The organism is Fibrobacter sp., from assembly GCA_024399065.1.
Classification (GTDB): Bacteria; Fibrobacterota; Fibrobacteria; order Fibrobacterales; family Fibrobacteraceae; genus Fibrobacter.
Genome location: JAKSIB010000017.1, coordinates 1 through 57,671, shown reverse-complemented (window position 1 = coordinate 57,671; position 57,671 = coordinate 1). Strand labels below are relative to the sequence as shown.

Annotated in this window: 52 protein-coding genes and 1 tRNA gene (1 of these 53 running past the window's edge); 8 read left to right on the top strand and 45 right to left on the bottom strand. The window is 50.6% G+C overall.

Annotated elements, in window-relative coordinates; translation table 11 throughout:
- The 8 genes from MJZ25_09875 to MJZ25_09840 form a co-directional block, all read right to left on the bottom strand.
- On the bottom strand, nucleotides 1-146 hold the start of the coding sequence (locus MJZ25_09875) for a hypothetical protein (protein MCQ2124478.1). The gene continues 1,018 nt to the left of window position 1, outside the view; 146 of the gene's 1,164 nt are visible here — the first part of the coding sequence; the start codon lies at nucleotides 144-146; its stop codon lies off the left edge, out of view.
- 142 nt (nucleotides 147-288) lie between these two features.
- Entirely contained in the window at nucleotides 289-1,326 is a 1,038-nt protein-coding gene (locus MJZ25_09870; protein ID MCQ2124477.1) for a tetratricopeptide repeat protein, read from the bottom strand.
- Nucleotides 1,316-1,972 carry a TonB family protein gene (locus tag MJZ25_09865; GenBank protein MCQ2124476.1) on the bottom strand — a complete coding sequence of 219 codons (657 nt, stop codon included), beginning with the start codon at nucleotides 1,970-1,972 and terminating at the stop codon, nucleotides 1,316-1,318. Before MJZ25_09865 ends, MJZ25_09870 begins: the two co-directional genes overlap by 11 nt.
- A gap of 43 nt (nucleotides 1,973-2,015) precedes the next feature.
- A complete protein-coding gene (locus MJZ25_09860) occupies nucleotides 2,016-2,420 on the bottom strand; it encodes a biopolymer transporter ExbD (protein ID MCQ2124475.1) in 405 nt (134 codons plus the stop codon).
- Nucleotides 2,417-3,094, bottom strand: coding sequence for a MotA/TolQ/ExbB proton channel family protein (locus tag MJZ25_09855; GenBank protein ID MCQ2124474.1), 678 nt, complete (start codon nucleotides 3,092-3,094; stop codon nucleotides 2,417-2,419). The genes MJZ25_09860 and MJZ25_09855 overlap by 4 nt, the downstream gene beginning before the upstream one ends.
- Nucleotides 3,095-3,131: 37 nt before the next feature.
- The gene (locus MJZ25_09850) at nucleotides 3,132-4,706 is read right to left on the bottom strand and encodes a MotA/TolQ/ExbB proton channel family protein (GenBank protein ID MCQ2124473.1); all 1,575 of its coding nucleotides are present in this window, start codon (nucleotides 4,704-4,706) and stop codon (nucleotides 3,132-3,134) included.
- Entirely contained in the window at nucleotides 4,706-5,500 is a 795-nt protein-coding gene (locus MJZ25_09845) for a DUF3450 domain-containing protein (protein ID MCQ2124472.1), read from the bottom strand. Before MJZ25_09845 ends, MJZ25_09850 begins: the two co-directional genes overlap by 1 nt.
- 86 nt (nucleotides 5,501-5,586) lie before the next feature.
- A complete protein-coding gene (locus MJZ25_09840; GenBank protein ID MCQ2124471.1) occupies nucleotides 5,587-6,327 on the bottom strand; it encodes an ankyrin repeat domain-containing protein in 741 nt (246 codons plus the stop codon).
- Between the two features lie 104 nt (nucleotides 6,328-6,431).
- Here MJZ25_09840 and MJZ25_09835 point away from each other — a divergent pair, with 104 nt between their 5' ends.
- Nucleotides 6,432-7,217 carry a hypothetical protein gene (locus MJZ25_09835; GenBank protein MCQ2124470.1) on the top strand — a complete coding sequence of 262 codons (786 nt, stop codon included), beginning with the start codon at nucleotides 6,432-6,434 and terminating at the stop codon, nucleotides 7,215-7,217.
- 2 nt (nucleotides 7,218-7,219) lie between these two features.
- Here the strand turns inward: MJZ25_09835 and MJZ25_09830 are convergent, their stop codons facing one another.
- Both MJZ25_09830 and MJZ25_09825 read right to left on the bottom strand, forming a co-directional pair.
- On the bottom strand, nucleotides 7,220-9,589 hold the full coding sequence (locus MJZ25_09830; protein ID MCQ2124469.1) for a LysM peptidoglycan-binding domain-containing protein: 2,370 nt from the start codon (nucleotides 9,587-9,589) through the stop codon (nucleotides 7,220-7,222).
- 2 nt (nucleotides 9,590-9,591) lie between these two features.
- Nucleotides 9,592-9,744, bottom strand: a complete 153-nt coding sequence (locus MJZ25_09825) for a hypothetical protein (protein ID MCQ2124468.1) — start codon at nucleotides 9,742-9,744, stop codon at nucleotides 9,592-9,594.
- 38 nt (nucleotides 9,745-9,782) lie between these two features.
- Here MJZ25_09825 and MJZ25_09820 point away from each other — a divergent pair, with 38 nt between their 5' ends.
- Entirely contained in the window at nucleotides 9,783-11,882 is a 2,100-nt protein-coding gene (locus MJZ25_09820; GenBank protein ID MCQ2124467.1) for a thrombospondin type 3 repeat-containing protein, read from the top strand.
- Nucleotides 11,883-11,948: 66 nt separating this feature from the next.
- A complete protein-coding gene (locus tag MJZ25_09815) occupies nucleotides 11,949-12,530 on the top strand; it encodes a peptidylprolyl isomerase (GenBank protein MCQ2124466.1) in 582 nt (193 codons plus the stop codon).
- Nucleotides 12,531-12,643: 113 nt separating this feature from the next.
- On the opposite strand, the gene MJZ25_09810 is transcribed toward MJZ25_09815, so the two are convergent.
- From MJZ25_09810 to MJZ25_09785, 6 genes are all read right to left on the bottom strand, one after another.
- The gene (locus MJZ25_09810; protein ID MCQ2124465.1) at nucleotides 12,644-13,939 is read right to left on the bottom strand and encodes a hypothetical protein; all 1,296 of its coding nucleotides are present in this window, start codon (nucleotides 13,937-13,939) and stop codon (nucleotides 12,644-12,646) included.
- A gap of 56 nt (nucleotides 13,940-13,995) precedes the next feature.
- Nucleotides 13,996-14,877, bottom strand: a complete 882-nt coding sequence (locus MJZ25_09805; protein ID MCQ2124464.1) for an NAD-dependent epimerase/dehydratase family protein — start codon at nucleotides 14,875-14,877, stop codon at nucleotides 13,996-13,998.
- Between the two features lie 2 nt (nucleotides 14,878-14,879).
- Entirely contained in the window at nucleotides 14,880-16,301 is a 1,422-nt protein-coding gene (locus MJZ25_09800) for a DnaA/Hda family protein (GenBank protein ID MCQ2124463.1), read from the bottom strand.
- A gap of 419 nt (nucleotides 16,302-16,720) precedes the next feature.
- The gene (locus MJZ25_09795) at nucleotides 16,721-17,164 is read right to left on the bottom strand and encodes a hypothetical protein (GenBank protein ID MCQ2124462.1); all 444 of its coding nucleotides are present in this window, start codon (nucleotides 17,162-17,164) and stop codon (nucleotides 16,721-16,723) included.
- A 20-nt stretch (nucleotides 17,165-17,184) separates the two neighbouring features.
- Entirely contained in the window at nucleotides 17,185-18,498 is a 1,314-nt protein-coding gene (locus MJZ25_09790) for a U32 family peptidase (GenBank protein ID MCQ2124461.1), read from the bottom strand.
- 50 nt (nucleotides 18,499-18,548) lie between these two features.
- Nucleotides 18,549-20,087, bottom strand: a complete 1,539-nt coding sequence (locus tag MJZ25_09785; protein MCQ2124460.1) for a hypothetical protein — start codon at nucleotides 20,085-20,087, stop codon at nucleotides 18,549-18,551.
- 236 nt (nucleotides 20,088-20,323) lie between these two features.
- Here MJZ25_09785 and MJZ25_09780 point away from each other — a divergent pair, with 236 nt between their 5' ends.
- A complete protein-coding gene (locus MJZ25_09780) occupies nucleotides 20,324-22,252 on the top strand; it encodes a carbohydrate-binding domain-containing protein (protein MCQ2124459.1) in 1,929 nt (642 codons plus the stop codon).
- 142 nt (nucleotides 22,253-22,394) lie between these two features.
- On the opposite strand, the gene MJZ25_09775 is transcribed toward MJZ25_09780, so the two are convergent.
- The 19 genes from MJZ25_09775 to MJZ25_09685 form a co-directional block, all read right to left on the bottom strand.
- Entirely contained in the window at nucleotides 22,395-23,513 is a 1,119-nt protein-coding gene (locus tag MJZ25_09775) for a type IV pilus twitching motility protein PilT (GenBank protein MCQ2124458.1), read from the bottom strand.
- Complete coding sequence (locus MJZ25_09770; GenBank protein MCQ2124457.1) at nucleotides 23,513-26,668, bottom strand: hypothetical protein; 3,156 nt, start codon at nucleotides 26,666-26,668, stop codon at nucleotides 23,513-23,515. The genes MJZ25_09775 and MJZ25_09770 overlap by 1 nt, the downstream gene beginning before the upstream one ends.
- A gap of 15 nt (nucleotides 26,669-26,683) precedes the next feature.
- Nucleotides 26,684-26,929, bottom strand: a complete 246-nt coding sequence (locus MJZ25_09765) for a hypothetical protein (protein MCQ2124456.1) — start codon at nucleotides 26,927-26,929, stop codon at nucleotides 26,684-26,686.
- A gap of 61 nt (nucleotides 26,930-26,990) precedes the next feature.
- On the bottom strand, nucleotides 26,991-28,580 hold the full coding sequence (locus tag MJZ25_09760; protein MCQ2124455.1) for a glycosyltransferase: 1,590 nt from the start codon (nucleotides 28,578-28,580) through the stop codon (nucleotides 26,991-26,993).
- A gap of 19 nt (nucleotides 28,581-28,599) precedes the next feature.
- Nucleotides 28,600-29,316 (bottom strand): polyprenol monophosphomannose synthase, encoded by a 717-nt coding sequence (locus tag MJZ25_09755; protein MCQ2124454.1) that lies wholly within the window; start codon nucleotides 29,314-29,316, stop codon nucleotides 28,600-28,602.
- Between the two features lie 81 nt (nucleotides 29,317-29,397).
- Complete coding sequence (locus MJZ25_09750) at nucleotides 29,398-30,318, bottom strand: glycosyltransferase family 2 protein (GenBank protein ID MCQ2124453.1); 921 nt, start codon at nucleotides 30,316-30,318, stop codon at nucleotides 29,398-29,400.
- A 13-nt stretch (nucleotides 30,319-30,331) separates the two neighbouring features.
- Nucleotides 30,332-33,460 carry a DUF2723 domain-containing protein gene (locus MJZ25_09745; GenBank protein MCQ2124452.1) on the bottom strand — a complete coding sequence of 1,043 codons (3,129 nt, stop codon included), beginning with the start codon at nucleotides 33,458-33,460 and terminating at the stop codon, nucleotides 30,332-30,334.
- A gap of 2 nt (nucleotides 33,461-33,462) precedes the next feature.
- Nucleotides 33,463-33,900, bottom strand: coding sequence for a transcription antitermination factor NusB (nusB, locus tag MJZ25_09740; GenBank protein MCQ2124451.1), 438 nt, complete (start codon nucleotides 33,898-33,900; stop codon nucleotides 33,463-33,465).
- A gap of 82 nt (nucleotides 33,901-33,982) precedes the next feature.
- The gene (ribH, locus tag MJZ25_09735) at nucleotides 33,983-34,450 is read right to left on the bottom strand and encodes a 6,7-dimethyl-8-ribityllumazine synthase (protein MCQ2124450.1); all 468 of its coding nucleotides are present in this window, start codon (nucleotides 34,448-34,450) and stop codon (nucleotides 33,983-33,985) included.
- A gap of 9 nt (nucleotides 34,451-34,459) precedes the next feature.
- Nucleotides 34,460-35,665 carry a bifunctional 3,4-dihydroxy-2-butanone-4-phosphate synthase/GTP cyclohydrolase II gene (locus tag MJZ25_09730; GenBank protein MCQ2124449.1) on the bottom strand — a complete coding sequence of 402 codons (1,206 nt, stop codon included), beginning with the start codon at nucleotides 35,663-35,665 and terminating at the stop codon, nucleotides 34,460-34,462.
- The gene (locus MJZ25_09725; protein ID MCQ2124448.1) at nucleotides 35,658-36,257 is read right to left on the bottom strand and encodes a riboflavin synthase; all 600 of its coding nucleotides are present in this window, start codon (nucleotides 36,255-36,257) and stop codon (nucleotides 35,658-35,660) included. The genes MJZ25_09730 and MJZ25_09725 overlap by 8 nt, the downstream gene beginning before the upstream one ends.
- A gap of 140 nt (nucleotides 36,258-36,397) precedes the next feature.
- Entirely contained in the window at nucleotides 36,398-37,225 is an 828-nt protein-coding gene (locus MJZ25_09720; GenBank protein MCQ2124447.1) for a fibrobacter succinogenes major paralogous domain-containing protein, read from the bottom strand.
- Between the two features lie 62 nt (nucleotides 37,226-37,287).
- Nucleotides 37,288-38,583, bottom strand: a complete 1,296-nt coding sequence (locus MJZ25_09715; protein MCQ2124446.1) for a dihydrofolate reductase family protein — start codon at nucleotides 38,581-38,583, stop codon at nucleotides 37,288-37,290.
- Nucleotides 38,584-38,627: 44 nt separating this feature from the next.
- Nucleotides 38,628-39,107, bottom strand: a complete 480-nt coding sequence (locus MJZ25_09710; GenBank protein ID MCQ2124445.1) for a hypothetical protein — start codon at nucleotides 39,105-39,107, stop codon at nucleotides 38,628-38,630.
- Complete coding sequence (locus tag MJZ25_09705) at nucleotides 39,104-40,297, bottom strand: hypothetical protein (protein MCQ2124444.1); 1,194 nt, start codon at nucleotides 40,295-40,297, stop codon at nucleotides 39,104-39,106. Before MJZ25_09705 ends, MJZ25_09710 begins: the two co-directional genes overlap by 4 nt.
- Nucleotides 40,298-40,379: 82 nt before the next feature.
- Nucleotides 40,380-41,111 (bottom strand): hypothetical protein, encoded by a 732-nt coding sequence (locus MJZ25_09700; protein MCQ2124443.1) that lies wholly within the window; start codon nucleotides 41,109-41,111, stop codon nucleotides 40,380-40,382.
- A gap of 10 nt (nucleotides 41,112-41,121) precedes the next feature.
- Nucleotides 41,122-42,534, bottom strand: a complete 1,413-nt coding sequence (locus MJZ25_09695; protein MCQ2124442.1) for a lamin tail domain-containing protein — start codon at nucleotides 42,532-42,534, stop codon at nucleotides 41,122-41,124.
- Between the two features lie 167 nt (nucleotides 42,535-42,701).
- Complete coding sequence (locus tag MJZ25_09690; protein MCQ2124441.1) at nucleotides 42,702-43,622, bottom strand: M23 family metallopeptidase; 921 nt, start codon at nucleotides 43,620-43,622, stop codon at nucleotides 42,702-42,704.
- Nucleotides 43,623-43,818: 196 nt separating this feature from the next.
- On the bottom strand, nucleotides 43,819-44,580 hold the full coding sequence (locus tag MJZ25_09685; GenBank protein MCQ2124440.1) for a Nif3-like dinuclear metal center hexameric protein: 762 nt from the start codon (nucleotides 44,578-44,580) through the stop codon (nucleotides 43,819-43,821).
- A gap of 283 nt (nucleotides 44,581-44,863) precedes the next feature.
- Between MJZ25_09685 and metK the strand changes: the two genes are divergently transcribed.
- Nucleotides 44,864-46,057, top strand: coding sequence for a methionine adenosyltransferase (gene metK, locus MJZ25_09680; protein ID MCQ2124439.1), 1,194 nt, complete (start codon nucleotides 44,864-44,866; stop codon nucleotides 46,055-46,057).
- 133 nt (nucleotides 46,058-46,190) lie between these two features.
- Here metK and MJZ25_09675 read toward each other — a convergent pair whose 3' ends face one another.
- Nucleotides 46,191-47,609 (bottom strand): MBOAT family protein, encoded by a 1,419-nt coding sequence (locus MJZ25_09675; protein MCQ2124438.1) that lies wholly within the window; start codon nucleotides 47,607-47,609, stop codon nucleotides 46,191-46,193.
- 12 nt (nucleotides 47,610-47,621) lie between these two features.
- Complete coding sequence (locus tag MJZ25_09670; GenBank protein MCQ2124437.1) at nucleotides 47,622-48,005, bottom strand: hypothetical protein; 384 nt, start codon at nucleotides 48,003-48,005, stop codon at nucleotides 47,622-47,624.
- Between the two features lie 222 nt (nucleotides 48,006-48,227).
- On the opposite strand from MJZ25_09670, the gene MJZ25_09665 reads away from it, so the two are divergent.
- The gene (locus MJZ25_09665) at nucleotides 48,228-49,583 is read left to right on the top strand and encodes a DUF1565 domain-containing protein (GenBank protein ID MCQ2124436.1); all 1,356 of its coding nucleotides are present in this window, start codon (nucleotides 48,228-48,230) and stop codon (nucleotides 49,581-49,583) included.
- A gap of 200 nt (nucleotides 49,584-49,783) precedes the next feature.
- On the opposite strand, the gene MJZ25_09660 is transcribed toward MJZ25_09665, so the two are convergent.
- The 8 genes from MJZ25_09660 to MJZ25_09625 all read right to left on the bottom strand — a co-directional run bounded on the left by MJZ25_09660 (nucleotide 49,784) and on the right by MJZ25_09625 (nucleotide 54,934).
- Nucleotides 49,784-49,856: transfer RNA gene (locus MJZ25_09660), tRNA-Asn, on the bottom strand.
- Between the two features lie 130 nt (nucleotides 49,857-49,986).
- Nucleotides 49,987-51,042, bottom strand: coding sequence for an RluA family pseudouridine synthase (locus MJZ25_09655; GenBank protein ID MCQ2124435.1), 1,056 nt, complete (start codon nucleotides 51,040-51,042; stop codon nucleotides 49,987-49,989).
- 183 nt (nucleotides 51,043-51,225) lie between these two features.
- The gene (locus tag MJZ25_09650; protein MCQ2124434.1) at nucleotides 51,226-51,861 is read right to left on the bottom strand and encodes a nicotinate-nicotinamide nucleotide adenylyltransferase; all 636 of its coding nucleotides are present in this window, start codon (nucleotides 51,859-51,861) and stop codon (nucleotides 51,226-51,228) included.
- On the bottom strand, nucleotides 51,851-52,444 hold the full coding sequence (locus MJZ25_09645; protein ID MCQ2124433.1) for a hypothetical protein: 594 nt from the start codon (nucleotides 52,442-52,444) through the stop codon (nucleotides 51,851-51,853). Before MJZ25_09645 ends, MJZ25_09650 begins: the two co-directional genes overlap by 11 nt.
- 15 nt (nucleotides 52,445-52,459) lie before the next feature.
- Nucleotides 52,460-52,867: a hypothetical protein gene (locus MJZ25_09640; GenBank protein ID MCQ2124432.1), complete on the bottom strand. Its 408-nt coding sequence runs from the start codon at nucleotides 52,865-52,867 to the stop codon at nucleotides 52,460-52,462.
- A 17-nt stretch (nucleotides 52,868-52,884) separates the two neighbouring features.
- On the bottom strand, nucleotides 52,885-54,147 hold the full coding sequence (gene rsgA, locus MJZ25_09635) for a ribosome small subunit-dependent GTPase A (protein MCQ2124431.1): 1,263 nt from the start codon (nucleotides 54,145-54,147) through the stop codon (nucleotides 52,885-52,887).
- The gene (locus tag MJZ25_09630) at nucleotides 54,137-54,466 is read right to left on the bottom strand and encodes a hypothetical protein (protein MCQ2124430.1); all 330 of its coding nucleotides are present in this window, start codon (nucleotides 54,464-54,466) and stop codon (nucleotides 54,137-54,139) included. Before MJZ25_09630 ends, rsgA begins: the two co-directional genes overlap by 11 nt.
- Nucleotides 54,467-54,547: 81 nt before the next feature.
- Nucleotides 54,548-54,934: a hypothetical protein gene (locus tag MJZ25_09625; protein ID MCQ2124429.1), complete on the bottom strand. Its 387-nt coding sequence runs from the start codon at nucleotides 54,932-54,934 to the stop codon at nucleotides 54,548-54,550.
- 144 nt (nucleotides 54,935-55,078) lie between these two features.
- Here MJZ25_09625 and MJZ25_09620 point away from each other — a divergent pair, with 144 nt between their 5' ends.
- Together MJZ25_09620 and purF are read left to right on the top strand one after the other, a co-directional pair.
- Entirely contained in the window at nucleotides 55,079-56,035 is a 957-nt protein-coding gene (locus MJZ25_09620) for a geranylgeranylglycerol-phosphate geranylgeranyltransferase (protein MCQ2124428.1), read from the top strand.
- Between the two features lie 251 nt (nucleotides 56,036-56,286).
- The coding region (purF, locus tag MJZ25_09615; GenBank protein ID MCQ2124427.1) for an amidophosphoribosyltransferase at nucleotides 56,287-57,671 on the top strand (1,385 nt) is incomplete at its 3' end.

Here is a 57,671-nt window from a genome sequence, read left to right as displayed (position 1 = left end):
CCAAAGTCATAGCTAATAGTATCTGCTCTAGTAACAACTTCAGTACAGGTAGAGTCAGAACCATTTGATCCAGAAACAACAGTACAGGCAGCACCGGCGGTGCCGACCATCAGCCCGATGAGGGCCAAACCAAACAATTTTTTCATTTTTTATCCTTAAAGAAAAACTTTGCACACAAAGTTAAAAAGTTTTGTACAAAGTTTAAAGGGATTGCGTAACTTTTTTATAAGTTCTTTAAGTTATTCGTTTTTTTTGAATAAATCACACATTTTGTAACGATTTTTAACGTTACTTCTTCTCGCGGATGCGCTTGTAGAGGCTTTCGGCCTTTTCGGTCTCCCCCGCGTTGGAGAAGACGTGGCCTACGTTTTCGGCACCGATGCGGCCTTGGGAATTGCCGGCCAGCCAGGCCTTCATGTAGCATTCAAAGGCTTCGTCGTAACGCTTCTGGGTAAAGTAGATCTGCCCCAGGTCAAGGTTCAGGTCGGCCTTGCCCTTGCTGTGGCGGAGGCCTTCTTCCAGGGTGAAGATCGCCATCCAGGGGGATTCGGCCTTCACGTACATCTGGGCCAGGTAGCGGCGGGCGGAAACGTTCTCGGGATCCATGAGGAGTCCGTTCTCCATTTCGTTCAGGGACTTCTTGGTGGAGTCCATACTGCGGTAGTAATAGGCCATGGTAAAGTGGACGTCGGCGCCGGCGGTGGCGGTCATCTGCAGGGCATTCTGCAGGGTCTTGATGGCGTATTCGTAGTCGCCCAGCTTTTCGTAGACTTCGGCAAGGCCGTACCAGGCGTCCATGCGGTCGGGGTTCAGCTGGAGGGCCCGTTCAAAGTTCTTCTGGGCAAGGGTCCAGTCGCGACCCTTCATGTAGCACTCAGCCAGGGCGAAATGAACGTGGTCCGATTCTACTCCCAGCTCCACGGCGCGCTTGTAGGCGGCAATGGCCTCCCCCGCATCCCCTGCGAGATAATAGATGTCACCCATGAGCATCCAGGCCTTTTCGAAATTGGGCAACAGTTCCACGGTGCGCTTGTAAGCCACAAGAGCCACTTCCTTACGGCCCAGCTGCACGAGAGCATTGCCCAAGTTGAACCAGGCGAAAGGTTCGTAACGACCTTCGTCGATGGCGGCACGATACAGAGGGACAGATTCCTTATAACGCCCCTGGTCGTAAAGCTCGTTAGCCTTGAAGAAATAATCCTCCGCCGCAGAAGCGAAAGAGACCAACGCCATCATGTACACAAGGAACATAACGACTGGATTCTTCGCCTTCGGCTCAGAATGACGCAGGATTGGTTCTGAATGACAAATGCGACTACTTGACAAAGCGGAACTCCTTTGTAGCCTTTTGTGCTACGGGGTATCCGCCTAGCTGAGCGGGGCTAAACTTCCATTGACGAACAGCATTCAAAGCTTCGGTTTCAAAGCCGTAGCCCGGCGGGTCCAAAGTCAGGACCTGGGTCTGGGCCACATCGCCATAAACGTCGATCACCAGCAAAACCTTAACGTAGCCGGAAATTCCCAGACGCTTTGCACGTTCCGGGAACTTGGGCTGGATTTCACGCAAGACCTGAGCCTGTTCATCCACTTCACCGGCTTCGTAAACCACGTTCTCCATGCCACCAGTTCCCACGGCAACACCATCGCCAGCGGCACCGCGGGCAAGGGACAAGTCCATGGAGAAATTCTGGCTGCGACTGGTACCCATGTTGGAAGAAATCTTGAAGGGGTTGGGGTTCACCACGGTGCGCAAAACCTTCTGCTTCACCTCGGGCTTCTTTTCGCTAACGAGAACTTCAACTTCGGTGACGGCTTCCAGTTCCTTTTCGGTCTTGACGCCCTTATCGAAGAGCAAAGCATTCAACACAGGAACCGCAAGGAAGAACACCGCGCTAACCACGAAGGAAAGCACAAATGCTACCGGAAACCGGAAGTACTTTGCGATAAAATCTGTGAAAGAGAAGTGCTTCATGTTTTTGGAGATCCCGGGTCAAGCCCGGGATGACAATATAGGGTTATTCTTCCTTGTTGGCGGAGATGGAAACTTTGCGGACCTTAGCGAGGTTACATTCGTCCAAGATGTCTACCACAACTCCGTTGGGAGCGTCGCGGTCGCTTACGATAATCACGGGGCGGTCCGGAGCTTCGGCCATCATCTGGCGCAGCACCGTATTGAGGGTGGTGAGGTTCACCTGAGTTTCATTGATATGAATGGTGCCCTGGCGAGTCACGCCGATCAAAATGCTTTCCTTGGCCAGGTCCTTGGCGGAGCTTGCCTTAGGCTTGGTTACGTCCACACCGGTTTCACGGGTGAAGGTGGAAGTAACAATAAAGAAGATGAGCAAGATGAACACCATGTCCAGCATCGGAGAAACATCGATGCCACCAGCATCACGAGTGCGTTTACGGATAAAACTCATTTATTTACCTCCGTGCTAGATCCTTCGCTACGCTCAGGATGACACGACAGCGCATAAGATTCAAATTTCAGGGCTTCGCTCCAGGCGAGGTCTTCCACCTTTTCCACACAGCTGGCCAGATAGTTGTATGCAAGCATCAAGGGGAACGCCACCAAAAGGCCGGCCTGGGTAGTGAGCAAGGCTTCAGAAATACCGTCGGCCAAAAGCACCGGGTTACCGAAACCGAAAAGCTGGATCGTTTCGAAAGTATGGACCATGCCGGAAACCGTACCAAGCAAGCCAAGCATGGGAGCAATGGCGGCACAGGTGGAAATGGTCTTCAGGGACTTTGCAAGATTCAAGGAAATGCGATGGCGTGTTGCTTCCATGGCGTTGCGCACAGCGATGGGACCTTCGTCGCGATGATCGCGGATGTCCTTCACCAAGGCGTAGAAGTAACCGTACGGGCGACGGCTCAACTTGTCGAAGGCCACGTCCTCCCCTTTCTTTTTCAGGGTGTGCCAGAATGCGGCGGAGGATTTGCCACGAAGCATAAAGTAGTAGCCGTAGCGTTCCAGCATCAAAAACCATCCAAACCACCCCAATGCAAAGATCGGGGCGAGCACCCAGCCACCTCTAAAGAGGATGCCGAAGGCCGCTTCTAGAACGGAATTTTGATCAACGCCAAGGACCATTTTGTCGCATTACCTTTTGCGAGTTACCATCGCGATTTTACTTCTCGCGAATCCAAAGGGCGTTAAGAACTGCGAGGCCAGCCTTTTCCATGCGGCCGCGGAGAGCGTCGGCACGGTTAGCCAGGAAGGTGTGCAGGAGCTGCAGCGGGATAGCCACAATAAGGCCAGCTTCCGTAGTCACGAGGGCGATGGAAATACCGCCAGCCAAAAGCTTGGGGTCGGAAGTACCGTGCATGGTAATCACGTCGAAAAGTTCAATCATACCCATGACGGTACCAAGCAAGCCCAGGAGCGGAGCGGTTGCAGCAAACACAGAAACCCAAGTGAGGCCGGATTCAATCTTCGGGACCTGGGCAGAGAACTGTTCTTCCAAAGCCTTTTCTGCAGCGGCACGGCCACCGTATTCCTTGAGGAGAACGGTCTTCAAAACCTTGCCCACCAAACCGTGAGCCTTCTTCACCTGTTCGCGAGCCTTAGCCACATCGCCAGCTTCCAGAGTCTTGAGGGTGCGACGTACGCCCAAGCCGCCAAAGCCGCGGATCATAATCCAGAGGAACTTCCAGAGGACGATCAAGAGGCCGAGGCCGAAGATGGTGACGATGGGATACATCAAGATGCCACCGTTCTTGAAGAAGGTCTGGAGTTCGTCCTTCCAAGTGGTTTCCTGATGGTTAGCAAGTTCGGAGGAAAGTTCGGTACTGAGGAGAACGTCCACAGGAACCTTCACGAATGCGGAATCCTTTGCCTCGGCGAAAACCTTGGACACGTCGGTCTTGGTTTCGGGAGTGAGGTTTTCCTGCCAGCTAAAGGCACGCTTCTTTTCGCCAGCAACCGGCAGCATCAAGGCCGACGGGCGGTTGCCTGCGGAATCCATGACGGCGTTTGCCATCTGCATGGCGTAGAGACCGCCGAGGCGTAGGCGGGAACCTTCGGCAACGGCGGTACCGAATACCAGCTCCGCCTGTTCCATCTGGATTTCGCGAGTAAATTCAAGTTCGTTCTTTGCCACATTCAAGATGGACTTTGCAATACGCAGCGGGTCGTCGCGGTACAGGCCCATTTCCTTCTTGACCTTGTTCTGCACTTCCACACGTTCTGCAATCTTGAAAGGAATTCCCTGTTCCTGGAACTTAGCCAGAGTTTCCAAACGTTCCGGACCTGCGGCCAAGGACAAGTATTCGGCGCGAGCCTTTTCGGCCTGGAGCTTGACCTGGGCCAAGTCTTCACGGGCCACACGGACGTCTTCGAAAAGGCGAGCGCGTTCGCTCATGAGAGCGTCCACCTTTTCCTTGTTTTCCTGATACTTTTCGTTGAAGAGTTCACGTTCCTGGTTTGCAGTTTCGCGATCCTTCCAGCGGGCAGCCACAGCCATGTCTCGCTTCTTACGTGCTTCTTCCAAGTCAGCCTTGGCGCTGTTCAGTTCGGCACGTTTCTTGACGGCGTCGATGGATTCACCACCCTGCTGGGCAAGGGCGGGAACAGAGCAAAGTGCGAAGAGTAATGCTACGATTGCCACGCCTCTTCGAGGCTCGCAATGACATTTCGTACCTCGAGCCTGGAGCCTGGAGCCTCGAACCTGGGGCCTGGAGCCTCGAACCTGGAGTCTATTCATTACTTGGCCTCCTTAGGAAGTGCCACCGGGATGGTGACGAGCTTGGGGGCAGTCTTTCCTTCGGCAACCTTCATCACGTCCTTGAGGGCAGTACGCATGGCCAGGTCATCGGAAACGTTCTTCCAAACGTAGCCACCGTTTTCGGTGCGGTTCAGCCAAAGTACGTCGTTACCGTCGTTGCTAACAAAGATGGCGGCAACAGCGCCATAGCGCATAAAGGTACCTGCGACGCTGCGTGCATCCACCTGCAAGAAGCCTTTCCAAACTTCGGTGGTGTAACCCAGGCGAATACGGTCGTAGAAAATTTCAAGAGTGCGGTTCAAACCGTCGTCGGCTTCGATCAAGCCCTTGGAGAGCTGGTTTGCAATTTCCTTTACGCTGTTCACCACTTCCTCATTACGGTACGGGAAATCGGATTCGAACACAGGAGCCAAGGAATCGATAACCTTTGCCAAGGAAGTGCCGTACTTTGCCTTGCGGTTTTCAAAGTACTTGATGGTGCCGGTGGTCTTCTGACGTGCGTCGGCAAGATTCTTGACTTCCACCTTCAGAGAGTCAATTTCTGCCTTCAGCGTCTTGTTCTGCTGAGCCAAAGCCTGGACCTTCTTGCGGCCCACTTCCACGAATTCTGCGTGGCGCTTCTTTTCGGCATCATGTAAGGATTTTTCTCGAGCGGTTTCAGCTTCTACCGCCTTGATCTGGCGACGGATGCTTTCCACCGTTTCTTGTGCACCCGCATAGACGCAGGTAAGGCACAAGCATAGACACAGCTTGGAAAGGAAAGAAAACTTCATAACCTAAAAATACAAAGAACCCCCGCACAAAATGCAGGGATTCTTTAAAATTTCCGCAAATTTACGGGGTGAACCCCCTTGCGTCCTTATTTACCCTTGGAGTCCTTGAGGTATTGCGGGGTAATCTTTGCGCCCTTCTTCTTCAATTCCTTGATCAAGCGGGTGTAACCTTCGTTGGTTGCCCAGTCGAGAACAGAGTAGCCCTGACCACACTTAGCGTTGACATCCACACCCTTGCTGATGAGGAACATCATAGCATCGTAGTTACCATTCTTGACGGTCCAGTGGATCGGGAGGTAACCGTCAGCGCTACGGGTTTCGAGAGAAGCACCTGCGTTAGCGAGGATTTCAAGCATGTCAACCTTGCCTGCCTTAGCAGCCAAGAGAACTGCAGTACCGAGGGACTGCGGGTCAACGCCTTCCTTCTTGAGCTGTTCGAGGAGGCGAACAACAACTTCCTTATTGCCCATCATGACAGCGTTGTCGATGACAGCTTCGCCGTTACCGTTGCGGACATCGGCCTTTGCACCGTGGTCGAAGAGGTAGTTGAGAACCATGAGGTTGCCCTTGTTTGCAGCAATTGCAACAGCGTTGTTGCCATTGTCAGCCGGCTGGTCAATTTCGAAAGAAGCCTGGAGGAACAAAGTCATCTTGGCGGTATCGCTATTGACAGCGAAGGAAACAAACTGGTTCGGGGTGAAAGCGATCTGCTGCTTGGTGAGGTACTTACGAACGGAAGACGGATCGTTGGGATCCATAGTGTCGTTACAAGCGGTCATAGATGCCATCAAACCAGCGGCACAGAGTGCCAAAAGCATTTTCTTCATGGTATAAACTCCAATTTTCAAACTTTATGGACTAAAACTACACAATTTTTTGAATTTTTTCACGAAAAAAAACAATTTACACAAAATTATTTAAATTTATTCACATGAAAAAACAGATTTTTGTAACATTGGCCCTCGCCGCCGCCACCCTGGCCTTCGGTGCCAAGGTCAAAGTCATTACCGACACCTCCATGTCCGGAGACAACCGCAACGACATGGAATACACCGACCGCGGCTCCTTCGGCCCCTACATCGAATTTTCCAAGATCAGCATGGACAACGTCAACTACAGTTACAAGGTCCATGAGCACAAGCACGACATTTCTATCGGAAACACCTACATCTACGGTGCCACCGGCTCCCTCCCCCTCAAGGAATGGTTCGACATCTTCCTCGTGGTGGGTTACCAGCATATTGGTGTGAGCCATAAGCCCCAGAACGAAGCTGCAGCCTACGCCGACCTTGATTATTACGCCAACTACTATGACGAAGAAGATATGCCTATCGACTCCGCCACCCTCAAGGGCCGCCACAACATTCACACGGCATTGTTCCAGTTCGGCGCAGACCTTTCCTTCCCCATCTACACCAACTACAACTACCAGTTGATGATCAAGCCCTACGCATTCGCTGGTGTTATCGTGGGTAAGACCTTCTTCTCCGACAAGACCAAGTTCCTTTCCCCAGTGGCATACGGTTATGCCTACGGTGCTGGCGTCCGTTGCGCATTCCACGGTCTGTTCGCCTCAGCAGGTGTCCGCAGTTCTCACGAATACTTCCACACCTACTTCGAACGTAGACTTTCTTCCACGAAGGATGGCGACGAATTCATGCTTGACTTCGACACCTACTTCCAGCCCTTCCTTACGGTGGGTATTACGCTGTTCTAATTTTACTTGTTGATTTTCAACTTGTCGCCCATTTTGATCTTGGTGTCGTTCAAGTTGTTCCATTTGACGATTTCTTCAATCGTGACCTTGTATTGGCGAGAGATGTCCCATAGGCTTTCGCCTTTTTGTACCGTGTGGATACGGCCTTCGCCAGAATTTGCACTGGAATTCGAGGAGGTTGCGGCGGAGGCTGCAGGGGCTTCACCAGCGACTTTCAGCTTTTGACCAATATCGATGTTGGTGTTGGTTCCCATGTTGTTCAGAGCCTGGATCTTAGCCACGGTAGTGCCGTACTTACGGGCGATGGCGCTCAGGTTGTCACCAGCCTTAACGGTATAGATAGAAGTCTTTTCGTTGCTTGCCTTGGAAGACTTTGCAGGCTTTTCCTGCTTCTTTTCTGCTGCGGCGGTTTTTGCAGGAGCCTTGGCGGCAGGCTTACGAACAAACTGCGGAATCACCAGGGAGTCGCCTACGGTGAGGCGGTTCTTGTACCCTTGGTTCGCCTGAATCAGGAGCAACACAGGAACATCATAAGCCTTAGCGATTTCGCTATAGGAATCGCCAGCCTTGACCACATAGCGTTCACCCTTGGCAAGTTTCGGACGTTCCACGGGAGCCTTGGACGCAGCATCCGTGACGGACTTTGATTCCGGACTAGGCTTCAGTTCCGGCTTGGAAACGTAGATTGTGTCACCTTCATTAACAAAGGACGTGACATCCATGGAATTCCAGATGCGGAGGCTTTCCTGGGAAACACCAAACCTGCGGGCGATGGAAGCCATGTTGTCGCCGTTCCTTACAACATAGGTGCGAACCTTTTCAGGCTTGCGGGGTGCGGAATTCTTGGACTTGGGCTTGGGAGTGACCTTGATAGGAATAAGCAGAGTCTGACCGGCGCGAATGCGGGTGGTCTTCATGTCGTTTGCCTGCTGAAGCTCGGAGACGCGGATGTCGTACTGCTTTGCAATGACACCGAGGTTTTCACCCTTGCGGACCTTGTGGTGGTGCCAGCTGGAGAAGGTGTTCTTTTCCATCTTGTCGTAGCCGTCCACAAATCTTTCGCGGGTACCCACCGGCAAACGGAGCAAATAGGAATCCCTGTTAGGCGGAGTACACCACTTCACCAGTTCCATGTTCAATGCGCGTAGGGTATCTTCCTTGACGCGGAGGAGCTTAGCCACTTCTTCCAACGGGAAGGAATCGAACACCGTTACCGTATCGAATTCCGGGCGGTACTGCCTGCCCACAGTCATTTCGTACTGTTCCGGGAAATGACCAATGACCATGGCGGCCAAAATACGGGGCACATAGCGCATGGTTTCCTTGGGAAGTTCCAAATCCCAGTAGGTCACGGCAAGGCTGGAATCGCGGGTGGAGTCTTCCTTCATTTCGCGGACAAGGCGGCGGACGCGGCCTTCGCCACAGTTGTAGGCGGCCATAGCCAAAAGCCAGTCGTTGAACTCGTCGTGAAGGCGGCTCAAGTACTTGACGGCAGCATCGGTTGCAAGTTCCGGATTGCGGCGCATGTCTACCCAGTAGTCCACATCAACACCGTAACGCTTGCCAGTTTCAGGAATAAACTGCCACATGCCGGAAGCCTTGGCGCGGCTGTAGGCCTTCAGTTTGAAACCCGATTCCACCAAGGCCAGGTAAATCAAGTCGCGAGGCATCTTGGCTTCTTCAAGCTTTGCATACACCATGGAGTCGTAGGCGGTCTTACGATTCAGGGAGCCTTCCATAAAGGAGCGTGCAGAACCTGTCATATAGAAGATTTCCTGCATCACGCGTTCGTTGAATTCCACCGGCAGGGAGAACTGGGAAACGTCCAAGGTATCCAGGAAACTTTCAATGACCTGCAGGGAGGCGCTGTCAGCGGCATTTTCGTCCAGGTTTTCCACACCTTCGTTGGAGACTTCGTTACGGACGAAATTTTCGGTACTACCCTCAACCTCGGTCTTCAAGTTGGGATAAACTTCGTCCATGGCGCTAACGATGCGTTCCGGCATCTGCTTGTGGTACAAAGAATCTTCCGCAGAAGAAAAACCTGTATGAGTGGTATCGTTCCTTTCTGCAACCAACTGACGCAAGGATTCATCTAAGTAGCGCCTTGCAAGTTGCCATTCCTGGTTATCCATAGCCTGCAGGGCATACTGGTAATAGGTCCAGGACTGTCGTGCTGCCAGGGAATCGGATACCTTTTCCTGCAGGGCGACTTCGGAATAGGAGGTAGTATCGGAAACTTGAACGGGAATAGACGTTGCCTCGGCAGACACCGTTTTGGTTTCTACAGCGGGTTTGTTCGATGCACAGCCAGCGAGAACCATCGCGGCAGCCAAGAACACCGTACACTTCAACTGTTTCACCAATCCCATCACTATGCCAATTTCATCATGCCGTACAAAAGCACACCGCACATCACCAAGGAAGCCACCATCTGTAAAATAATGACAACACGATTGACTCGGTATCCCTTCTGGGCCTTTCTATGCCAGCTAGGCAGTTCTTGATTTGAATAACTCTTTTTCACTTTGGTGGACAAATATACTAAATTTCTTGAGCGCTTAAATGAAGAAGTCTCTTATCATACTCACAAGCCTTGCATCCGCAGCCTTTGCCCAGGTCGGCATCGGTCGTTCGGCATCGGGTGTCCATGTACCATCTGCAGCAACAATGGAGCAGGGCACCTTGTTTATTTCAGGTAGCTTCGAAATGGTTACCGACAGCAAGTCCATGAGTATGGAAGGCTACTACATCAATGGTGATGGCGACAAGATTGAAATCGACGAAAATACATCTTCCAACGATGAATCCGTCTTCTTCAGTTTCAGCGTGTTGGACAACCTCGAACTGAATATCCGCCTCCCCTTCCATTACGACAGCAAGGTCCAAGGATCTACATCAAATAGTTTCGGGTTTGGCGATCTGCAGCTAGGCGCCAAGGGTTCCATTCCCATCAACGACTCCTGGATTTTCGGAGCCAGCACCGAGTTGTACATTCCTACAGGCACACCTGTGGCAGGTTTCCGCCCCAGACATCGTTGGTTCCGCCATTCCAGTGGAGACGCCTACGCCTACACGGCTAAAAATTTCGGCATCGCAGGCTACGCTCACGCCACCATCAACTTCGGCACCTCGGAACTTAGCTCCTACGTAGGTATCTTGAAAGTCATCAGCAATACCGAAAGCGATATTTTGTGGGGTGTGGGTCTCACCATCCTTCCCGAAAAGATTTTGTCCGTCATCCTTGAAATTTCCGGTGAAACTCCGATGCACAGTAGCTACATCGCCCAGAATGTCCTGTCCAGCCCCTTCAGGTTTACTCCGGCGCTACGCATGCACTTGCCCAAGGACTTCACCATCACCATTTCTGGCGATGTGGGCCTCAACTATTTCAGAGGTCAAAATCCCGACGACGGACTTTCCATCAACTTGTTGTCCAGCAAAAACACAGTCAAGTATAACGCCCTTGGTTCCCCGAACCTTGGAATCGGCGTAACCTTAAGCAAGAGCATCAATATGAGTTGGGTGGATTCCGACGGCGACGGAGTCATCAACAGAGAAGACATGTGCCCCAACACCAACCACGGTATGACCGTAAACTCCCGTGGCTGCCCTGTGGACGAAGATGAAGACGGCGTGTTGAACATCGTGGACCTTTGCCCGGGAACCCTCCTCGGACTTGAAGTGGATTTCAACGGATGCCCTATCGACGCGGATAAGGACGGCGTTTTCGACTACCAGGATAAGTGCCTTGGAACACCGGAAGGCTTTGCCGTTGATGCCAAGGGTTGTACTTTGGACACCGACGGAGACGGCATTGACGACAACAACGACAAGTGCCCTGGTACTCCCGAAGGCGAGCCTGTAGATGAAACCGGCTGCCCTCTAGATGAAGACCACGACGGTATCGTAAATAACATGGATAAGTGCCCTGGCACCCCCGAAGGCATATCCATCAACACCGAAGGCTGCCCCCTGGATTATGACAAGGACGGCGTTCCCGACGATCTGGACAAGTGCCCCAACAGCGTGGAAGGCGAACCTGTGAATAGCGACGGTTGTCCTCTGGATACGGACAACGACGGCGTTCCCGACATTAAGGACAAGTGTCCGGAAACCATTCCCGGAGTCATGGTAGACGAAAACGGTTGCCGCGTAGACAAAGACAACGACGGCATTTTCGATGACGAAGACAAATGTCCTAACACTCCAGCAGGCGCACCTATCGACAGCCTCGGCTGCCCCATCGATTCTGACGGCGACGGCATTGCAGACTGGATTGACCAATGCCCAGGCTCCTTCAAGAAGGTCGTCGTAGACAACAAGGGCTGTCCTATGAACGACCGCTTGAATTTCAACGCCATCGCAAGGCGCATCAAGTTCAAGAAGGACACCACCTTCCTGAATTCCAGCTACACCGCATTGAATGACATCGTGGCAAACATGCGCCAGTACCCTATCGCTCTGGAAATCCAGTGCGCCGCACCGCAAAAGTCTCTTGCCGATGACCGCGCCAAGGCAATTTACGACTACCTGGAATACAAGGGCATCAGCGAAGAACGCTTGAAGTACGAAGGCTTCGAAAAGAAACTTCCCAAGGCCATTTCCAACAGAAACGACGAATCCAACGGTGTTCGATTGACTCCGTTCACCTTGCAGGAATAAAGTTTTTTCTAAATTGCACAACCTAAAGTTGAACAATACAGTTCGCACAAACTAAAAGGATTTTTTATGAAGATTGCAGACAAGACCGTAGTCCTCATGCACTACACCCTCACCTCCGACGAAGGCCAGGTCATCGACTCTTCTGCAGGCCGCGACCCCCTCCAGTACATCCAGGGCATGCACATGATCGTCCCGGGCCTCGAAAAGGCAATGGTCGACCACGAAGTGGGCGACAAGTTTGACGTGAAGGTTATTCCGTCCGAAGGCTACGGCGAATACGACGAACGCATGACTCAGGAAGTTCCCCTCACTGTTTTCCAGGGTGTGGACAAGGTTGAAGCAGGCATGCAGTTCTACGCACAGACTCCGGCAGGCCCCATGCCCATCCGCATCAAGTCCGTTTCCGGCGACAAGGCTGTGATCGACGCTAACCACGAATTGGCAGGCAAGAACCTCAACTTCGCCATTGAAGTTGTTGAAGTTCGCGAAGCAACCGCAGAAGACCTGGCTCCGTTCCAGCAGCATCAGTGCAAGTGCGGCAAGGGCGAAGGCGAATGCTGCGGCGGCAAGGACGGCGAATGCGAATGCGGCGGCGAAGGCGACTGCAAGTGCGGTGGCGAAGGTGAATGCAAGTGCAAGGATAAGTAATCCTTTAAAGCCCAAGGCTATTTAAGAACGTCGGCGAAATGCCGGCGTTTTTTTTATGCAAACAAAAAACCTCGGTTTTCACCGAGGCTTTTTTTACAAAACATTATCCGATCTTATTCGTACTGCGGAAGAGTCCAGACAGTAGGCATCAGAGGTTCAGCCTTGTCGTTATGGTCAATTTCAAAGCCAACCTTGGGATCCAATTCACCAACGTAACCCTTGACCACCTGGGTGCAAGTCTTGGTGTCACGGCAAGCAGTGGCATGGAGGAACAGCATGTCACCATAGACATCCCACAAGCCTCTCTTGGACTGTACCAAAGAACCGCCCTTGACAGCAGACATGTCGAATTCCTTGCTGGACTTCAATTCGAAGGTCCATTCATAGTCGCCTTCGGTTGCTTCCCATTCGTTGACCAAATCCTTGGCGGTAACGGCAGTGTATTCGAGAGCAGACTTATCGCAATCAAGCTTTGTGTTGTAGAAGCTGAGATTGTAGGTTTCCGGCTCAACCCAGAAGGTCGTCATGGAATTCACCTGGCCATCGAAGAACTTCGGGAGCATCATCAAATGGCTACGCTGAATATCGTAATAACCTGCGGACCAAGATTCAACCTTGTCACCGGACTTGACTTCAACATGGTAACGGCCTTCATAGAAGGAATATTCTTCTGTCTTGTCACCATTCTTGCAAGAAAGCTTGACGTTCTTCAGGTCTTCACCCTTGGACAGTCTCTTATCGCTCAACTTGACCGTTGCTGAGCCTACGTTCTTATAGGTCTTTCCACCATCCATGGAGAACTGCACAACATCGTCATCAACAACAAAGTTAATCTTGAGGCCATCATCAAGCAAGGCCTTCATGGAGTCGGCTGTGGTAGAGCCGGAAACGCCAGTGAAAGCGGCAACGTTCTTATTGACGTTCAGAACGCCATCGCTAAAGTCGGAAGCTACGGCAATCCATGCGGTATCGGGAATCCAAAGGGAGAACAGACCCTGCTTTGTACCGGTAGCCATGTAAACCGTGGTTCCGAACATTTCACCAAGGGACATGTTCTTTTCAAGGTCTTCCAAAGTTGCAGCACGTGCGCCTTCGGGGACTTCAACCTTTTCAGAAGAGGAAGAGGCCGGCTGGTCGCCCTTTACAGAAGAAGAGGAGGACGGCTTGCTGTCGGATGAATTCTTGCTATCAGAGGAATTCTTACTGTCGGAAGAGGAACCCTTCTTGGAAGAAGAGGACTTTCCGTCATCCTTGGAAATACTGCTAGAGCTAACGTCCTTATCGCCATGTTCAATATTTTCGCTCTTTGTAGGACCGTCGTCACCACAAGCGGCAAGAGCCAAGGAAACCATGGCTGCCGCAGCAATATACCTTACGCCATAAAACGCATTATGAAAGCTAATCTTCATAAAACACCTCTTTATTTACCCTCAATATACAAGTTTTTTGAGATAAAGCAACCGCGCTATTCCAAAGGAGCGCCTGGTTGGTAGCCTAAATCACGGAAAGCTGCATCTATTGACGGATTTGCGTCGTAAAGGAAGCCTGCCAGGGCCTGTTCCGCTGTTACGGGTCTACCGCCGATCCAGCTTTTAAGAACCGCAAGCTTGCGGGAAATCCACCAGGGTACGGGAACCATCACGTGGTGCATCTTGTTTTCGCGCAGGACCGCCTTGGCCATTTCCGCCATGGTCATAGATTGTGATCCGGCCAAGGCGTAGGTCTTGCCCGCGGCATGTTCGGAAAGGCCTGCTGCAGCAATTCCCTGCACCAGATCCACGCTGCGAACGGGGCGCTTGAGGCTCTTTCCGCCACCAGGCATGAAATAAACCGGGAAACGCTTGACGTAGTTAGCGAACATCTTGAACTCGATGCCGCCGCCATCGCCAATCACAAGGGTGGGACGAACTATGGTCCACTGGAGGCCATGCTTCTCCCCCGCTTCCTTCACGATGGATTCGCCCTTCAGTTTACTCTGGCCGTACTCCGTAAGCACCGGGTAGGTCACGGAAATGCTGGAAACATAAAGCAGGCGCTTTACGCCTGCAGCGATGGCGGCATCAACCACATTACGGGTACCGCCGGCATTGATTCTGTCAAAAGAACCTTTCTTGGTAGAAAGAAGAATGGCAGCCAGATGGTAGACCAAGTCTACCCCTTCAAAGGCGTCCTTCAGTGTCTCAGGCTTTGTAACGTCGCCATAGAACACCTGGACTTCCTTCGGCAAAGCATTCACCAGAGTATCGCCCGGAAGCGTAAGAACGCGCACACACACACCGCGTTGCAAAAGCTCCCGACACAGCGCCTTCCCTACGACGCCGGCACCTCCAGTCACCAAAGCAAGCATTGCTAGGCTTCCAGCAAATACTGGATATCCTGAACCTTTTGCATAAGGCTTTCGTCTTTATCCATTTGCTTTTTGATGGACTGAATGGCGGCGATAACTGTGGCGTAATCGCGATTGAACATTGCTCCAACGTTCTGCAGAGATTCCGTAGTCATTTCGCGGCAGAGGTACATGGCAACCTTGCGGGGCAGAGAAGCCTTGGCATCCTGACGCTTGCTAGCGAGAACAACCATGTCTACACCGAATTCAGCTGCAACCACTTCGGAAATGCTCTTGGGAGTAATTTCGCCAGTGCTGGAAGATTCGTTGGAACTCAGCAGGCGCTTGACAGTCTGCAAGTCAAGATTCTGCTGGCAGAGATCGTTCATTGCACCGAGAGTCACCAGGAGGCCTTCCAGAACACGGAAGTTCTGGCGGGGCGGAATGGAGAGGAAGCGGCAGATTTCTTCACGGTCACGGTCCACGAAAGGAATCTTTTCGGACTTCTGCTGAATCAAACGCATTCTGGTATTGAGATCCGGTTCGTCCAGACCCACAGCCACGCAGGAATCCAGCGGAGCCAGCAACTTGGAGGAAATGCAGGGAACGCCTGCGCTCACCTTGGACTTGAAATCAGCTTCGTCTACAGCACGGGTAAACTTGGACGGATGACGGTCGCAGGAAATCACCACCTGCTTGCCGTGATCACGGAGATGACGGATGAGGATGGCCAAACGTTCCTGGGTAGTAATACCGCGTTCAATAAGCTGAACATCGTCCAGCAAAAGAATATCGCAGTTCTCGTACTTGTCCTGGAAAGCCTGGGCAAGTTCACGGACATTACCGGTCTTGAACTTGAGAGCCTTGGCCATGGCGGTAGCGTCACGCAGGAAATCGTAGGCGTGGCAGTAGACCACGTTGGTCTGGGGCTTGCTCTTCTGCATGCGGGCAGCAATAGCCTGCAGCAAATGAGTCTTGCCCAAGCCGGAATTGCCGTACACGAACAGCGGATTCAAGGAAGGATCGCCAGGATTTTCGGCAACGGACTTGCAAGCTCTAAGGGCAGTGGAATTACAGTCACCCTCAATGAACTTTTCAAAAGTATAGCCGGCGTACAGCTTAAGCCTGGGCTTTGCAGCAACCTTAGCCTTGGGCTTCACGCGGGCAACAGCCGGAAGCGCAGGGGCAACAGGCGCAGAAAGCTTCATTTCAGGAATTTCAGACTGCGCCGTCTGGCGAATCTTGTAATCCTTGAATTCAGAACCAAAGACAGAAGCAAAGGACTTGCGCAAAATAGCGCCATAATGGGAATTTACCCAGTTCTGACGCAATTCATCAGGAACAGTAAGCAAGGCGTAGCCGTCGCAAAAACCTTCGAACCCTACCGCATCAAGAATGGTAAGGCCAAAATAGTCGTTACATTCGGCACGTACGAGTGACAACACCGACTCCCACGGTGAAGTTACTACATCTAATAAAGAAACCGTATTCGACACGAACACCCAGATAGTAGAAATGAGAAAAAAGACAATGCAAAAGTTAAGTAAAGCCCCCCGAAAGAGGCTCCTTTTTTTGAAAAAACTTTTTAATTGGGGATTTTGGGCCAAAAACGGCAAATATTTTTTATTCCCATTTTGTGTCCCTAACTATACAGTTACTCACTTGTTTAATCACGATAGAACCAAACAAGCATCCCTATGAATTCCACAACTTATCAACGGAAAAATTTTGAACCATGGGTTGACAAAAAATTGGGTAATTTTTTTGACGTCACAAAACTTGCGAAAATCTTATAAACAAAAAAAATCGCCCTTTTTAGGCGAATTTAAGCACTTTTTTATATAAGTCGTTGAAAATCAATTAGTTACAGCTTTGTTTGTTTTTCCTGGAGTTCACCCAGCTTTTGCTCAAGTTTTTCGTCCAGCATTTTCTCGATTTCGGGAAGGAGGCGTTCCTTGATGCGGTCCAGGTAAAGGCACTGGAGCTGAATCATGCGGCTGCGATGACGGCTAGCGTTTTCCTGGATCCAGCGGCTCACCGCCATCTGACGGTCCTGCATCTTTTCCTGGAGAGTCTGCTTGATATAAGTGGTCTGAACCGCCATGTAGCGCTGCATGTTGAACGGAAGCTTGTAGGTGCGGATGAACTGCTTCAGAATCTCCAGCAAGGAAAGGTTCTGGGGCGTACGATCCTGAATGAACTTCCTCAAATCTTCGAGGTGATTCTCGAAGAACGGAATGATAGCTTCATCATCAATCTGATAAAGCTCTAGCTCACTCTGTTTCTTTGTAGCTTCGTCGGCTGCCATAGTTCAAAATTAAGTAAAAACTACGGATTTTGGGCATTTTTCCTTACAAAAAAGCCAAATTCAGCACTTTGTGTGTTTATTGTAATATTTTTGGATAAGAAAACACGGCCTTCGGTACCCGGATTCAGTCTATCCACTGCACTACCGCGGAAATCATTCATCGATACAACGTCACACGGTGTCATACCTTCAGGAAGCATCAATTCCAGGGAATCGTCCATGGTGAAGGGATTTTTCACGTTCACGCGGAAGGAATGGGAGGCTTCGTCGTAGTCCAGAATCTGGGCTGCAACGCAACCGCCTTCGGCAGCGGTGTGGGTAGATTCGTAGTTCTGCGGAAGCGGGCCCTTCATGAAGCCGGACATAAATCCGCGACCGTCCAGGAAGGAAAGGGATCGGCGGCTTTCTTCGGGAATGGACATTTCCTCACCTGCGGCAGCCTGAGCCATGCAGGCGTCAATAGCCATGCGGTAAGTGTGGACCACCTGGCTCAGATAGTAGACGGACTTGGTGCGGCCTTCAATCTTGAAGGATTCCAACTTCGCCTTCAGCAATTCCGGAATTACTTCCAAGGCACAGAGGTCGCGGCTACTCATGAAGTAGGTTCCCCAAGTGTCTTCGTCAAGAGCGATGGGATCCAGTTCCGGACGGTCGGTACGCTGCAAGGTGAAGTTACCCTCGTGTTCCTTGTAGTCTTCCACCTGAGGTCCTTCGTTGGCGTACAGGCGGTACGGCATACGGCAGGAGTTGTCGCAGGCGCCCTGGTTTGCATCGCGGTGGGTCACCCAGTTGGAAAGCATGCAGCGGCCAGACATGGACATGCAGACTGCACCATGTACAAACACTTCCAGTTCCAGGCCCGGGTTACGTTCCTTGATTTCAAGAACTTCAGGCAGACGCAGTTCGCGGCTGAGGATAACGCGGGTGCAGCCCAGGTCGTGCCAGAACTTTGCCGTCAAAAAGTTTGTGGTATTAGCTTGTACAGAAACGTGAACTTCGACGTTGGGGCGCACCTGACGGAGCCAGCCGATAACACCGGCGTCAGCAACGATCAACGCATCCGGACCCAGGTCGATTGCTTCAAGCAGAGCCTTCTGGAAAGCTTCAACCTTGGTATTACGGGCAATCACGTTACTGGTGAGATAGAACTTTTTACCCAACTTGTGGGCATAGGCAATGCCTTCGGCAAGGTCATTCAAGTTCTTGAAACCGTTTTCGCGGGCACGGAGTGAGAAAGCCGGCTGACCTGCATAAACGGCATCGGCGCCATATGCAAAGGCATACTTCATTCGGGTCAGATCACCAGCGGGAGCGAGAAGTTCAGGTTTGTACATAATTAGGCTCGAGGTTCGAGGTTTGAGGTTCGAGGAACAAGGTTTCCTAGTTACCACTTAAATCCGGCACGGACATAAACCTTCTTGTCGTCAAAGAAGGTGAACTCGCCCATATAGCTGACATACTGACCTTCATAACTGATAGAAGGCGTCAAGGAATACTGCATCTTGGCATCCTTGATAAATTCCTTGGGAAGGTTCATATGGTTGGAAGAAGGTGTGGTATCGTTGACCGCGCTACCATAATCTGCTCCCTTCCACAGCCAAGTGTTACGGACTGCAGCAAAAATGTGCTTATCCAAGCGTGCATACAAAGTCCAGTCGATGGTCTGGCTATTGGGGCCATTCTGATTTCCAAGGGGACGGCCAAGATGTGCCAGCTGGGCGGTATTGGGATGGAAGTGGGAATACACATAAGGTTCGATTCTTGCGTATTCCGCAATGGTACCGGTTTCCAACAGATGTCCCTTGATTTCAAAATCATGGGCTGCCTGCAAGCCAGCCATCCAAGCCCACTTGGCTTCGATGTTATCGTTCTTGATCAAGCTGACCGGACTTTCCATATCATCCAGCAGGAATTCCGTGTAGATACGAACCGTCTGGAACAAGCGATAGTTGAAGTCCAGGGACAAGGATCCATTATTGGTACGTTCGCTGTAGTTGCCCTTTTCCATAAAGAGCGGAGCCGTGGGCACAAAAAGCCAAGGCTTGAATTCATCATACAGGACCTGCAACTCGCTAATGCCGAAAGTTGCATCACCCACAGCCAATTCGTAACGGTGACCAAAGAGATTTCTGTCAGCCTTGTTCTTGATGCTCATGCTGTTGGAATCGATGCGCAAATCCCCGTAGAAGGAAAGCACATGCAACGGACCAAAGGTCAAATCCAGGGACAGCATGTTGTAAGGGAGAGCGAACTGGTTCAAGGTCAGGTTGTTGTAGTAACCCGGACCCCAGTGCATGACATCGCGGCCAAAGTCCAGTCGAGCCCAATTGTAGTTAACGGCAAAGTGGGTACGATAACGGGCAAAACTTGTGTATTCCACGCCGGAATTATTTTCGCCCTTCTGGAATTCAATAAATTCTCCATCAAAGGACTTGGGATGGCTTGCGGAATGACCTTCGTTATAAATGCGTGCATCCAAAACGAAATCCACAGAATCGGCAAAGCCACGAATGTAGATACCGCCATCGATGCTGGGCCAAATAGTATCCTTCAAGGATTCTCCCCCACGGTAATCCATACCGCCCACAAGGGAAACTGCGAGAGCAATCTTGGGCACATTGGTCAAGGTGTCTGCAACACGGCCGTTGACATAGCCGCCATAGACATTGTCATAACCAAGCAGGGCATTATTTTCAGACTTGAGGAAATTCTTGCGGAACGTAGTATCACGACGCGGGTAAGCAAAGAACTGGCGACCATTATTCGTCGTAACACGATGCATTTCAAAAAGCATCGGGGAAGTTTCAAGAAGGCGTAGGTTACGGACGTTTTCCGGTCCCAGGACAGGAGAAGCGGCAAACGCAACAGTCGCAAATACGGCGACAAAAAGACCCAATACGGGCTTTAAAATCTGAATTTTCATAATGTTTGATTTTTCAAGAATCTGTTTTCACAAAAATAACTTTTTTTCAAAAAGAGTTTCAAGGAAATGCCCTAGAGCAAAGGTTTTTGGGCAAATTTGTTCCACCTTGCATAACAACACATTTTTTACACACTTCGATTCAAAAAAAAAACGTGGATAAAACCTTTCCAACTATATCCCGTCTAATTAATTTCAAAAAACAAGAGTGTTTTATTAGGTGTAAAAAGGGAAAAATAATGAACTTTAAGAATATAAAGGTTACACGCACAAGTGTAACAGCTTTAGTATCCTTGTCCTTCGGGCTTTTGGCAGCATGTTCCGACGAAGGCAATCCTTCCTCCCCCGAAATTTCTGAAATTGAAAATCAAAATCCTGCAATTGGTCCTGGCGATCCGAACATAGGAAATCCAGGTCTGGACATCAGTTCCAGCAGCGTAGCAGGAATTTCCGGCCCAGGTATTCTCGGCCCCGGTGCTGCCTCCTCTAGTTCTACAGGCATTTTGACTCCCGAGTCTAGCAGCGCAGGCATTGTCCCGCCCAACGGTGGCAACAGCGTCGGCACAATTACCCCGGAAGATGAAGAACACGTTTCCAACGGAAACAATCCTGTCATTACCTATTCTACCGCAGGCGCTAGCGTTGCAAGTGACAACGGTTGCGTTACCGTAAACGGCGGCGAAGTCTTGATCAAGTGCGCCGGCGACTACGACTTTAGCGGAAGCTACAAGGGTGCAGATGCACAAATCCGCGTTTACTCCCCCAAGGCTGATTCTGGCGTTTATCTGAACCTCCGCGGTCTCACGTTGGAAAATACCGCCGACGCCCCCATCTACGTTCAGATGGCAAGCAAGACTTTCGTGGTTGCTAAAAGTGAAACCGTCAACACCCTAAGCGACGGAAGCACCCGCACCAAGACACACACCTACGTCAACAGCAGCGGCGTTACCAAGACAGACACCACAAACGCAGCCATCTACTCCAAGGACGATATGACCTTCAAGGGAACCGGCACCTTGAACGTCACCGGCAACTACAATAACGGCATCCAGAGCTCCAACGATCTCCGCTTCCGCGGCGAAACCATCATCAATGTCACCGCCAAGAACAACGGCATCAAGGGCAAGGGACTCGTAGATGTTGAAAAAGGCAACATCACCATCACAGCCACTTCCGGCGACGGCATCAAGAGTGACGAATGCACCGTCAACGGAAGCGATACCACTATTACCGAAGGCAAGGGCATCGTAAGCATCAAGGGCGGCTCCATCAACATTATCAAGGCCGGTGATGACGGCATTCAGGCCTTCAACTATGTGATGATTTCCGATAGTGTCTCGGTTCCTTCCATCAAGGTGAATTCCATGGGCAAAGGCATCGTTTCCGAGAACCGCGTCTACATCAACGGCGGCGAAAACACGGTGACTTCCGGCGACGACGGAGTACACAGCAATCTGAATATCGACTTCAACGGCGGATTTACAACGATTACCGCAAAGGGAAATGACGGTGTCCATGCGGATTCCACCCTCCGCATTAACGACGGCACTGTCTACGTGAAGGACTCCTACGAAGGTCTTGAGGCCTGGTACATCACCATCAGCGGTGGCGTAACAGACGTCTACGCCTCTGACGACGGCTGGAATGCAGCAGGAGGAAACGACGGTTCCGGCAACAGCACGCAGACTGGCGGCAACAACTGGGGCAATCGTCCCGGTGGATTCGGCGGAGGCATGGGCGGCATGGGCGGCATGGGCAGTTCCAGCGGACACCTTACTGTAACCGGTGGCGTACACTACGTAAAGACAGGTTCCGGTGATACCGACGGCATCGACTCCAACGGCGAACTGACCATTTCCGGCGGCGTTGTGGTGGTGGAATGCCAGATCAGCGGTGGCATGGGCGGTTCCTTCGACTCTGACGGCACAGCAACACTCACCACAAAGACACTTCTCGGCTTCAGCAAAAGTAAGTCCGAGGCGGGCACCAGCTACAACGTAAGCTTTAACACCAATAGCTACTACGGTAATTCCAACATCGCTTTCAAGCCCACTACTTCCGGTAGCTACATCCAAGGCACCAGCCAGGTTTCCACCGTAAGCAATGTCAACAGCTACGCCAACAGCTACACATTCCCCAGCGGAGTCTCTGTGTACTACAACAACTAGGCTGAAAAAAAATCTTTCATCGATCCTCCTAACCCCAACAAAAAAAGGTTCCCCGATTCGTCGGGGAGCCTTTTTCAATGCTTTGAAATTTTCAAGTCGACGCAGGCAAAGGTTTAACACCAACCCGCCAGCGAAAAGAAAATTACATCCAGCTACGTTCAGAGGTGCCGGAAATACCGCGAACCTTAAGGTCGAAGTCATCCGGATTGGTAGCTGCGTTCATGGCAGTTTCCAAGGTAATCTGATCGGTCTGGTAAAGTTCCAACAGAGCCTGGTCAAAGGTCTGAGAACCGTACTGCATGTGGCCTTCAGCAACAGCCTGTTCCACCATGTCGATCTTGTCCTTGTCCTGGATGTATTCCTTGATAGCACCTGTGTTCACCAGGATTTCTGCGGCAGGAACACGACCTGCGCCATCCTTGGTTGGAAGCAAGCGGAGGGAAATAATGCCAGCCAGAACTTCAGCCAACAGCAGACGAATTTCTTCGTGCTGGTGCGGCGGGTACATGGAAAGCACACGGTGAATAGTTTCGGTAGCGTTGGTGGTATGGATGGTTGCGAACACCATATGGCCGGTATCGGCAGCAGTCATGGCGATCTGCATGGTTTCCAAGTCACGAATTTCACCCACCAGCAAAACGTCCGGATCCTGACGGAGAGCGGCGCGCAAAGCGTTTGCATAGGACAAGGTATCCACGCCAATTTCACGCTGGGAAATAATGGCCTTGTTATCCTTGTACAAATATTCGATCGGGTCTTCAACGGTAATGATGTTCACCGATTCCTGCTGGTTGATGTAATCCAGCATGGAAGCCAAAGTGGTGGACTTACCAGAACCAGTTGTACCTGTAACGAGAACGAGACCGCGGCGAGTCAAGGCCAGCTTGCGGATAACATCCGGCAAGTGCAATTCTTCGAAAGCGGGAATCTTTGCCTTAATATGACGGATAACGATAGCGATGGTTCCGCGCTGACGGAAAACGTTCACACGGAAACGACCCATGTCGCGAGCGCCCACAGCAAAGTCGCATTCCTTATTTTGTTCAAAACGCAGTTTCTGGTCGCGGTTCATGATATCGTCCAGGAAGGAGTCCATCATGGAAGCGTCAATACGAACAGGAATCGGACGTTCCAAGGAACCGTTGATACGGTAAACCGGCGGAACACCAATACGGAGATGCAAGTCGGAAGCCTTGCGATTAACCATTTCGCGAAGGAGCTGTTCGATGCGGAGAGTCTGCGGAGCCTGCTGTTCAGCCATTATGCGTTACCTCCAAACTTGGTGCGATAAATCTTTTCGATTTCATCGAGACGTGCTGCAATTTCAGCGTTGTCCGGTTCCTTCTGTGCAAGGTCTGCATAAATGTCGAGAGCCTTACCATAGAGACCCTGATCGAAATAGATTTCTGCCAAGGTGCGGGTGTTCAGGCTTTCGTCCAATTCGTGTGCGCCACGGTCAAGAGGAGCATCCGGATTGTTGATGAGGCTTGCGGAAACTTCGTCGTCGGAATCACCAGACATCAGGAAATCAACGCCCTTGTTGGAGGGCATGGATTCTTCAAGAGAATCATCTTCCATATCGAAGAGGCCCTTGAATGCGCCAGAGACTTCTGTTTCCAAGGAGTTCAATTCGCCGGGAGTTGCCTTGGGTGCGGCAGGCTTTTCTGCACCAAAGTCCAGACTGTCGTCACCACCGAAAAGGGAATCAAAAGACTTGTCCAGGTCGGACTTAGCTTCGTCGCTACCAACTGTTGCAGCAATTTCTTCAACTGCGGCACCGGTAGATTCAGAATCCTTTACTGCAGAGGCCTTGCTATCCGGCAAGTCAAGATCATCATCATTGCCGAACATGGAAGCGAATGCACCACCCATTTCCTGGGCAAGGTCTTCAGTTGCAGGCTGAGCTTCAGCAGAAGGCATTTCCAATTCAGATTCTGCGGAGTCCACCTTTTCAGCCAAGGTTCTATCGTCAACAGGTTCAGCGACAGGTTCCGCTGCGTTTTCAGCAGGCAGGTCGTCTTCGTCACCGAAGATAGAGGAGAAGGCACTATCCACTTCAAACTTTTCTTCGACAGGAGCTTCTTCGGAAGCGGCTTCTTCTGCGGCAGCAGGAGCGTCGTCCAAGACGAAATCCATGGGAGAAGCGATCATCGGATCTGCAGGAGTTTCAACTTCAGCCACCGGTTCTTCGAGTGCTACAGGTTCGGCAATCTTTTCTTCCGGCAAGTCGTCGTCGTCACCGAAGATGCTACCGAAGGCATCTGCAACTTCAGACTTTTCTTCTGCGGGAGCGGCAACGTCTTCAACAGCCAAATCTTCAACAACCAAATCTTCAGCAGCCTTGTCATCGCCGAAGCTCAAGTTACCGAAGGAGTCTGCGGGATCGGCGGAAACTTCTTCTGCGACTTCAGCAGGCTTTTCTTCAGGAAGATCATCATCATCACCGAAGATGCTACCGAAGGCATCAGCGACTTCAGACTTTTCTTCTTCGGGAGCGAGTTCTGCAGCAAGAGCTGCGTCAACGGACCATTCTGCGGCAGGTTCTGCAGCAGGAGCTGCAACGTCTTCAACAGCCAAGTCTTCTGCCGGCTTGTCTTCATCAAGATTCAATGCGCCGAAAGAGTTCAGGAAGTCTTCTGCAGAAACTGTGGACTCTTCTGCGGCAGGTTCTGCGGTTGCAACTTCAGCGGATTCAGCAGCCGGAGTTTCAGCAGCAGGTTCATCCAGAACAAAATCATCTGTCGGCAATTCCAGAGCTTCTTCTGCAGCAGGTTCTTCGGCAGCAGGTTCTTCGGCAGGTTCAGTCAGGCCGAGAGCTTCAGATGCTGCAGCGAAAGACTTTTCGAAGATGTCTGCACCAGCGGACTTTTCAAACAAACCGCTACCGAACACAGCTTCGGCAGAAGAAGTTTCTGCAGGCTTTTCTTCGGGAAGTTCATCCTCACCGAAGATGCTGTCAAAAGCATTGTCCACGGTTGTAGGCTTGTCTTCTGCAGACTTTTCGAACAGACCACCACCGAAGGAGTCTTCTTCAATTTCTTCTGCGGCAGGTTCTGCTGCTTCAACAGGTTCTGCAGCAGGAGTCGGAGACCATTCGCCAACTGTTTCAGCGGCGGGTTCCGGAGACCATTCGCCAGCTGCCGGCTGAGGCTTTTCTTCGGGAAGTTCGTCTTCACCAAAGATGCTATCGAAAGCGTTGTCCACGGTAGTGGGCTTGTCTTCATCCAAAGCGGAAGCTGCGGTAGCAACTTCTTCAGCGGGTTCTTCCACTGCCGGTTCAGGCTTTGCAGTATTCTGCGGCAATTCTTCAGGAAGTTCATCCTCACCGAAAATGCTATTGAAGGCATTGTCCACGCTCATGGGCTTGTCTTCTGCAGCAGGCTTGCCAAAGATGCTGGATGCGTTAGCTTCCGCCTCTTCGTCAAGAACAACCTGCTGGGCTGGTGCGGCCGGAGCGTCATCAGCTTCAAGGTCGTCATCCAAACCGAACATATCTGCCAAGGCGGAGTTCACATCATTTCCGGAGATGTTTTCATCCACCGGGAATTCTTCAACGGCAGCAGGTTCACCAGCTTCGATGGACTGCATTACGGATTCCAAGGAAGCGGAAAGGTCTTCCACAGCGGAATCATCTGCGGCATCGCCATTGGGAAGCATAGCGGCCAAAGCTGCAAACGGATCATCTTCTTCGGCAGGAGCTTCTTCTTCGTTAAGATCGAAGCCTCCAAAGGGAGATGCAGCGGGGGCCGGTTCATCAAGGGAAACACCAGCTTCGGCAGGTGCGTTAAGGGATTCTTCAGGACCGTCGTCCAGAGACAGGTCAAAGGAATCATTGGACTTTTCAAAGGGAGATGCTGCAGGAGCTTCAGCAGGTGCTGCATCGGATGCGGCAGCACCAGCTTCCACACTCTTGTCGAACATACCTTCGGATTCGCTCAGGTTGAAGTCCAGGGACTCTTCATCACCACCCGGCATATTGAATGCGTCTTCGGCAAGACCGCCCATGGCAGCACTGAGAGCAGCATCCGGAATAACATCGTATTCATCCTTCCAGAAGTTGTTCAGCGGGTCCATGTCGTGGTAGCGACGGTAGCAGAGGTTACGTTCTGCAACATTGCCCAACTTGTCGTAGGCGTCGCCCATAATCTTCTGGGCTGCCAGGTTGAACGGATCCTTCACAAGAATCTTGTCGCACTGCTGCACGCAGCCATCGAAGTCTTCCTTCTGGAAGAGAATCTTGGCTCGGACAATCATGGCGGCAATATCGTTGGAATAAAGGGTCAATCCCCCATCGATACGATTAAGTGCGGTATCCAGATCTCCGGAGGCGCGTTCCAAATCAGCAAGCCAAGCGAAAATCTTGGAATTGCTGTTTTTCTTGCCTACGGACTTTTTAAGAGTTTCCAATGTGACCATAATAAATCACCTCTATTAGAGCAGAATAGCTTCGTCAGCCAAAAGGACAGGAATTCCTTCGCGAACAGGATAGACTCTAGAACCATCGTCCGTTTCCAAAGCTTCGGTCAAGGATTCAGAAATAGATTCACCAGCAACATTTTTAAGAGAACCTGCAGCAATAGCACTGTTCAGTGCGGCCAAACGTTCTGCAGAAGCCATCTTAAGAGCACCCCTGGTTTCGGGGCAGCAAAGAATATCCAAAAGTTTAGAGTCTAACATAAGTCCCTTTATAGCATATACTTATGTAAAAGATAACTCTATTTTTGAAAGAAAATTGTAATTAACGCAAGTATTTGAGGTTTACAAGGGCATAATCGCCGTTTGAGCCGTTTCCTATGAGCAAAAACACACGTAAACCAAGGCTTTCAAGCCACTTTATGTCGTATTTTTCGCGGAAACCGGAAGAATTGGACACCACCAGGAGCTCGCGGCAGCCTGTACGGTTGCAAATGGACTCCATTTCGGAGAATTTTCCCAGAAGGTGGAGACGGTTTTCTTCGGATACGGCGGCAGTGTCGTTAGATACGCAGCCAAGAATTTCAATACCCGGAATCACATTGTAACGGTCAAACCAACTGTCCAGAGAATCTTCGGAACCGCCCAGCAAAATGGAGCGATGACGTTTTTTGGCAAAAATTCTGTAGAAATAGTTTATCCAAAATGCAATACGACGCCAGGCCTTGAGAGCAAAGGGAATTAACAAAACGGAAAATTCCAAAACCATCAACTCATCGGTAAAATGCCCCATTGCACAAGACTTGTCATCCAAGGGAGGCATGTTTGGCAAGCACACTCCAGCCACAGCAAGCAAGTTCAGGGGAAGCAAATAGCGGATAAAACACTCACCCTTAAGGCTTCCACTGGCGTATTCCCCTCTAAAGGTCAAGAATACGATATTGACCAGGGCAACAATAGCCGTGATCAACCATGCATTGTCAAAATAGAAGTTGGCAGCCAAAAGCCCCCACAATGCCACCACGCCCAAATCCAGGAAAATCTTCCAGAACTTAGGAATCAGGCGGGAGAACATGCCCACGAACGCAGCAAACAGAATACCCAGAGTCACCAGGAACGAAGGCACAAAATATAGGTCCTTATGCTTTTTCACAAAGATGATCATGGCCTTGTAGAAATCCACGTAGGATTTCCAGCGGCGGGTCTTGCAGCTCTGCCCCTTAAAATGAAGAATGTTGGTAGAAGGAGTGTAGTAGTTCTTGAAGCCAGCAGCCTTCGCACGGAAACACAGGTCCAGGTCTTCACCATACATGAAGAAATCTTCGTCAAAGCCGTTCAGCTGGCGGTACAGTTCGCTACGCATGCAAAAGAAAGAGCCACTGATGGCGTCCACTTCGGTAACCTGTTCCGGGTCGGCGTAGGTCATGTTGTAAGAAGCAAACAACTTGCTCTTGGGGAACAAGGAGGCAAGGCCTATTGTCTTCGAAATGGCAGAAAATGTTGTGGGGAAAGAACGGCGGCAAGCCAGCTGCAAGGAACCGTCTTCATTCAGGATACGGCTACCTACCGTACCGGAATCAGGATTTTCCTGGGTAAATTCAAGCACCTTGCGCAAGGAATCCCTGGACACAAGGGTATCGGGATTTACAAAGAACAAGTAGGGCTTGGTGGCAGATTTTACAGCCAGGTTGCAGCCCTTACCAAAGCCAAGGTTTTCCTTGGAATCGATCCAAAAAACTTCCGGGAAAAATTCCTTGATTTCTGCAGAAATAGGTTCCGGGGATCCGTTGTCAAGAACAATAACCTGGGTGTCGATACCTTCGCTGGCATCGCGGACGGACTTTAGACATGCGGGAATAAAGTCGCAGGAATTGTAGGCGACGATAATGACGGAACAGGAATAATCTACAGCCATGATAAGGATACCTTAAAGACTATGCCAAACCCAGGCGGAGCTTAAGGACAAGGAAGAAAGCTTCGGAAATAATACCGCCACTCATCTTGGAGGTGCCGCGAGTACGGTCCGTAAAGATGATGGGAATTTCCTTGACGGTAAGCCCCTTCTTCCAAACCTTGAATGTGGTTTCAATCTGGAAGCAATAGCCATCGCTCTTCATCTTTTCCAAGTCGAGAGCTTCCAAGGCGGAACGGCAATAGCACTTGAAACCACCGGTAGCATCACTCACCGGAAGTCTTGTAACCATGCGGGTATAAACATTTGCGCCGTAACTGAGGATCAAACGCTTCAAATCCCAGTTCACAACGCTAATACGGTTGTGCTTGTAGCGGCTGCCCAGGACAAGGTCGGCGCCGTTTTCGGCAGCTTCCAGGAAGCGGTTCAAGTCTGAGGGAGAGTGGCTGAAGTCGGCATCCATTTCAAACACGCGTTCGTAGTCACGTTCCAAGGCCCACTTGAAACCGGTAACGTATGCGGTACCGAGGCCCATCTTGCCTTTGCGGCGGATCAAATGGATTCGAGGATTCTTTTGAGATTCGGCCTCCACCAGGTCGCCGGTTCCGTCCGGGGAACCATCGTCAACAACCAGAATTTCCAGACAGTCGTTCTGTTCCAGAATTGCAGACATAATGAGAAGGATGTTTTCCTTTTCATTATAGGTCGGTACGATAACTAAGCTCTTAGGGTATGCCATATAAAATCCTTAATCCTAACTTCCAAATTACAAAGACAATTTACAAAACAACGATTTAGAAAGCGAATCTTCCTTTCGATTTTAGTCCCTTATGGATTCCGCAACCGGATAAGTCTGGGTCTTGTTGCCGTTCATCATTTCCCCAAGCAAGCCCAGGGAGAAGAACTGAACGCCCATCACCAGGGAGAAACCACCGGCAAGGAGCAACGGACGCACATGGAGTACGCCAGTCTGGATCCATTCATAACCGAAGTAGCCGCTAACGCCGAGACCAACCATCACAAAGATGAGACCCAGCAAGCCGAAGAAATGCAGGGGCTTTGCGGCAAAGCTACGGAGGAACAAGAGGGAAAGCAAATCCAGGAAACCGGAAACCAAGCGGGAAACACCGTACTTGGAAACGCCATGGACGCGGGCACGGTGTGCCACCGGCATTTCGGTAATGCGGAAGCCCTGCCACTTGGCCATCACCGGGATAAAGCGATGGAAGTCGCCATAGAGGTGAATGAAGCGAACCACGGAACTACGATATGCCTTGATACCGCAGTTGAAATCGTGAAGACGCTGGCCGCACACTGCAGAAACAGTGAGGTTGAACAACTTGGAAGGCCAAGTCTTGTGCCAAGGATCTAAGCGACGAATCTTCCAGCCGGAAACCAGGTCGTAACCGTCTTCAAGAATCTTGATCATCTTGGGAATTTCCAGAGGATCATCCTGCAGGTCGCCATCCAGAGTAGCAACGTACTTGCCGGAAGCCTTGGAGAAACCGAAAGCGAGGCCGGCAGCCTTACCGCAGTTGAACTGGAAGCGGTAAGCCTTGAGGAAAGCGTATTCCTTGGAAAGGTTTTCAATTACTTCCCAAGTGTTGTCGCGGCTTCCGTCATCGATAATGATGACTTCGTACTCATATCCCGTAGGATCAATCGCATTGGCGATTTCTTTCAGAAGGTCAGGAAGATTTTCGCTTTCTTCCTTGACCGGAATGACCATACTTAAATCCATTCGAAACCTCGAATTAGTTTACAGCGTCAAAAACGGGTTCTTCCACAACAGGTTCGTCGGCCTTGGCGGAATCTTCAGCCTTGGCTTCTACTGCGGGAGCAGGTTCTTCGACCTTCAGCGGTTCGTCGGACATGTTTTCAATCTGACGAACAGCCATATTCAAGCGAGCAAGACCACCTTCTTCGAAGGAAGGAACATTCTGGAGACCGCGGGTTGCAGCGTCCAAGGCTTCCTTCTTCATGCCGGCAGCCTGGTAGACAAATGCGGCAGCCCAGTAGTTACGCCATTCCTTCGGGAACTGCTTCATGCCCATTTCCAGGTACTTGCCTGCGGACAGAGCCAAGCTATCCACTTCAGCCTTGACTGCTGCAGTGAACGGATGGGTGTTGCGGAGCTTTTCAATCTGGTCGCGAGCATTGAAGGAAATCTGCAGGTACAAAGAGATGTAGCTGGAGAGCAGACGTTCAGTTTCGTCGTTGATGTAGGCGGTTCCGTCGCCGAGGCCACGGAACTTGTAGACAGAGTCAATCAAGCCTGCAGTGTAGGCGGCGTCAAAGTCGTTACGACGAGCGGAAAGGTCGCCCTTCACGAAGTTGTACACCATGCCTTCCTGGACCATGTACTTTTCAAGACCCATGAAGTTGGACATGCCCACTGTGGTAGAAATTTCAATGGGGCGGTCCATGTTCTGGAGAGCAAGGTCAATAACCAACTTATGCTGAGTGAGCATCATGGAGCTACGAGTACGTGCAGCCCATTCGGTGAATGCATCCCAAACTTGATAGTGGACCTTGAACTGGAGGAGCTTGGCGGAATCTGCAGCAGAAAGCTGCTGGCCTTCCATAGCATCGATGCGCTGCTTGAGCTGCGGCATCAAGCGGTTAGCATTCTTCACCCAGGTAGAAGTCTGGTGGTTGGGGTTATTTGCAGAGCTGTTGTCCAGGACCATGTCGCGGTCAATGGCAGCCTTGTCGTAAGAGAGCTTAAGGATCGGTTCGTTTTCAAGCATCTGCTTGATGTACCAGTCGGTGTTACCCAAAGACAGGTTCACCACGCGAACGTCCTTACGAATACCGGCAACTTCCTGTGCAAACCACAGCGGGAAGGTATCGTTATCTCCGTTGGTAAAGAGGATAGCGTTGGGGCGGCAGCTGTTCAACAGGTTGTATGCATAATCCCAAGGAACCCAGAGGCCGGAACGGTCATGTTCCTTGTAGTTTGAAATGCAGGGCACCATAAAGGAAACAAGCACGAGGGCTGCTGCCAGCGGAGTTGCGAGGGTTGCCATGGTACCAGTTGCAGTGAGGAACACCAGGATACCTGCGCCAACACCGAAAATAAGGCTCATGACAATGAATGCCGGAGTGTAGAAGTAGTCACGTTCACGGACTTCAAGATGGACTGCTTCCGGGAACGGAGCGCGCTGACCCACCTGGGCAAAACCGTTTTCAATCTTGCGCCAGTTCTGCCAGACAGCGGAATTTTCATAGCCTTCGATTTCCTTCTGGATGGAAGCCAAAGCGTTAGCATCGGCACCACGAGCCTTCAGCATTTCCTGACGGATCTTGGCATGTTCAATATTCTGACGCATGTCGATCAAGTCGTTGGGATCCGGGAGAGAAGAAATGCCTGCACCGCGGCTGTTCAAGTCTTGAACATTGCGGCTCATGACGCTTACCCAGTAGTCATGGTCACGCTGTTCCATGCGGGTACCATCGGCGAAGTTGATGTAGAACAACAGGCCGAGGGAGCAGAGTGCATAGAGGACCGACATGAAGAGGCCCACCTTGGAATTGCGCTTCCAGCAGAATACGCAAACCATCACCAGGAGGCCGTTAAAGATAAGGAATACAAGGAACTGGCTGAAGGTGTTGTCACCCATCATGCTCATCTGCGTGGGGAACTTGAAGCCAAGGCGTTCCACCGGCTGGTTGTCGCCTGCATCGAAGGTATAGACGCCGTTAGCATAGTTCACCTCGCCCACCTTGTACGGCAGGTACTGAGCCATCTGGTAGCCACCGAAGCCCATGTGCGGGAAGCTGAGGAACTGGTGGGCGGTACGGGCGCGGCGGTAGAAGGCACGGCTAATCATGCTTTCGGAGCCATACTGCTTACGTTCGATAAATGCGTTGAAGGCATCCCAGTTTTCAGCCTTGAAGAGGTTACCCAACTGCAGGTTGCCCTGGTCATCACGGATGTTGATTTCCGGGTTGTTTTCGTCGATGGTCGGGTTCAGTTCAGAACGGATAGGAATATAAAGGTGGGTGCTATAGCCGATGAGGGCGAAGAAAGCAAAAGCCAGGGAAAGGCGAACGCTACGGTTCATGCCAGCCTTGAAAGGCTTTGCAACAGCGAGGATAGCGAGAACAACAAGGCAAGCCAGGGAGATTTCAATGAAAGCGGAAACCATGTAGATCACGGAGCAGAGGAGCGTACCAGTAATCCACACAGGAATGCGTTCCACGATCTTTTTCGGCTGAGCCACCAGGAGCAACACGAATACTGCAGGAACAGTAAGCATGGTGTAAAGGTGGGCGCCAACACCGAGGAATGCGATGTAGCAAATGAAAATCAAGATGCGGTCGCTGGAATCTTCGTCGTCCTTCTGCTTGTACCACACGAGGCCGAGGTAAGAGACCAACATCAAGATGAACATGGCGATGCCGTACACTTCAGCTTCAACAGCGTTGAACCAGAAGGTGTCGGAGAAAGTCAGGAGGAAACCAGCAACGAGAGCTGCGGTACCGAGAACTATGGTGCGGGTCTTGCCGGAAATCTTGTCGGCGAGACGTTCCACAATGCCTTCACCCTTTTCCTTGGCGGAATCCAGGACGATGGCCAAAAGTTCCCAAGCGAAGAGAGCGGTCACATAAACAGTGGCAGCGGAGCTCACCACGGAAATGTAGTTCACACGCTTTGCGATTTCTTCAACAAAGGGAAGAAGTACAATCACCGCACGGGCCAGGAACACGAAGAACGGAGTTCCAGGAGGATGAGGAATACCGAGGGTATTTGCGCAAGCAACGAATTCACCGCAGTCCCAGAAGCTCACGGTGGGAGCCATGGTGAGGCAGTAAATAATAAGAGCGATAAAGCAGGAGATTCCTGCAAAGACATGCTTCATCCACTTTTCTTTCAACACGATTACTTCTCCTTAGATTCGGGGGCAGTCATGCCGCGGCTCTGCATAAAGCCAGCCAAGATACCATTAACAAAACCATCAGAACCATCGGTGCTGAACTTGGAAGCAATCTGCACAGCTTCAGTAATAGCCACCTTCATGGGAATTTCCGGGATGTAACTCAATTCCACCATAGCGATGAAAAGGACAAGGCGATCGATGCGGGCAATGCGGTCCAATTCCCAGTGGACAGAATTTGTCTTCAGGGATTCTTCCAGTTCGGCCTTGTGTTCCTGAACCAGGTCCACCAGCTTCATGCCATACTTCTTCTGGTTATCCTGAAGAGGCTGTGCTTCCAGAACGCCCGGAAGAGCCTGACCAACGGTCTGTCCTGTAATTTCCATAGCGTAGAGCAACTGCATTGCAAATACGCGTGCGGGTCTATAACTGATTTGTGCCATAAAACGATTTTTCCAGTTATTGCGTTTTTCTTTACTTAAAATCTTATAAAGCGTCGCGAGCTATTATACGAGACTGAGCGAACTACTTCTTGATCTGCTTGTAGAGGTTTGCCATTTCCACAGCGGTGGAAGCCCAGCTGCAACCCAGGTTGCCAGCCTTGAGGCCAGCGCGGTTCATGGCCTGATCCACAGTGTCGGTAGTCAGGATGCCTAGAATCATGGGGACCTTGCCTTCGGCGGCGATATTTGCAATACCGCCGGTGGAGTTGTTCACCACCACGTCATAGTGGCTTGTTTCGCCGCGGATCACAGCACCAAGAGCCATCACGGCGTCGTACTTGCCGGAATCCACGAAGCGGCGGCAGATGCCCGGAAGTTCGAAAGCACCCGGAACATGAGCCACGGTGATGTCCTTGTCGGCAACACCGAGAGTGGTCAACTGACGGACTGCACCTTCCAAGAGCTTGTCCGTAACGATTTCATTGAAACGAGCGACGGCGATAGCCACCTTCATTCCGTTACCATTCAGAGAATTCTTCAGTTCGTTCATAATTCTTCCTTATGCCTCGTCCAACTTCAGGTCGTGGCCCATCTTGTCTTTCTTGGTCTGCAAGTAATAGCGGTTGATCTTGTTGGGTTTGATTTCGATAGGAACGCGTTCCACAATTTCCAAGCCGTAGGCGGAAATGCCGCTAATCTTACTGGGATTGTTGGTCAGAAGACGCATCTGACGAACACCCAAATCAGCCAGAATCTGGGCACCGGTACCGTACTGGCGCAGGTCGGACTTGAAACCCAATTTGATGTTGGCTTCCACAGTATCCATACCCTTTTCCTGGAGTTCATAGGCACGGAGCTTGTTGCAAAGGCCAATGCCACGGCCTTCCTGACCGCGAAGGTACAGAAGCACGCCGCCATGTTCACCAATGAACTTCATAGAGGCTTCCAACTGCTCACCGCAATCGCAACGCATGCTGCCAAAAATATCGCCAGTCAAGCATTCACTATGAACGCGGACATAGACCGGCTTTGAAAAGTCGGGGTTACCAGCCACCCATGCCACATGTTCCACACCATCGGTGGTGCTGCGGTAGGCGTAGGCCTTGAAGTCGCCGTACTTGGTAGGAACGTTGGGAGCAGCCACACGCTGCACCAGCTTTTCCGTTTTCAGGCGGTAGGCGATCAAGTCGTGGATAGAGATAATCTTCAGGTCGAACTTCTTGGCCACTTCCTGCAACTGGGGCATACGGGCCATGGTGCCGTCTTCATTCATGATTTCAATGAGGGCGGCAGCGGGGCGAAGTCCAGCAAGCTTTGCCAAGTCCACAGCAGCTTCGGTATGGCCAGCACGGCGGAGCACGCCTTCTTCCTGGGCATACAGCGGGGAAATATGGCCGGGGCGGCCAAAATCGCTGGGCTTGGAATTGGGATCGGCCAGAGCCAAGATGGTTGCGGCACGGTCATGGGCGGAAACACCGGTGGTGCAGCCTTCAATCTTATCCACCATGATGGTGAACGGAGTGCCAAGAATAGAAGTGTTTTCGGCAGTCTGGCGGGTCAAATTCAGTTCATGACAACGGTTGATGGGCAGCGGGCAGCAAAGGACGCCACGGCCCTCGTGGAGCATGAAGTTCACCTTTTCCGGTGTAATCTTCTCGGCGGCAATTATAAAGTCGCCTTCGTTTTCACGTTCTTCGTCATCAACAACGATAAGGAATTTACCGGCCTTGAAATCCTCAAGGGCTTCTTCGATCGTACTAAGCAAGGTCACGCTCCTTCAAATAATTCTCGATATATTTGCCAAGCATGTCTACTTCAACATTCACAATAGTGCCGGGCACCCAGTTACGCAAATTGGTTCTGGCGAGGGTTTCTGGAATAATGCACACGCGGATGGAATCCTCGAACTTTTCGGCAACAGTAAGACTAATGCCGTTGAGGGACACTGAACCGCGGCGAATCACATAGCGGCGCAGGTCTTTGGGAAGTTCCAAGTCCACCTCTACCCCAGTTTCGCGGTTGGCAACGGCCAAGACCTTTACGGAAGTATCCACATGGCCCATGACAAAATGTCCGCCCATGAAGGAATCCGCACGGCAAGCCTTTTCCAGATTCACAAGTTTACCCGGTTCAGCCTGCTTAAAGGAGGTGTTTTCCACCGTCTGGTGCATAAGGCAGAAGGTAGCCTCGTCGTCGGAGCAACTTTCGATAGAAAGACAGACGCCGTCGTTAGCTACACTATCGCCCAGATTGCAGCCCTTGAAGAAACCGGGTGCTGATAAGCGCATGGTGAGAGCATCCCCTCTTGTTTCAAGAGAAAGGATGGTTCCCGTACTTTGAATAATACCTGTAAACATACGGGCACATATTTAGCAAAAAGCGGAAAGGTTAAAGGTTAAAGATTTAAGAAAAGCGGGTTGAAAACGGCTTTTGGGGATGATTTTGGGTCGGACCAGCACTGCAAGTTAGCTAAAACTAACATCCACCAATATGTACTCTACTCAGAATCCTTTACGCAACGAACTGAACATCCGATGCTCTTATCAACCCAGGCATTTCCCACAGAGTTTCCAAGACTAAACATCCAGTAATAACCATAGTCTTTACCGTCTTCGGTGGAACTCCAAAAACAAGCCATACCACCGAGTTGCTCGTAATTTCCTATGGTAAAATAGATGTCATCGTACTCATCGTAAATCTCGTTTGTCATTCCAACGCGAATACCTGCTGGCAGAGCTGCAAAAGCATAGGTATCCACACCATTACCGCTACGGGATTCCCCATAGGACCCCCAGCCATCGGTGGACTTCAGTTCCTTACCTGCAAGAGACTTATCGCCTACAAACGAAACCAAGGTCATCCATTCCCCATCGGTCGGCAAATGCCACCCCTCAGGACACACACCTCTCACAAATCCCTTTGGCTTGCATTCCTTATTGAAGCCACAACCAGCACCTTTGGAGCCAAATTCAGAAGAAGAATCCATGGCTGCAGACCAGGAATACAACCTACCATACTTTTCGCAATTCAAGGAGTCATTGTCATAGCAGAAACTCGACGAATCCAGTTGCGAGGTCTTGGCGAGATAACGATAGTTCAGGTTTTCGGCCATCCAAATCTGGTATCCGATTTTTTCGATTCGATACACCTGACCGTCACGACTATCCGTCACATATCCAGGCTTTTCATTTTCGCTAGAAGAACTTTCCTTTGACAAGGAAGATGAGGAACACTGGGAAGAAGAACTGTCACCACCATCAAGGGCTGAACTGCTGGAGCCACCATTCCCACACGAAGAAAGAAGTAAAATGAAAAAAGAAATCAAACAGACTTTTATCGAAAAAATCATACAAACCTCCCCGTTTATTCAGCCTTAATCTATAAAAATTATGCCGGATAAAAAACGGTCAAAACGTCGGGGCCCACCATGAAGGATTCCTTGGCAATGAGCTTTTCCGGAATAGCGGGAAAATCCAAGGTCTTGGCCACAGAGCCTTCGTCAATGAAGGATGCCAGGGCATCTTCAATGGTGTGGTCCGTGGAGCGCCAGAGATCCAGGCGGTTCCAACCGCCGTTTTCAAACAATTGCTTGGCGAGGCCGGCACCAGGCTCCACCATGAGACGGTGCATGCCCCGGGCGGAAAGTTCGTCAACCATCAAGGCCCAGTTTTCTGCGAAGGTGCCAACGGACAGCAGGACGATCTCGGCGCAATCCGAAGACTCAATTGCGGGCTGCGGGATGCAGGAGAAAACGAGAGTCTGTTTTACAGGATCGCTAGATCCTTCGACTCCGCGCGATGCGCTTCGCTCAGAACGACATAAGCCGAAAACTTTCAGTGTTGCAATTTCTGCCTTGGAAAATTCGTGATGGCCGGCCCATACGATTTTTACGGGGTCGTTTCCGGCAGCATTGCGAACGTTCAAGGAAGGATTGTCTGCGAGAACAGTTCCTGCCCCAACGAGAATGGCGTCGCTGATGGCGCGGAGTTCATGGTTCCAGCAGTTGGCGCCCTCCCCTGTGATTTTCATGGGCTTATTGGAACCATTGGGCAAAACGTACCCCATGGAGCCTTCGTCGGTAATGGCACACTTGACTTCTACAAAGGTTCGCTTGTTACAGACGAAGTAATCGTAGGCTTCGAAGTAACGTTCGATGTCGTGGAAGACTTCGCGACCGGCAGCTTCGATTTCAGAGACGGTGCGACAGCCTTCGGAATCGTCTAGGCAGCGGCACTGGAAACCGGAACTGTCCCCGGAAAGTTCACTTGAAAGGTCATCAAACTCCGCACGAATGCAGGCGTCCACGCCTTCGTAGACTTTGATGCCAGCGGCCTCCAGCACAGCCCTACTGTTCCCGCGGACAACAGGGTTGGGGTCGCCGTGGGCATAATAGACTTCAGCAATTCCAGCGTCAATGATGGCCTTTGTGCAGGGGGGCGTGCGGCCATAATGGCAGCAAGGTTCAAGCGTCACATAAATGGCCGCGCCGCGGGCCAACTCGCCCGCGTCACGCAGCGCCATGACCTCGGCATGGGCGCTCCCGGGGCGCTGCGTCCGCCCCTTCCCCACGACGATTCCGTCTTTGACAACAACAGCACCCACCGCCGGATTGGGGCGGCTCACGCCAATGGAATGCACAGAACATTCCAAGGCCAAACGCATGTAGTTGCCAATTTCAGACATGACTCTTCCGTTCGTTCTAAGACAGCAAGTAATCTACGTCCCGATTACTTGTGAGGATAAGCAAGGAATCCGCCCAGCACATTGTACACGCGGTCATAACCCTGCTGAACAAGGAAGTTTGCAACAACTTCGCTACGACGGCCAGAGCGGCAGAAAATCAGCAAGTCCTTGTCCTTGGGAAGTTCGCCAATACGCTGTCTGATTTCCGGCATAGGAATATTGAGTTCGCCCTTGATAAAGCCATCGTTCAATTCCGGAGGATTACGGACATCAACGAAAATGCCACCATTTTCCGCCATCTTCAGAGCTTCAGCCCATTCAACAACGGCAATCTTTCCTTCGTAAACCTTGCCCACCTTAGGAGGATTCTTTGCAGTTTCCTCTACAGCCGGAGCAGGAGCCGGCTGTGCGGGAGCTGCAGCTTCAGTTTTTACTTCAGTCTTTGCAGCCTCAGCCTTCTGTTCGTTACAACCGGCCAGCATAAAAGCAGCACCAGCAAGCAGGCAAATCAACTTTTTTTTCATATGAACTCCTTAATATTTTTATTATCTCTAAAATCAGCCTCGTCCATTTGGATATAAACACCTAGAACTCGATATACAAAACCATCAGGTCTTGTCAGAGGGACGGCGTTAAACCACAAAAGACGACTTTCCTTATTGAACGGACCCTTCCAGGACTTGGAACGTCCGCTTTCAAAAACCTCAGAAAGGGTACCCTGGATAAAGGCATAGTACTTGGGACGGACAACTTCAAGTAATCGCTTTCCAAAAGTCTTTTCCGGATCAAGGAATTTAAAATCCAAGGCGAAGGCCTGGTTGCAGCTCACCACCCTGTTTTCTCTATCGACACAGAAAATTCGAACATCCGGGAAAGACAGCATAGTTCCGATAGCGGCATCCAGATTCACCACCTCATCATAAATCGGATTGTCAAAGAGCAAGTCCATGCGTCTTGCCGAGCCCTTGATGACAAGCTTGGAATTTTCTTCCAGGTAAGCCTTGCAGCGGAAGCTGTACCAAATCAGTTTTCGGTCAGGTCCGATTACTCTCAATTTAATGTTCGTATGTTCATCGGCATTTCTGTTCGACGCACGGAAAGCCATAACGCAAGCATTGATTCGGCGTTCAAACATCGCATATTCTTCATCCAACAACAAGGAATGAATATCCTGTACGCCCGTAGACCTGGGAATCACGCGGCCATCTTCATCGGCGATCGGGGTAAGCAACGTGATTTGACGGGTATCCACATCAAAACTCCATAGAAAATCGCCCGTATTCTGCAAAAGCATGTCCACCTTATCCTGCAGAATATCGCGCTGATTTCTGGAATCGACATCCAACGTCACATTCTTTATCAAAAGTTCCCAGTAGCTATTACTGAAAGACTTCTTCAACGAAGCTCTCAATTCATACCAACGGTTTCCCTGTTCATTTTTATAGGAAAAGATAAACGGAATATCAGGATAAGCCTCGGCACCCTTCAGGTATTCCTGCAGGCGGGAATTTTCCTCAGAAGTCAAGACTTCCACGAAAGTTCTCTTTTGGCACAGGCTCTCATACAAAGGGTCCTGGATAAACTTTGGCAGGGCATCCTGAAGGAGACCGTCCCTGGACATGAACAAAAGGAACTCATCCACATGTCCAGCAAAGCTCACATAGGCGCTCTGTTTTTCCTTCAGGCCACGCATCAGCATATGCGTAATAGCCAAAGCTACCACGAGGGCAAACCCTATAAACAAGACTACTGCCAGAACACTAGGAGATAATTGCATAACGTCCCAAAAAGCTTACCTACAAGATAGTCTTTTTCTTTAAACTTTTGGACAAGCCTACCCCAAACAGATCGCGTCTTTCATTGGCAAAAACATAATCGCAACCAAACTTCCACTGGCTTAATGAAAAATCCAAGGCCAAAGCCACGCCGAAGCCAGGAAAACGAAACCCGGATGCCAAAGAAACACCATGAACATCCACCGTGGTTCCCACATTGATATTTTTTCCGTCCCAAGAATAGAACATGCTGAAACTACCCGAAGCGGAAAATCCGCCCCCCACAAGAAAATCGATTCTTTTCATGTCATCAAACCATCCGCTAGCCATCCCTCCAATGTACATCCGGTTCCATTCAAAGGACAAGCCCACCTTGTAGCGATGGCGGGTCCAAAGAGTTTGCCCAGGAATCCATTCCAAGGAAACCCCATATCCAAAGCCAGCGATTACACGGGAAAAAGGATAACCCCATTCCAATTCTGAATAAATCCGTTGGTAAACCGAGTCCAGCCGGTGAAAATCAACAAGAAACGCTCCGCGATGATTTTTGAATTCCAGCTCCCCCGAAGATTCAAAATCATACTCTTCCGTATTTATAAAGGAAGTAAAAGAAAGGCCGATTCCAGGAGCAGATTTCCTTGCAGGAGAAGACTCGTAGCAAGGCAAACCCGTCAAAGCCAAGGGACTTTCCGCCGATAAAGCCACGTCACACAAGAAGGCGCACAAGAGCAAGATTCTTACAAAACAAGACATAAAACCTCCCCTATGGACGCAAAACGAATCCCACCAGATTTTCAAAGGAACCCGATTTAAGAGAGATGTAGGCCACCCCCGTCCGAGGCAAGCCTCTTAAAGGAACATTCCACCAGGCATTGGATCTTGCCGGAGCAACTTGAGTCCATTGGACATGTCCCGCGGAATCCAGCAATTTCAATTCTACAGAATTTTCACTTTCCACATAAACCCTCAAAGAGCCGTTCCGACGGACAATCCTTGATGATAATTTGTATGTAAAAGGAATTCCGTTTTGTTGAGACGATGAGTTCTGGGCGGACCGTTGAAAGCCTGGGGTATATTCCGACTTTCCCGTAATGGGACTAAACCCCAATGGGCAGGAAACCGTAGACTTGTCCCAGGAAACAGAATCAAGGACAACATCCCCATAACAAAGGCTGATGCTTCCCGAGGCGTTGTTCAAATAGCCCATGGACAACTGAACCAGGCGGGCATCCCTATAGCCGAGAATTTCTCGCAACCCCGAGGAATCTTTCGTGAAAATGAAGGACTGGAATGGAGCTATGGAATCAGCAGCCGATTTTCCCCACAAGCCTCCCCTATCGCAAAAGCGAAACTTTTGAAGCGCCAAGGAGCGGCCTGTACGATTGTAAACCTCCACCCATTCGGGCTCCGGTTCCTGGGGACAATGGTGAACCTCGGAAATTACAATTGGCGAAGAGCCGGGCAAAACAAGCAAGGTATCCAAAGTGTCATTGAAGGAAGATTCATCCCTCGGAAGGTTTGCCGTTACCCGCAAAGCCATACCCTTCGCATCCTCCACCTGCAAAAACGGTTTAATTACGGAAGAATCTTGCCAAGTCGTTCCCTTAAACAAGTCCTCCACCCTATATTGAATCAGGGACGAGTCGCACCCCGACATGGAAAAACGCAGGCTCCATTCGCCCGTTGCCGTCAGCGGATCCAACCCACAGTCCTTCACCCCCAATTCATACAGGGGGCTCGCCTCTCCAAAGGTTGGTTCCGTCACCTCCCAACGGTCCGTTTCCTTCAACCGCTGAAGAGACTTCCCTGCCTTAGGACTCGGCACCAAAACTGAGTCATGACAAATTAACGCCCCGTCCCGACGCCCCACCCAGGTCCGCCAATAGGTTTCCCTGGAATTCGGGAGGTTCACAGCCCCAAGAAGGCCGCAGCCCACCCCCTCTATCTTAGGGCAAAAGGATGAATCATGGGTCAGGACAAACCGCCTTCCCTCCGGAAAGGGAAATTTCAAGGCCGATTTTTCCTCGAACTGAATGAACAAGGAGTCAAAAGCCGCGCGGCCCTCGTCGGGCAACCGGATTTCAACAAATTCACCTTGGGAATCGCTTACGTCCACCGGGTCCGCAAGCACTTCAACCAGCATGGGGCAAGCCAACGCCGCAATAATTTCAAGCAAGACACCCTCCCTAGGGTGCGTCCACTCTTAGCCAGTCACGCCGGCGCTATTTTCTCGAGTAGAAAAGCCTCTAACGACTCTTCGCTAGCTGGGCTAGTCGATGGAGTGGTCAGACCGCAAGCTCCAAAGCCTAGTCGATGGAGTGGTCAGACCACAAGCTCCAAAGCCTAGTCGATGGAGTGGTCGTTCGGAAGCATATAAGCAAGCGGGTTCACAGGGTTGTTTCCCATCCAGACCTCGTAATGGAGGTGCGGACCGACGGAAAGACCGGTGTTTCCCATATAGCCAATAATCTGGTAACGGGTAACGAATTCGCCCGGATGAACCACAAACATCTGCATGTGGCCGTAGCGGGTCTTGAGACCGTTGCCATGATTCAAAGTAACGAAGTTTCCGAAGGAAGAGCTGAGCTGAGCGATTTCAACCACACCATCGGCAGGGGCGAAAATCGGGGTCCAGCGTTCATTGGAAATATCTACGCCCTGGTGCATCTTACCCACCTGACCGGTAATCGGGTGAATGCGGGGGCCAAAAGAAGAAGCATATCGACCCTGGGTCGGGGCGATAGACGGAATGAAGCGCCACATGGAGAGCTTCTGTTCCATATACTTGTTCAAGTTTCTGAAGGAGGCGTCGTTGTTGGAGATCATGTTGCCAAGTCGAGTGGCAGTTTCGCCAAGGACGGACATACGTTCAAAAACCGGAGAGGACTTACGGAGCAACAAGGAGTCGGGGCTGATGTTGCCACCGGTACCCAGGCAGCGGGAGGCTTCATCCTGAGTGGGCAGTCCAAAGCGGGCATAAAGTCGGTTTTCGTCCCTGAGGAAGTCCGAGGAGGTGTTCTTCAGGTAATCCATGGTTTCCTGGATCTGGGACATTTCCTTGTCCAGCTCCAAACGGTTGTTGATCTGGTGGTTCAAGATTCCATCATATATAGTGGTAGAAGCCACCTGGACCACAAACAGAATAACGCCAATGACCATAAACACACGAAGAACCGGCCAAGCCTTGAACAAGAACGCCGGCACATGCAGCGTCATGGACTTAGTCGAATTCTGGAAGTGTATTGTGGTTTTCACGAATTCCATGGGGCTCTAAAGATATAAAAAGGCCCCCGAAAAGTCAAACCGACCTCTTCCGGGGGCGTAAAAACCGCAATTTAGTAAACAGATTTTTACAAACTAGACGAATTTTGCGACTCTCACCTTAGATAGGATGGCACCTACGGTGCTCCCCATAGCGGCTCAGCCATAAAATATGCAAGCATATTTTGCGGCGTTCGCCTTAAATAGGATTATCCACGTCGATGAATTTGGCGGGAATTCGCAGTTCTTCATTGATTTTCTGGGCCAGGGCACGTACACCGAAGACCTCGGAACGATGATGACCGGCAGAAATCAAATTGAAGCCAGCTTCTTCCACCAGGATAGGAACGGATTCCTTGATTTCACCAGTAACGAAAGCGTCACAGCCCAAATTCACAGCTTCTTCAATGCCGCTAGCTCCAGATCCACTACAGATCGCCACCTTCTTAATGGAATCACTTCCAAAAAGGAACTGGTTCTGGACACCCATGGGGAACGCAATGTTTGCACTTTCCAGGAATTCCACCTGAGTTGCAGGAGATTCCCACTCGCCGATAATACCAACGGAAGCATCGCCTTCCTGCATAAAACCTTGGATATTGCTCAAGCCCATAGCCTTGGCGATAAGGGCGTTGTTGCCGATGCCGCGGTGGCCATCCAAAGGCAGATGATAGCCATACAAGGAAATACCCAACTTCATAAGGCGGCGCATACGTTCACCGAACTTTCCCGTAAGAATACGGTCCTCATTCTTCCAGAAGCCATTGGGATGGTGGACAATAATACAGTCTGCACCTTCTTCCACAGCAGCTTCAATCAAGCGGTCGCGGAAGCTGACGCCGGTAATCACCTTAGTCACTTCGTCAGAAGCCTCGACACAGAGGCCGTTATTGCAATAATCATGGAACAACTGCGGAGAAAGCAGTTCATTCAACCAAGCAGAAAATTCATTAAGTTTCATAAAAAACAAAACCTTGTTCGTATTTTAAACATGGATAATATACTGAAATAATTTCGTTTTTGTGGCAAGCTGCTGATATTTGTGCAAAAAATCACTTTTTCTTTTCTTGACACGTTTCCCAATTTTCTGACATTTTCCGAATAAATAATGATAAACCCGTTGTCAGGTTTTATGCAAATTTGTAAATTTATGCATAGAAAAACACAAATCGTTTTTTCAGCGCTTGGGCTGGTCAAAAATGCGACCATCTTTTCGGTGCTGTTAACACAAAAAGGAGCCAATAATGGCACATTATCTCTTTACTTCCGAATCCGTTTCCAAGGGTCATCCGGACAAGGTCTGCGACCAGATTTCCGATGCTATCTTGGACGCCTGCCTTGCTCAGGACCCCTCCAGCCGCGTTGCTTGCGAAACTCTCGTGAACACCGGTCTCGTGGTCATCTCCGGTGAAATCACCACCAAGGCAGACATCGACTACCAGTCCATCGCTCGCGAAACCATCAAGGGCATCGGTTACACCGATTCCGAAATCGGCTTCGACTACAAGAGCTGCGCTGTTCTCGTTGCAGTTGACAAGCAGTCCCCGGACATCGCTCAGGGTGTTGACGCTAAGGCTGCCGACGGTAAGGAAGACGACAAGCAGGGTGCTGGCGACCAGGGCATGATGTTCGGCTTTGCTTGCGACGATACCAAGGAATTGATGCCGCTCCCCATCAGCCTCGCCCACAAGCTCATGGAAGAAATCCAGAACCTCCGCGAAAAGGGCAAGATCAAGTGGCTCCGTCCGGACGCAAAGTCCCAGGTTACTGTTGAATATGACGAAAACGACAAGCCGGTCCGCGTGGACACCGTCGTTATCTCTACCCAGCACGAAGAAAAGGTCAACGGCAAGGAACTGAAGCACAGCCAGATCGAAAAGGAAATCATCGAAAAGCTCATCAAGAAGGTGATTCCGGCTAAGCTTCTGGACAAGAAGACCCGTTACCTCATCAACCCCACCGGCAAGTTCGTCGTTGGCGGTCCTCATGGCGACTGCGGCCTTACCGGTCGTAAGATCATCGTGGACACCTACGGTGGCATGGGCCGTCATGGTGGTGGCGCTTTCAGCGGTAAGGACCCGTCCAAGGTGGACCGTTCCGGCGCATACGCTGCACGTTACGTTGCAAAGAACATCGTGGCAGCAGGCCTCGCCCGCCGTTGCGAAGTCCAGGTTGCATACGCCATCGGTTACTCCAAGCCGGTTTCTGTTCTCGTGAACACCTTCGGCACCGGTAAGATCGGCGACCGCGAAATCGAAGCTCTCGTAGCAAAGTTCTTCGACCTCTCTCCGGCAGGCCTCAACAAGATGCTTGACCTGAAGAAGCCGGGTTACCAGGCAACTGCCGCTCTCGGCCACTTCGGTCGTGAAGGCAAGCGCTTCACTTGGGAAAAGACTGACAAGGCTGCCGCACTTAAGAAAGCTGCCGGCATCAAGTAATCGCTTTTCCAAGCAAATGCCGCGGAGTTTTTACCCCGCACAAAGACATTAAAAAATCCTCGGTTTTACGCCGAGGATTTTTCTTTTTATCCAAATTTTCAGCCGGTCTATTTTCAATCCGCCAACAGATTTTCTAGAACTGGAAGTAAAGGAACGGATTATAGCTCTGGGTGAACAAAGCCAGCACCGCAACCACAAAAATTACCAAAGCCAGGACGGCTCGTTTGGGGCTTACCTTGTTGCACCAATCAAAGGAACGGAACTTCCAGAATGAAAGCACTCCTGCGACAATCATGAAAAATACGCAGGTCGGAGTAAATATTTCTGCAGTCAAAACAGAATCATAAACACTAACCGCATTCAAGCCCAACATGGCTTTCCACATACGCCAAGCTTCACCAATATTATCCGCACGGAACAGAACCCAGCCAAACAAGACAATGACCTGGGTAATCAACAACTGGATAACTTTCGGAGCCTTCGCATAGAAAGCTTGCTTATTGTTGGCACGTTCCACAATCATAAAGAAAGCGTGGTACAAGCCCCAGCAAATGAACGTCCAGTTGGCACCGTGCCATACACCGCTGACGAACATCACCATGAACAGATTGAAATAAAGTCTGGGCTTGCTGACGCGGTTACCACCCAAGGCAATGTAAAGGTAGTCACGGAACCAGCTAGTCAAGGAAATATGCCACCGCTTCCAAAATTCGGTAATGCTGAGAGACCTATACGGACCATCAAAATTTCTCGGGAAATGGAATCCCAGCATCAAGCCTAGCCCAATGGCCATGTTAGAATAGGCAGAAAAGTCAAAGTAAATCTGGAACATGTAGGCAATGGCGCCCCACCAGCAATTCAAGACTCCAGGCGCATCAGCAGCAAAGACTCTATCCGCAATAATACCAACCTGATTCGCAAGGAAAATCTTTTCCGCAAAACCAAAGCAGAAGAACTCTATACCGCGAACAAAATTCTCAACGGAATGGGTTCTTGTATCCAACTCCTCAGCCACCGTATTGTAACGGACAATAGGACCCGCCACCAACTGGGGAAACAGGGCCACATAGCAGGCAAACGTTGCAAAGTTCTTTACCGGAGGAGCAGTACCGCGCCAAACGTCAATGGCGTAGCTCATGGACTGGAAGGTATAGAAGGAAATACCCACCGGCAAGAGAACCGTCATAATGGTAAAGGGTTCACAACCAAGTTTCACAAGGACCGAGTTTATAGCCCCCATGCCAAACATGTAGTATTTGAAAAATCCCAGTGCGCCAAGATTGGTCACCACGGCGAGAGCCAAGCCAAGATTTCGTTGACGCTTGCTAGCTCCTTCCGCAGAAATCAGCTTGCCTGCAATGTACACCACCAAGGTGGAGCCGAACATCAAAAAAACAAGCCACGGTTCCAACCAACCATAGAAGATATAGCTGAAAACCGTGATAAAGAAATTCAGGTAGGAATGCCTGGCACCAAGCTTACACAGAACAAAATACCCGACGAGGAACGTGGGTAAAAAGTAGAACAAGAAAAGCTGAGAAGAAAAAACCATAGGAGGACGAGATTATTCGTTCACCTCGATAGCCAGGTAACGGGGGCTTTCATCGTCAAAGTATTCGTCTTCCACGGCGCCGTCCCAGTTGCCTTCCAGCGGAACAAGAGTCAACTTGTGCTTAGCCTTGGCCTTGAATTCACCCACATTACCCTTGGACTTGTCAGCCATCTTGTCCTTGACCTTGCCACGGGCAATCAGCGGATTATACACGCCCACAAGAATTTCCTTGGCATCCATGCCGGAAATCACCTTGTACTTGAAAACATAGACGTAGCTATACAAATCGTTACTAGGCATCTTGCCCGGAATTTCGGTAAGACGACCTTCAACAGAAATCGGATCAGCAAAGGCAAACATGGCCAAAGCGAGAAGAGCAAATACGATTTTTTTCATAATAATCACCTTTCGCACCAAAATATAAAAATCTAGCCTATAAAACCTGCTGTTTTATGCCCCAAATATAAGGAATTTGCCATCCTTCACTTTCCCTGGAATTTCTCGGAACAAACTTGTTGAAACTTTAAATTTTACTACCTTTTTGTTACCAAAATATTTGAAACATAAAATGAAGGTGCGAATTGCCGCACCCCAGTTTTTTGAAGGAGTGTTTTTAGAATGAAAAAGAGCAAGTTGTTTGCTGCCGCAGCTATTCTGGCAGGAGCATTCGGTTCCGCACAGGCTGCAGACCTCTACGTTTCCCTCAATACCGGCGCCAATGGTAACGATGGTTCCAAGGCTGCCCCCTACAAGAATCTTTGGAAGGCACTCAAGGTAGCCCAGGCCGGCGACGTCATTCACGTGGCACAGGGCGTTTACCAGGGCCAGACCAAGCGCGGCTGGTTCGACATTACCGAACCGGTCAGCATCATTGGCGGCTACTCCGACGACTTCAGCTCCCGCGACCCTCTCAAGAACGTCACCATGCTCCAGCCCAAGAACGAAAACAACAAGGACCAGGGCACAGGCCTCGGCATCCTCAACATCGGTTTTGAAGGCAAGCAGAACGTGAACATGGTCATCGACGGTCTCGTCATCGACGAAGCCTACTCCAACACTTACCACCCGGTGAAAGGCAAGCCGGAAGGTTTCGCCTTGGGCATGCTGGTTCCTCAGGGTCCGGCAAAGGGCAACACCCTGGACAACCCCACCGTTGAAGCATCCAACCCGTCCCGCGTAGCAGCAATGATCTACATCCGCGGCGTGTACGACACCGGTAACATCACCATTCAGAACTGCATTTTCGCCAACGGTGACAACTATGGCATCATGGGCGGCTGGCCCGAAGGTAAGATCAGCGTTTTGAACAATGTGTTCGTGAACAACCGCATGATCGGCGTGGAACTTACCGGTGCAAAGCCGGACCAGTACGGCAAGCCCACACCTAATATCGCAAACCTCGAAGTTGCAAACAACACCATTCTCTTCACCTGGTCCCGCACCAACGAAATGGTGGACATGGGCTACGGCCTCCGTTGCAACGCCAAGTTCAACTGCGACTTCCATAACAACATCATCGGCCTCAGCGTATTCTCCGGCGTCGACATGACCAAGGGCGAAGACAAGACCAAGAACATCAAGATCGATAACAACGTGTTCTTCCTGAACAAGAAGGGCGACCTGTCCTTCACCATCAGCCCCAACATGAAGTTCATCGGTGTTGACGAATTTGAGGACATCGAAGGCGAACCGGGTTACAAGTCCATGCAGGGCAATATCGCCTTGAAGGACCCCAAGGTTTTCGGCGCCAAGATCAACCAGAACTACCTTGAAAACTTCCTGATAGCAAGCTACAAGGAAAAGACCGACTACAACCCGAATTCTCCTGCAAACCTGTTCCGTGCAGCACTTGGCATGAACCAGGTCGGTTCCATCCAGAGCAGCGTATCCATGTACGCCAACCACTACCCAGTTGAAGAAATGTACCAGCTCTTCGGTGCCATGGAAAAGTACGGCGCACAGCCCATTAAGTAAGAAGGTCTGAAGGTCGCGATAAAAGCGAGCGGCCAAATGCCAAAGAAAAAGGCTCCGAGAAATCGGGGCTTTTCTTTTATACCACAAAATCGTCTGCCGCGAAATCGTCTGCCGCGAAGTCAAACAACGCTAAATCGAAAAACGTTAAATTGAAAAACACATAAAACAAAAGAGCCTCGATTTTCATCGAGGCTCTTGAGCTGCTTCACTTGGACTCGAACCAAGGACAACGCGATTAACAGTCGCGGGCTCTACCAACTGAGCTATGAAGCAATCAGGTCTTTGAGTTCCAGCCTTGCGGCGTTTCTCATTGACGAGTCCAAATATAGATATTCAGAATTATTTGTCAAGGGATATGGGCAAAAAATCTGATTTTTTTTGAAAAAACTTTAAGATTTCTCCATCAAACCAGCTTTGCCATATCTTCCGGGAAATTTTCGCAGGAAAACTCCCTGGATTCCCGCCAGTAAGGCAGCTGAATTTCAGCCTTGTAGGCGTAAAGCATGTGGCTACGACCGCCAAGAACGGCATAATCTTCTTCAGTCAACGCATCTTCCTGACTAAGCTCTCCTCGTGCGCGGGCTTCCGCCACCTTATCCGTCATCTTCTCGTAGAACTTTCCGCCAAAGCTATAAAGGCGGTCACCCAAAATCGGGAATCCTAGTTCAGACAGATGAGCACGGATTTGGTGCTTGCGGCCTGTGAGAAGTTCCGCCTCCACCACAGAATAAGATTCACCATTGGGCAAGGTTCCGCGCTTCAGCACACGGAAGCGGGTATGGCATTCCTTGCCATCTGCAAAATAATGCATGCGAAGGCGGATGTTATCGTTCGGGTCCTCGCGCAGGGGTATCCTGCAATCCATAAAGGAACCGCGATCATCCTCCCCGAGGGACACGCACTGTGCCGCGGCGTTATCGGCAAGTTCCGGCACCACCATCTGGAAATCCCCGCGGACAACCGCCATATAGAACTTGCGCAACAGAATGCGATCCAAGTTCTTCTGGAATCTTGCAGCGGATTCCGCATACTTTGCAAACAGCATCAAGCCACCGGTATCGCGGTCCAAGCGGTGCATGGGCGTCGCCGTTTCATAATCCGTTCCGCGACGAACGATGGATGTAAATGTATTGTAGAAGATCCGCCCCGTATGATGCACAGGAACACCAGCCGGCTTTGCCACCAGCATGAACTCATCATCTTCAAAAACGATTTCGTAGTTAGTGGGAACTTCAGGCTCCGTATAGTTTTCTACGTGATAGACAACCTTGTCGTTCTTGTGGGCGATTGTAGAAGCGTTGGCCACTTTCCCATTGATAGTCACAAGACCGCGGGCAAGTTTATCCGCCCAGTCCATCTCACTATGGTAAGTAAAACGGGCACACAGCGATTTAAGCAACAGCCAGCCTTCATGTTCAGGCTGTACCACGCTTTCAAAGTACATATCAGAAGGAACCATAGACTACTACGAACTACGAACTACGAATTACGATTTACGATTTACGATTTATGAATTATGATTTATGATTTATGAATTATGATTTATGATTTATGAATTATGAGATTACGCGAGGAACAAGATTCTTTTTTTGCGGCGGAGCCGCCATTATTATTCTCGTACTTTGTAATTCGTAATTCATAATCACTCTCTATACAGGTCGTGTTCCTTGATGTATTCAAATACCTTGGGATCCAATCCCTCGGGGCACTCGTTATAATCGCAGAGCAAAGCCTTTCGAATTGCCGTACTAGAATAAACACCTTCAAAACCTTCTTCCGGGCCCAGCCACAAAAGCGGAGCGTAGCCCTTGGCATTGTGGGCGGCAATATTCGGCTTCTCGTAACCTTGGCGAGCGAATACAATCAGTTCAATATCGCGAAGCAGAAGATGTCCATTATAGTTGGTGCCAAAGAAATTCATGGGGTCGCGCCAATGAGGAATATTCTCATAGCTGTCGGCGCCCACCAACAAGCGGAAATTGATGTCCGGGAACATCTCCTTCACACCCATCAAAAACACATAGGAACCACGATAGTCGCCCTGCTGAATTTCCAAGTCAGAAAGTACCAGTCGAGTATCGCCAGAAAACGCAAGTTCCAGCATGGCGAAACGATCTTCCGGGCTCGCGTTCAATGTCTTGTCCCAACGGTCGGGGCTAGGCATGAACCAAACTTCGTCGCAAAAACCGCGGTCAAGGCAAGTCTTTGCAACAGTCACATGATCCTTATGTACAGGATCGAAAGCTCCCCCAAGAATGGCAACATTCTTAGTAGACATAGACGGCAAATCCAAGGTTAAACTGCAAGCGGGTTCCGTTCACATTCTTGTCCAGGAACGGATCGTAATGATCCATCACCCAGCGATACTGCATTTCAGCAAAGAACATCGTCTTGGACACGACATTAATCACAGAACCAAAACCAAGGCCCCATTCATTCCAGGCCACATCGCCAAGATCACTCAAATCCTTTGCTCGGGAATAAGAACCCATGATATAAAGATCGCCGTAAGCGTGAACAGCCAAGTCCACACTGAAATCAGAATGATCTACAGCGTACTTATTATCATCATCATCGGCTTCTTCAAAGTTAGAGAAACCATAGCCCAATCGGAGGTATGCGTAGCGCGGATACCAGTAACCAATCACCGGAGCAATCTGCTGTAAGCCGACGCCACGTGCGGAGCCAACGCCTGTACCGGAACCAAAGCCCAAAATACCGCCGGCAAAGAACGGAGCCTGAACACCACCGGCTGCACCAGCGGAAGTACCATCGCCTCCAGCAGAAGCGCCCTCGTCGCCAAAGCTGAGCGAGACGCAGATCAGGAGGAGCATCAGGAAACTTATTACACTCTTTTTCATTTTAAACTCCACAAACTAAAGAACCAGGATCAAGGCTACACCAAGCCCGGTCAACACATTGGCCACGGAATCCATCCGGGACAACACAAAAACATTCTTTTCAATTTCACCGGTTTTCAAAATGCTCTGAATTTCCAAAAAAGAGGCGTAGCAGGTAAAACCCATTTTCGCCATAACCAAAGCAACGAACCAAAAAGCGAAACCGGACAAGTAAACCAGGCCAACAAAAATCAAGGACAGCACGCCGGTCAAAACCGTATTGGAGCGTCTCAGTTCATCATCCTTGGAATCCGTTTCAACAGCAAGTTCCTTGAATTTTTTCACCTTTTCACAAACGCCCTCATAGGAGGTCAACGCCTGGGAAAGGTTGTACCCAATCAAAATCACAGCCGCTATCAAAGTAATCTTAATCGCAATTGCCATAAACATCCAAAACAAAACTAATTCTTCGAATTCAGAATTCGCAAGTAACTTGCATAGCGAGCAGGAGTCAGCCTACCGCTTTCGACCGCAGCACGCACTGCACAGCCAGGTTCCTTAAGGTGCAGGCAGTTACTGTACTTGCAAGTGAACAAATCATCTTCAAAGAAACCCGGGAAAATCTTTGCCAAGGTCTCCCCTTCCATATCCATAAGTCCGATGGAGCGGATACCCGGAGTATCAATGACGATACCGCCATCGGGGAAATCTTCCAGAGGCAAGTCGAACAAGCTGGAGGAGGTGGTGGTATGACGGCCCTTGCCATCACGTTCGCGGACTTCACCAGTCTGCAGTTCAGCTTCGGGAACGAGAGCGTTCACCAAGGTAGACTTGCCTACACCACTCTGACCACTAAAGACAGAGGACTTTCCATTGAGTTCTGCCTTCAAGGTTTCCAGGCCTTCCCCAGTCCGCACACTTACGGGAATCACCTTGTCGGCAATGGACATAAAGTCCCGAATGTCTTCGGAAAGATCTTTTTCTCCGTCTGGAAGCAAATCCATCTTGGTAAGAACCAGCACAAAGGGCAGGTCGTTCAAGTTTGCCGCTAACAGAAAACGGTCCATGAAGCCGTAGTTGAATTCCGGCTGAGTCACGCTTGCCACAATGACCACCTGGTCGATATTTGCCGCAAGAGTCTGCTGTTTATAAAAGCTATCGCGGGGGCCCGGGCGCTTCAATTCGCTCTTACGGGGAAGTACGCGTACCACGCAGTACTTCTGGGAGCCAACGCCATCGCCTTCGTCTTCAGCATCATTCACCTGCCCCAGGAGTACGCGGTCGCCTACGGCAGGGAATTCGCCCAAGGTCTTGGACGTGGTGGCGCGGTACATGGCGGTTACGATGAGGCTCGAGGCTCCAGGTTCCAGGTTCGAGGTTCCAGGCTCGAGGGTCGAGGCGTCAGATGTCATCCCCGACCCGATCGGGGATCTAGCTTCGTCTAATCGCACTTCGCAGGTACGGCGATGAACTTCCATCACCAGGCCTTCCACGCAGTTTTCCTCACCGATATTTTCGATGGGGTCCTTAACCTTCTTGATCTTAGCCTTCTTAAATTCGCGGCTGTAACGTTCCTTGATGGGACGTTCATCGACCACGCCACTCTCCAATTCCTTCATCACGTCGATACGTCGACTGCGATGGTCGCGGCGGGTGGGGCGCACAGAGCGAAGCGGTGCTTCTTCCTCTTCAAAGTCGTTGTCGGCTTCGAAATTACTTCGCATCGGCTTCCCCGTTCTTCAAGTTCTTCTTTTCTTCCACACGCTTCTTGGCGGCAAGACCAGCTTCGGAGTCCTCACGTTCGCGAGCCTCATCCAGTTCCGCTTCGGTGACCGGACGGCCCCTGCGAATGGATTCCATAATAAAGTGGATTGCCTTAAGGCGTCCATTGCATTTTTCAATACAGTTGTCGTAGAAGCCACGGGTCTTGTAATCCCATTCGGGCACAATATCCGACGCGTACAGAAAATGTTCTATACAAATGGAAAGCTGGTCCGCTTCCCTGCGAAGGTCTTCTATCTTACTCTTTGTGAAAAACGCCATGGACTAAAATATAGTAATGAAAAAAAATCTGCCTGCCCGGGCAATAAAAAAAGGGAGGCTCAAGGCTTCCCCCATAGGTTTTTAAATCATCCGGGTTTTCCAAAGCCCATGCAAGTTGCAGTAGGCAAAGGCCGCAACAGGTTTGTCAAAATCACGGATGTAGAATTCATAGCTAGGTTGTTCCCCAGGAACCATATAGTGGATCTGAAATCCAGAACTTGTCTCCAGGGCAATCCACTCAATGTAATGGGAATCAATCATGGGATGAGGTTCGGAGCCCACAGAAACCATGGCCGAGTTCCTGAATACATCCACTACGGGCACGTGCTTTTCCTTGGAGGCATCCACTGTATTGGCCACCAATTCAACCATGGGTTTGCCACAGCAGACCACGGGGATGCTGGAATTTTTGACATACACAATGATGTTTCCGCACATAGGGCAGCGGAAGAACGCTAGTTTCTCCATAGGACACTCCTTGTTAAGGTGAAACTAGAGGCAATTTATCTTGGACAAGAATACTCGCACAAGTCCAATTCCAATGAAATATTTTTTACCCAAAACAGCCTTGCTTAAATTTTCTAGACTGGATAACTATTCTATTTTTAAGGCATGCTTGCAACAATTTTCAAAATGACCCGCCCCGTGAATATCGTTATTGCCGTTGTGACCTTGTTCATCGGGTATTTTCTGCAGGGAGTTCTCGCACTTGGCGCGAACGACGTCCCGGTTTACAGCCTTGTTCTGCAAGCTCTAGGTTTCGCCTTCGCCATCGGTTTTGGAAACATCCAGAACGACGTCCTTGATTTTGAAAGCGACAAGCTGAACCGTCCTGAACGCCCGCTACCCAGTGGCCGCATAAGCATTAGCACGGCAAAAACAGCATGGATCGTCATGGCAATTCTTACCGTCATGTGCGGGATTACCGACGGCATTTTATCCGGAGCCTATGTGACACCCTCCCTGTTCTTTGCGGCTCTTGTTCTTTTGCTTATCGCCTACAACAAGAAGCTGAAACACATTCCCCTGCTGAAGAACATGACGGTTGCATTTCTCTGCGCCACCCCTTTAATCCTGAACTTACTTTACACGGTTGTTGTTATCGATAAGACATCTATTGCATTTTCCTCGCGACTCGGAAATCTCTATCCCGCCATGCTATTCGCCTTTCTGCTCACCACCACCCGGGAAATCTACAAGGACCTTGAAGACGAAATCGGGGATCTCAAGGCTGGCATCATGACTTTTCCACTCATTGCAGGCGCACCCACGGCACGCCGCCTTGCTGGCGCCTTAGCCATTTTCAGCTGGCTCCTCCTGCCCCTGCCTGTCGTACAGGGCTACTTTTCCAAATGGTTCTTGATCGTTGCCGCCGCCACTCTTACCCCAACCCTTGGGGCAGCCATCGTTTCCGCTCACCAGAGAAAATACCACAGAGCCCAAGGCCTGATCAAGATTGCCATGTTCCTGGGATTAATCGCTTTGGTGGTAAGCACCGTCGTAGAGCCTCACTATACTTTCATATCAAGCATTTCCTACATTCACACGAAACCAACCTTGATGTACTAGAATTGCGCTTTTCTACGGCAAAAATACGTTTTCAAAATTTGTAAAACCAACTTTTCAAAAACAGCCATTTTTACATAAAACGTAAAGAAATTGCCGTTTTTAGTCAAATTTCGCAAAAATTTTTCAAATTTTCGCCCTTTGCACCCTTTCTACGGGTGTCTATTTTTTTGACGCTTGATTCTCCTGCTTGCACCGATTCCGGTGAGCTACGGCCCCTGAGGCAGGGAGGATTTCATTTCCAAAGAGGCGTTATGCTCGAAGAAATTCATGAAGAATGCGGCGTCATCGGCATTTTCAATGGCGAGAACGTTGTCCGCAATGTTACCATGGGTCTGTACGCTCTGCAGCACCGCGGTCAGGAATCTGCAGGCTTTGCAGTGACCGACGGCGACAAGATTCGCGTCCGTAAATCCATGGGTCTGGTCTCCACCCTTTTGCAGGAACACAACGTTGACGAATGTCCGGGGAACACCTGCATCGGCCACGTCCGTTACAGCACCACAGGCGCAAGCACCCTCGCAAATGCCCAGCCCATCCTGGTGAGTTGCAAGTGGGGCCAGCTGGCTGTAGCCCACAACGGAAACATTACTAACGCCAACGAGCTTCGCCAGGAAATGGAAGCCGAAGGTCACATTTTCCAGACCACTTCCGACTCAGAAATTCTTCTTCATGAAATCGCCCGCACAGAAGCCGATGACTTGGGACAAGCAATCAAGAAAGCTATTACCAAATTCACCGGCTGTTTTTGTCTGATCTTCATCAGCAAGGACACCATGTACGTGGCCCGCGACGGCTTCGGCTTCCGCCCCCTTTCCATCGCCCGCATGGGCAAGTCCTGGTGCGTGGCCTCCGAGACCTGCGCCTTCGACCTGCTGGGAGCCCACTACGTACGTGACATCCAGCCCGGCGAATTCCTCACCATCACAAACAACGGCCTCCATTCCGAACGCTTCACCCAGAAGGACCGTCTGGCCCACTGCATTTTCGAATACATCTACTTCAGCCGCCCGGACTCCAAGATCTTCGAGCAGTCCTGCGACAAGGTCCGCCGCAAGATGGGTAAGCAGTTGGCCAAGGAATGCCCGGTGGACGCAGACATTGTCATTTCCGTCCCGGACAGCGCCACTACCGCAGCCCTGGGCTACGCACAGGCCAGCGGCATCCGCTTCGAAATCGGGCTTCTCCGTAACCATTACGTGGGCCGTACCTTTATCGACCCCACCCAAAACGTTCGCGAACAAAAAGTCAAGCTGAAGTTCAACCCCATCGAAGGCGTCTTAAAAAACAAGCGCGTCTGCGTGGTGGAAGACTCCATCGTACGCGGCACAACGCTAAAGATTCTCTCCAAGATGCTCCGTGACGCAGGCGCTCTCGAAGTTCACATCCGCATCGCATCTCCTCCGGTAGCTCACCCCTGCTTCTTCGGCATGGACTTCCCCAGCCAGGGCGAACTTGCCGCAAGCTCCATGACTCCCGACGAAATCGCAAAGATGCTTGGCGTAGAAAGCCTTGGCTACCTCAGCGTGGAAGGCATGAAGGAATGCACCGGCGAAGGCGAAAACTACTGCGCCGCCTGCTTCGACAACGACTATCCCGACTACACCGGCAGCAACACCGACAAGACAAGATACGGCTA

Excerpts from the sequence above, each read along its gene's own strand:
- MJZ25_09850 (MCQ2124473.1), bottom strand. The coding sequence starts at position 4,706 with ATGAATAGACTCCAGGTTCGAGGCTCCAGGCCCCAGGTTCGAGGCTCC.
- MJZ25_09775 (MCQ2124458.1), bottom strand. The coding sequence starts at position 23,513 with ATGGCTGAACAGCAGGCTCCGCAGACTCTCCGCATCGAACAGCTCCTT.
- MJZ25_09620 (MCQ2124428.1), top strand. The coding sequence starts at position 55,079 with ATGCTTGCAACAATTTTCAAAATGACCCGCCCCGTGAATATCGTTATT.
- MJZ25_09670 (MCQ2124437.1), bottom strand. The coding sequence starts at position 48,005 with ATGAAAAAAATCGTATTTGCTCTTCTCGCTTTGGCCATGTTTGCCTTT.
- MJZ25_09835 (MCQ2124470.1), top strand. The coding sequence starts at position 6,432 with ATGAAAAAACAGATTTTTGTAACATTGGCCCTCGCCGCCGCCACCCTG.
- MJZ25_09805 (MCQ2124464.1), bottom strand. The coding sequence starts at position 14,877 with ATGCTTGCTTTGGTGACTGGAGGTGCCGGCGTCGTAGGGAAGGCGCTG.
- MJZ25_09650 (MCQ2124434.1), bottom strand. The coding sequence starts at position 51,861 with ATGTCTACTAAGAATGTTGCCATTCTTGGGGGAGCTTTCGATCCTGTA.
- MJZ25_09755 (MCQ2124454.1), bottom strand. The coding sequence starts at position 29,316 with ATGGCATACCCTAAGAGCTTAGTTATCGTACCGACCTATAATGAAAAG.
- MJZ25_09770 (MCQ2124457.1), bottom strand. The coding sequence starts at position 26,668 with ATGGTCACATTGGAAACTCTTAAAAAGTCCGTAGGCAAGAAAAACAGC.
- MJZ25_09690 (MCQ2124441.1), bottom strand. The coding sequence starts at position 43,622 with ATGGAATTCGTGAAAACCACAATACACTTCCAGAATTCGACTAAGTCC.
- MJZ25_09630 (MCQ2124430.1), bottom strand. The coding sequence starts at position 54,466 with ATGGCGTTTTTCACAAAGAGTAAGATAGAAGACCTTCGCAGGGAAGCG.
- MJZ25_09860 (MCQ2124475.1), bottom strand. The coding sequence starts at position 2,420 with ATGAGTTTTATCCGTAAACGCACTCGTGATGCTGGTGGCATCGATGTT.
- MJZ25_09625 (MCQ2124429.1), bottom strand. The coding sequence starts at position 54,934 with ATGGAGAAACTAGCGTTCTTCCGCTGCCCTATGTGCGGAAACATCATT.
- MJZ25_09655 (MCQ2124435.1), bottom strand. The coding sequence starts at position 51,042 with ATGGTTCCTTCTGATATGTACTTTGAAAGCGTGGTACAGCCTGAACAT.
- MJZ25_09685 (MCQ2124440.1), bottom strand. The coding sequence starts at position 44,580 with ATGAAACTTAATGAATTTTCTGCTTGGTTGAATGAACTGCTTTCTCCG.
- MJZ25_09795 (MCQ2124462.1), bottom strand. The coding sequence starts at position 17,164 with ATGGCAGCCGACGAAGCTACAAAGAAACAGAGTGAGCTAGAGCTTTAT.
- MJZ25_09640 (MCQ2124432.1), bottom strand. The coding sequence starts at position 52,867 with ATGGCAATTGCGATTAAGATTACTTTGATAGCGGCTGTGATTTTGATT.
- MJZ25_09785 (MCQ2124460.1), bottom strand. The coding sequence starts at position 20,087 with ATGAAAATTCAGATTTTAAAGCCCGTATTGGGTCTTTTTGTCGCCGTA.
- MJZ25_09790 (MCQ2124461.1), bottom strand. The coding sequence starts at position 18,498 with ATGTACAAACCTGAACTTCTCGCTCCCGCTGGTGATCTGACCCGAATG.
- MJZ25_09725 (MCQ2124448.1), bottom strand. The coding sequence starts at position 36,257 with ATGTTTACAGGTATTATTCAAAGTACGGGAACCATCCTTTCTCTTGAA.
- ribH (MCQ2124450.1), bottom strand. The coding sequence starts at position 34,450 with ATGAACGAACTGAAGAATTCTCTGAATGGTAACGGAATGAAGGTGGCT.
- MJZ25_09645 (MCQ2124433.1), bottom strand. The coding sequence starts at position 52,444 with ATGAAAAAGAGTGTAATAAGTTTCCTGATGCTCCTCCTGATCTGCGTC.
- MJZ25_09710 (MCQ2124445.1), bottom strand. The coding sequence starts at position 39,107 with ATGAAAAAAAAGTTGATTTGCCTGCTTGCTGGTGCTGCTTTTATGCTG.
- MJZ25_09665 (MCQ2124436.1), top strand. The coding sequence starts at position 48,228 with ATGAAAAAGAGCAAGTTGTTTGCTGCCGCAGCTATTCTGGCAGGAGCA.
- MJZ25_09830 (MCQ2124469.1), bottom strand. The coding sequence starts at position 9,589 with ATGGGATTGGTGAAACAGTTGAAGTGTACGGTGTTCTTGGCTGCCGCG.
- MJZ25_09820 (MCQ2124467.1), top strand. The coding sequence starts at position 9,783 with ATGAAGAAGTCTCTTATCATACTCACAAGCCTTGCATCCGCAGCCTTT.
- MJZ25_09715 (MCQ2124446.1), bottom strand. The coding sequence starts at position 38,583 with ATGTCTGAAATTGGCAACTACATGCGTTTGGCCTTGGAATGTTCTGTG.
- MJZ25_09855 (MCQ2124474.1), bottom strand. The coding sequence starts at position 3,094 with ATGGTCCTTGGCGTTGATCAAAATTCCGTTCTAGAAGCGGCCTTCGGC.
- MJZ25_09765 (MCQ2124456.1), bottom strand. The coding sequence starts at position 26,929 with ATGTTAGACTCTAAACTTTTGGATATTCTTTGCTGCCCCGAAACCAGG.
- rsgA (MCQ2124431.1), bottom strand. The coding sequence starts at position 54,147 with ATGCGAAGTAATTTCGAAGCCGACAACGACTTTGAAGAGGAAGAAGCA.
- MJZ25_09840 (MCQ2124471.1), bottom strand. The coding sequence starts at position 6,327 with ATGAAGAAAATGCTTTTGGCACTCTGTGCCGCTGGTTTGATGGCATCT.
- MJZ25_09700 (MCQ2124443.1), bottom strand. The coding sequence starts at position 41,111 with ATGTCTTGTTTTGTAAGAATCTTGCTCTTGTGCGCCTTCTTGTGTGAC.
- nusB (MCQ2124451.1), bottom strand. The coding sequence starts at position 33,900 with ATGGCACAAATCAGTTATAGACCCGCACGCGTATTTGCAATGCAGTTG.
- MJZ25_09750 (MCQ2124453.1), bottom strand. The coding sequence starts at position 30,318 with ATGGATTTAAGTATGGTCATTCCGGTCAAGGAAGAAAGCGAAAATCTT.
- MJZ25_09780 (MCQ2124459.1), top strand. The coding sequence starts at position 20,324 with ATGAACTTTAAGAATATAAAGGTTACACGCACAAGTGTAACAGCTTTA.
- MJZ25_09815 (MCQ2124466.1), top strand. The coding sequence starts at position 11,949 with ATGAAGATTGCAGACAAGACCGTAGTCCTCATGCACTACACCCTCACC.
- MJZ25_09810 (MCQ2124465.1), bottom strand. The coding sequence starts at position 13,939 with ATGAAGATTAGCTTTCATAATGCGTTTTATGGCGTAAGGTATATTGCT.
- MJZ25_09675 (MCQ2124438.1), bottom strand. The coding sequence starts at position 47,609 with ATGGTTTTTTCTTCTCAGCTTTTCTTGTTCTACTTTTTACCCACGTTC.
- metK (MCQ2124439.1), top strand. The coding sequence starts at position 44,864 with ATGGCACATTATCTCTTTACTTCCGAATCCGTTTCCAAGGGTCATCCG.
- MJZ25_09845 (MCQ2124472.1), bottom strand. The coding sequence starts at position 5,500 with ATGAAGTTTTCTTTCCTTTCCAAGCTGTGTCTATGCTTGTGCCTTACC.
- MJZ25_09865 (MCQ2124476.1), bottom strand. The coding sequence starts at position 1,972 with ATGAAGCACTTCTCTTTCACAGATTTTATCGCAAAGTACTTCCGGTTT.
- MJZ25_09760 (MCQ2124455.1), bottom strand. The coding sequence starts at position 28,580 with ATGGCTGTAGATTATTCCTGTTCCGTCATTATCGTCGCCTACAATTCC.